59 protein-coding genes (2 of these 59 cut by a window edge) are annotated in these 54,671 nt (G+C 70.8%); 32 read left to right on the top strand and 27 right to left on the bottom strand.

Translation table 11 applies throughout. From position 1 onward, the window contains the following. The 3 genes from ACFV57_RS26255 to ACFV57_RS26245 all read left to right on the top strand — a co-directional run. Window positions 1-991 carry the 3' portion of a cytochrome P450 gene (locus tag ACFV57_RS26255; RefSeq protein WP_385237132.1) on the top strand. 278 nt of this gene lie to the left of the window's left edge, so the window shows 991 of its 1,269 coding nt (coding positions 279-1,269); its start codon lies off the left edge, out of view; it ends in the stop codon at window positions 989-991. Window positions 992-994: 3 nt separating this feature from the next. Then, window positions 995-1,228, top strand: coding sequence for a ferredoxin (locus tag ACFV57_RS26250; RefSeq protein WP_385237129.1), 234 nt, complete (start codon window positions 995-997; stop codon window positions 1,226-1,228). Window positions 1,229-1,652: 424 nt separating this feature from the next. Further along, window positions 1,653-2,045 carry a hypothetical protein gene (locus tag ACFV57_RS26245; protein ID WP_385237126.1) on the top strand — a complete coding sequence of 131 codons (393 nt, stop codon included), beginning with the start codon at window positions 1,653-1,655 and terminating at the stop codon, window positions 2,043-2,045. 142 nt (window positions 2,046-2,187) lie between these two features. Here ACFV57_RS26245 and ACFV57_RS26240 read toward each other — a convergent pair whose 3' ends face one another. Further along, entirely contained in the window at window positions 2,188-2,925 is a 738-nt protein-coding gene (locus ACFV57_RS26240; RefSeq protein WP_385237123.1) for an acetoacetate decarboxylase, read from the bottom strand. 150 nt (window positions 2,926-3,075) lie between these two features. On the opposite strand from ACFV57_RS26240, the gene ACFV57_RS26235 reads away from it, so the two are divergent. Then, window positions 3,076-3,948, top strand: a complete 873-nt coding sequence (locus ACFV57_RS26235) for a 3-hydroxyacyl-CoA dehydrogenase family protein (RefSeq protein ID WP_385237120.1) — start codon at window positions 3,076-3,078, stop codon at window positions 3,946-3,948. A gap of 65 nt (window positions 3,949-4,013) precedes the next feature. Continuing rightward, window positions 4,014-4,628: a TetR/AcrR family transcriptional regulator gene (locus ACFV57_RS26230; protein ID WP_385237117.1), complete on the top strand. Its 615-nt coding sequence runs from the start codon at window positions 4,014-4,016 to the stop codon at window positions 4,626-4,628. Between the two features lie 45 nt (window positions 4,629-4,673). Here ACFV57_RS26230 and ACFV57_RS26225 read toward each other — a convergent pair whose 3' ends face one another. Continuing rightward, window positions 4,674-5,192 (bottom strand): lytic polysaccharide monooxygenase auxiliary activity family 9 protein, encoded by a 519-nt coding sequence (locus tag ACFV57_RS26225; protein WP_385237114.1) that lies wholly within the window; start codon window positions 5,190-5,192, stop codon window positions 4,674-4,676. 311 nt (window positions 5,193-5,503) lie between these two features. On the opposite strand from ACFV57_RS26225, the gene ACFV57_RS26220 reads away from it, so the two are divergent. From ACFV57_RS26220 to ACFV57_RS26205, 4 genes are all read left to right on the top strand, one after another. After that, window positions 5,504-5,971: a YbaK/EbsC family protein gene (locus ACFV57_RS26220; RefSeq protein WP_385237111.1), complete on the top strand. Its 468-nt coding sequence runs from the start codon at window positions 5,504-5,506 to the stop codon at window positions 5,969-5,971. A gap of 117 nt (window positions 5,972-6,088) precedes the next feature. Continuing rightward, on the top strand, window positions 6,089-6,604 hold the full coding sequence (locus ACFV57_RS26215) for a 2,4'-dihydroxyacetophenone dioxygenase family protein (RefSeq protein WP_385237108.1): 516 nt from the start codon (window positions 6,089-6,091) through the stop codon (window positions 6,602-6,604). A gap of 261 nt (window positions 6,605-6,865) precedes the next feature. Further along, on the top strand, window positions 6,866-7,552 hold the full coding sequence (locus ACFV57_RS26210; protein WP_385237105.1) for a DUF4232 domain-containing protein: 687 nt from the start codon (window positions 6,866-6,868) through the stop codon (window positions 7,550-7,552). 166 nt (window positions 7,553-7,718) lie between these two features. Further along, complete coding sequence (locus tag ACFV57_RS26205) at window positions 7,719-8,024, top strand: hypothetical protein (protein ID WP_385237102.1); 306 nt, start codon at window positions 7,719-7,721, stop codon at window positions 8,022-8,024. An 82-nt stretch (window positions 8,025-8,106) separates the two neighbouring features. Here the strand turns inward: ACFV57_RS26205 and ACFV57_RS26200 are convergent, their stop codons facing one another. Next, a complete protein-coding gene (locus ACFV57_RS26200) occupies window positions 8,107-9,009 on the bottom strand; it encodes an aminoglycoside phosphotransferase family protein (RefSeq protein WP_385237099.1) in 903 nt (300 codons plus the stop codon). A gap of 238 nt (window positions 9,010-9,247) precedes the next feature. On the opposite strand from ACFV57_RS26200, the gene ACFV57_RS26195 reads away from it, so the two are divergent. From ACFV57_RS26195 to ACFV57_RS26170, 6 genes are all read left to right on the top strand, one after another. Beyond that, entirely contained in the window at window positions 9,248-11,140 is a 1,893-nt protein-coding gene (locus ACFV57_RS26195; RefSeq protein WP_385237096.1) for a polymer-forming cytoskeletal protein, read from the top strand. 187 nt (window positions 11,141-11,327) lie between these two features. Then, window positions 11,328-11,879 (top strand): hypothetical protein, encoded by a 552-nt coding sequence (locus ACFV57_RS26190; protein WP_385237094.1) that lies wholly within the window; start codon window positions 11,328-11,330, stop codon window positions 11,877-11,879. Window positions 11,880-11,938: 59 nt separating this feature from the next. After that, window positions 11,939-13,603, top strand: coding sequence for an alpha/beta hydrolase (locus ACFV57_RS26185; RefSeq protein ID WP_385237091.1), 1,665 nt, complete (start codon window positions 11,939-11,941; stop codon window positions 13,601-13,603). A 6-nt stretch (window positions 13,604-13,609) separates the two neighbouring features. Beyond that, complete coding sequence (locus ACFV57_RS26180; protein ID WP_385237088.1) at window positions 13,610-14,137, top strand: hypothetical protein; 528 nt, start codon at window positions 13,610-13,612, stop codon at window positions 14,135-14,137. 332 nt (window positions 14,138-14,469) lie between these two features. Then, complete coding sequence (locus ACFV57_RS26175) at window positions 14,470-14,715, top strand: hypothetical protein (protein WP_385237085.1); 246 nt, start codon at window positions 14,470-14,472, stop codon at window positions 14,713-14,715. Continuing rightward, window positions 14,708-15,802 (top strand): response regulator, encoded by a 1,095-nt coding sequence (locus tag ACFV57_RS26170; RefSeq protein ID WP_385237082.1) that lies wholly within the window; start codon window positions 14,708-14,710, stop codon window positions 15,800-15,802. The genes ACFV57_RS26175 and ACFV57_RS26170 overlap by 8 nt, the downstream gene beginning before the upstream one ends. A 154-nt stretch (window positions 15,803-15,956) precedes the next feature. Here ACFV57_RS26170 and ACFV57_RS26165 read toward each other — a convergent pair whose 3' ends face one another. Continuing rightward, window positions 15,957-16,733 carry a hypothetical protein gene (locus ACFV57_RS26165; RefSeq protein WP_385237079.1) on the bottom strand — a complete coding sequence of 259 codons (777 nt, stop codon included), beginning with the start codon at window positions 16,731-16,733 and terminating at the stop codon, window positions 15,957-15,959. 126 nt (window positions 16,734-16,859) lie between these two features. Here ACFV57_RS26165 and ACFV57_RS26160 point away from each other — a divergent pair, with 126 nt between their 5' ends. Further along, the gene (locus ACFV57_RS26160) at window positions 16,860-17,948 is read left to right on the top strand and encodes a serine hydrolase domain-containing protein (RefSeq protein ID WP_385237076.1); all 1,089 of its coding nucleotides are present in this window, start codon (window positions 16,860-16,862) and stop codon (window positions 17,946-17,948) included. A 76-nt stretch (window positions 17,949-18,024) separates the two neighbouring features. On the opposite strand, the gene ACFV57_RS26155 is transcribed toward ACFV57_RS26160, so the two are convergent. The 13 genes from ACFV57_RS26155 to ACFV57_RS26095 form a co-directional block, all read right to left on the bottom strand. Then, a complete protein-coding gene (locus ACFV57_RS26155; RefSeq protein ID WP_385237073.1) occupies window positions 18,025-18,459 on the bottom strand; it encodes a cytidine deaminase in 435 nt (144 codons plus the stop codon). Further along, entirely contained in the window at window positions 18,456-18,686 is a 231-nt protein-coding gene (locus ACFV57_RS26150; RefSeq protein ID WP_385237070.1) for a Trm112 family protein, read from the bottom strand. The genes ACFV57_RS26155 and ACFV57_RS26150 overlap by 4 nt, the downstream gene beginning before the upstream one ends. A 48-nt stretch (window positions 18,687-18,734) precedes the next feature. After that, complete coding sequence (locus ACFV57_RS26145; RefSeq protein ID WP_385237067.1) at window positions 18,735-19,649, bottom strand: LLM class flavin-dependent oxidoreductase; 915 nt, start codon at window positions 19,647-19,649, stop codon at window positions 18,735-18,737. 41 nt (window positions 19,650-19,690) lie between these two features. Beyond that, complete coding sequence (locus tag ACFV57_RS26140) at window positions 19,691-20,677, bottom strand: carbohydrate kinase family protein (RefSeq protein ID WP_385237064.1); 987 nt, start codon at window positions 20,675-20,677, stop codon at window positions 19,691-19,693. Window positions 20,678-20,775: 98 nt separating this feature from the next. After that, the gene (locus ACFV57_RS26135) at window positions 20,776-21,450 is read right to left on the bottom strand and encodes a class I SAM-dependent methyltransferase (protein WP_385237061.1); all 675 of its coding nucleotides are present in this window, start codon (window positions 21,448-21,450) and stop codon (window positions 20,776-20,778) included. A gap of 25 nt (window positions 21,451-21,475) precedes the next feature. After that, window positions 21,476-23,332, bottom strand: coding sequence for an adenosylcobalamin-dependent ribonucleoside-diphosphate reductase (locus ACFV57_RS26130; RefSeq protein WP_385237058.1), 1,857 nt, complete (start codon window positions 23,330-23,332; stop codon window positions 21,476-21,478). A gap of 81 nt (window positions 23,333-23,413) precedes the next feature. Next, window positions 23,414-23,959 carry a GTP cyclohydrolase I gene (folE, locus tag ACFV57_RS26125; protein WP_385237056.1) on the bottom strand — a complete coding sequence of 182 codons (546 nt, stop codon included), beginning with the start codon at window positions 23,957-23,959 and terminating at the stop codon, window positions 23,414-23,416. A gap of 48 nt (window positions 23,960-24,007) precedes the next feature. Beyond that, on the bottom strand, window positions 24,008-24,400 hold the full coding sequence (locus tag ACFV57_RS26120) for an NUDIX domain-containing protein (RefSeq protein ID WP_385237053.1): 393 nt from the start codon (window positions 24,398-24,400) through the stop codon (window positions 24,008-24,010). Further along, window positions 24,393-25,454, bottom strand: a complete 1,062-nt coding sequence (locus ACFV57_RS26115) for a hypothetical protein (protein WP_385237050.1) — start codon at window positions 25,452-25,454, stop codon at window positions 24,393-24,395. Before ACFV57_RS26115 ends, ACFV57_RS26120 begins: the two co-directional genes overlap by 8 nt. Window positions 25,455-25,463: 9 nt before the next feature. Next, on the bottom strand, window positions 25,464-26,048 hold the full coding sequence (locus ACFV57_RS26110; protein ID WP_385237047.1) for a thiamine pyrophosphate-dependent enzyme: 585 nt from the start codon (window positions 26,046-26,048) through the stop codon (window positions 25,464-25,466). Beyond that, window positions 26,045-26,557, bottom strand: a complete 513-nt coding sequence (locus ACFV57_RS26105; RefSeq protein ID WP_385237044.1) for a hypothetical protein — start codon at window positions 26,555-26,557, stop codon at window positions 26,045-26,047. Before ACFV57_RS26105 ends, ACFV57_RS26110 begins: the two co-directional genes overlap by 4 nt. Before the next feature lie 5 nt (window positions 26,558-26,562). Then, entirely contained in the window at window positions 26,563-26,868 is a 306-nt protein-coding gene (locus tag ACFV57_RS26100; RefSeq protein ID WP_385237041.1) for a hypothetical protein, read from the bottom strand. A 597-nt stretch (window positions 26,869-27,465) separates the two neighbouring features. Beyond that, a complete protein-coding gene (locus ACFV57_RS26095) occupies window positions 27,466-28,311 on the bottom strand; it encodes an HAD family hydrolase (RefSeq protein ID WP_385237038.1) in 846 nt (281 codons plus the stop codon). A gap of 222 nt (window positions 28,312-28,533) precedes the next feature. Here ACFV57_RS26095 and ACFV57_RS26090 point away from each other — a divergent pair, with 222 nt between their 5' ends. After that, window positions 28,534-30,324, top strand: a complete 1,791-nt coding sequence (locus ACFV57_RS26090) for an ATP-binding cassette domain-containing protein (RefSeq protein WP_385237035.1) — start codon at window positions 28,534-28,536, stop codon at window positions 30,322-30,324. On the opposite strand, the gene ACFV57_RS26085 is transcribed toward ACFV57_RS26090, so the two are convergent. Next, on the bottom strand, window positions 30,304-30,972 hold the full coding sequence (locus ACFV57_RS26085) for an adenosylcobinamide amidohydrolase (protein ID WP_385237032.1): 669 nt from the start codon (window positions 30,970-30,972) through the stop codon (window positions 30,304-30,306). The genes ACFV57_RS26090 and ACFV57_RS26085 overlap by 21 nt on opposite strands. Before the next feature lie 109 nt (window positions 30,973-31,081). Between ACFV57_RS26085 and ACFV57_RS26080 the strand changes: the two genes are divergently transcribed. From ACFV57_RS26080 to ACFV57_RS26015, 14 genes are all read left to right on the top strand, one after another. Next, the gene (locus ACFV57_RS26080; RefSeq protein ID WP_385237029.1) at window positions 31,082-31,960 is read left to right on the top strand and encodes a phytanoyl-CoA dioxygenase family protein; all 879 of its coding nucleotides are present in this window, start codon (window positions 31,082-31,084) and stop codon (window positions 31,958-31,960) included. Further along, window positions 31,957-32,868 (top strand): SAM-dependent methyltransferase, encoded by a 912-nt coding sequence (locus ACFV57_RS26075; RefSeq protein WP_385237026.1) that lies wholly within the window; start codon window positions 31,957-31,959, stop codon window positions 32,866-32,868. Before ACFV57_RS26080 ends, ACFV57_RS26075 begins: the two co-directional genes overlap by 4 nt. Beyond that, window positions 32,865-33,923: a phytanoyl-CoA dioxygenase family protein gene (locus ACFV57_RS26070; RefSeq protein ID WP_385237023.1), complete on the top strand. Its 1,059-nt coding sequence runs from the start codon at window positions 32,865-32,867 to the stop codon at window positions 33,921-33,923. The genes ACFV57_RS26075 and ACFV57_RS26070 overlap by 4 nt, the downstream gene beginning before the upstream one ends. A 127-nt stretch (window positions 33,924-34,050) precedes the next feature. After that, window positions 34,051-34,527, top strand: coding sequence for a hypothetical protein (locus ACFV57_RS26065; protein ID WP_385237020.1), 477 nt, complete (start codon window positions 34,051-34,053; stop codon window positions 34,525-34,527). Then, complete coding sequence (locus tag ACFV57_RS26060; protein ID WP_385237017.1) at window positions 34,524-35,729, top strand: ABC transporter substrate-binding protein; 1,206 nt, start codon at window positions 34,524-34,526, stop codon at window positions 35,727-35,729. The genes ACFV57_RS26065 and ACFV57_RS26060 overlap by 4 nt, the downstream gene beginning before the upstream one ends. Beyond that, the gene (locus tag ACFV57_RS26055) at window positions 35,726-36,772 is read left to right on the top strand and encodes a FecCD family ABC transporter permease (RefSeq protein ID WP_385237014.1); all 1,047 of its coding nucleotides are present in this window, start codon (window positions 35,726-35,728) and stop codon (window positions 36,770-36,772) included. Before ACFV57_RS26060 ends, ACFV57_RS26055 begins: the two co-directional genes overlap by 4 nt. Further along, window positions 36,769-37,863 (top strand): ABC transporter ATP-binding protein, encoded by a 1,095-nt coding sequence (locus ACFV57_RS26050; protein ID WP_385237011.1) that lies wholly within the window; start codon window positions 36,769-36,771, stop codon window positions 37,861-37,863. Before ACFV57_RS26055 ends, ACFV57_RS26050 begins: the two co-directional genes overlap by 4 nt. A 556-nt stretch (window positions 37,864-38,419) precedes the next feature. Then, window positions 38,420-38,848 (top strand): hypothetical protein, encoded by a 429-nt coding sequence (locus tag ACFV57_RS26045; RefSeq protein WP_385237008.1) that lies wholly within the window; start codon window positions 38,420-38,422, stop codon window positions 38,846-38,848. A gap of 220 nt (window positions 38,849-39,068) precedes the next feature. After that, window positions 39,069-39,947: a sulfotransferase domain-containing protein gene (locus ACFV57_RS26040; RefSeq protein WP_385237005.1), complete on the top strand. Its 879-nt coding sequence runs from the start codon at window positions 39,069-39,071 to the stop codon at window positions 39,945-39,947. A gap of 62 nt (window positions 39,948-40,009) precedes the next feature. Next, a complete protein-coding gene (locus ACFV57_RS26035) occupies window positions 40,010-40,780 on the top strand; it encodes a class I SAM-dependent methyltransferase (protein WP_385237002.1) in 771 nt (256 codons plus the stop codon). Beyond that, the gene (locus ACFV57_RS26030) at window positions 40,777-43,263 is read left to right on the top strand and encodes a PEP-utilizing enzyme (RefSeq protein WP_385236999.1); all 2,487 of its coding nucleotides are present in this window, start codon (window positions 40,777-40,779) and stop codon (window positions 43,261-43,263) included. Before ACFV57_RS26035 ends, ACFV57_RS26030 begins: the two co-directional genes overlap by 4 nt. Then, on the top strand, window positions 43,260-43,868 hold the full coding sequence (locus tag ACFV57_RS26025) for a gamma-glutamyl-gamma-aminobutyrate hydrolase family protein (protein WP_385236997.1): 609 nt from the start codon (window positions 43,260-43,262) through the stop codon (window positions 43,866-43,868). Before ACFV57_RS26030 ends, ACFV57_RS26025 begins: the two co-directional genes overlap by 4 nt. Beyond that, complete coding sequence (locus ACFV57_RS26020; protein ID WP_385236994.1) at window positions 43,865-44,689, top strand: NTP transferase domain-containing protein; 825 nt, start codon at window positions 43,865-43,867, stop codon at window positions 44,687-44,689. Before ACFV57_RS26025 ends, ACFV57_RS26020 begins: the two co-directional genes overlap by 4 nt. 14 nt (window positions 44,690-44,703) lie before the next feature. After that, window positions 44,704-45,282 (top strand): adenylyl-sulfate kinase, encoded by a 579-nt coding sequence (locus tag ACFV57_RS26015; RefSeq protein ID WP_385236991.1) that lies wholly within the window; start codon window positions 44,704-44,706, stop codon window positions 45,280-45,282. 61 nt (window positions 45,283-45,343) lie between these two features. Here ACFV57_RS26015 and ACFV57_RS26010 read toward each other — a convergent pair whose 3' ends face one another. From ACFV57_RS26010 to ACFV57_RS26000, 3 genes are all read right to left on the bottom strand, one after another. Further along, a complete protein-coding gene (locus ACFV57_RS26010; protein WP_385236988.1) occupies window positions 45,344-46,039 on the bottom strand; it encodes a lipoprotein in 696 nt (231 codons plus the stop codon). Window positions 46,040-46,227: 188 nt separating this feature from the next. Then, entirely contained in the window at window positions 46,228-47,037 is an 810-nt protein-coding gene (locus ACFV57_RS26005) for an SDR family NAD(P)-dependent oxidoreductase (RefSeq protein WP_385236985.1), read from the bottom strand. After that, window positions 47,034-47,453: an antibiotic biosynthesis monooxygenase family protein gene (locus ACFV57_RS26000; protein WP_385236982.1), complete on the bottom strand. Its 420-nt coding sequence runs from the start codon at window positions 47,451-47,453 to the stop codon at window positions 47,034-47,036. The genes ACFV57_RS26005 and ACFV57_RS26000 overlap by 4 nt, the downstream gene beginning before the upstream one ends. A gap of 362 nt (window positions 47,454-47,815) precedes the next feature. Here ACFV57_RS26000 and ACFV57_RS25995 point away from each other — a divergent pair, with 362 nt between their 5' ends. Further along, entirely contained in the window at window positions 47,816-48,487 is a 672-nt protein-coding gene (locus ACFV57_RS25995) for a phosphatase PAP2 family protein (RefSeq protein ID WP_385236979.1), read from the top strand. 37 nt (window positions 48,488-48,524) lie between these two features. Here the strand turns inward: ACFV57_RS25995 and ACFV57_RS25990 are convergent, their stop codons facing one another. The 6 genes in view from ACFV57_RS25990 to ACFV57_RS25965 are tightly spaced (at most 7 nt apart) and all read right to left on the bottom strand, a layout consistent with a single transcriptional unit that may run on beyond the window. Continuing rightward, entirely contained in the window at window positions 48,525-49,850 is a 1,326-nt protein-coding gene (locus ACFV57_RS25990; RefSeq protein ID WP_385236976.1) for a glutamate-1-semialdehyde 2,1-aminomutase, read from the bottom strand. Window positions 49,851-49,857: 7 nt separating this feature from the next. Then, entirely contained in the window at window positions 49,858-50,409 is a 552-nt protein-coding gene (rfbC, locus tag ACFV57_RS25985) for a dTDP-4-dehydrorhamnose 3,5-epimerase (RefSeq protein ID WP_385236973.1), read from the bottom strand. Next, window positions 50,406-51,614: a polysaccharide pyruvyl transferase family protein gene (locus ACFV57_RS25980; protein ID WP_385236970.1), complete on the bottom strand. Its 1,209-nt coding sequence runs from the start codon at window positions 51,612-51,614 to the stop codon at window positions 50,406-50,408. The genes rfbC and ACFV57_RS25980 overlap by 4 nt, the downstream gene beginning before the upstream one ends. Next, window positions 51,611-52,558 (bottom strand): glycosyltransferase family 2 protein, encoded by a 948-nt coding sequence (locus ACFV57_RS25975; protein WP_385236967.1) that lies wholly within the window; start codon window positions 52,556-52,558, stop codon window positions 51,611-51,613. The genes ACFV57_RS25980 and ACFV57_RS25975 overlap by 4 nt, the downstream gene beginning before the upstream one ends. Next, window positions 52,555-53,868 carry a hypothetical protein gene (locus ACFV57_RS25970; protein ID WP_385236964.1) on the bottom strand — a complete coding sequence of 438 codons (1,314 nt, stop codon included), beginning with the start codon at window positions 53,866-53,868 and terminating at the stop codon, window positions 52,555-52,557. The genes ACFV57_RS25975 and ACFV57_RS25970 overlap by 4 nt, the downstream gene beginning before the upstream one ends. After that, window positions 53,865-54,671: the 3' portion of a DUF4910 domain-containing protein gene (locus tag ACFV57_RS25965; RefSeq protein WP_385237174.1), read on the bottom strand. It continues 447 nt past the right edge of the window; 807 of the gene's 1,254 nt are visible here — the last part of the coding sequence; its start codon lies beyond the right edge, outside the window — the gene reads right to left on this strand; it ends in the stop codon at window positions 53,865-53,867. Before ACFV57_RS25965 ends, ACFV57_RS25970 begins: the two co-directional genes overlap by 4 nt.

Here is a 54,671-nt window from a genome sequence, read left to right as displayed (position 1 = left end):
GATGCCGATGGCGGGCCTGGAGGAGATGACAGCGATACCGCCGGCGCCGGTCGGCGACTTCCTCGGACTCGACGCCCCCGAGCACACCCGCTTCCGACGGCTGCTCACCGGCAAGTTCACGGTCCGCAGGATGCGTCAGCTCGGCGAACGCGTGGAGAAATTCACGGCCGACTGCCTGGACGCCATGGAACAGGCCGGGCCCACCGTCGACCTGGTGGAGGCGTTCGCACAGCCCGTGCCCGCGCTCATGATCTGCGAACTGCTCGGCGTGCCGTACGCCGACCGGGACCGCTTCCAGCGGCATGTGGCGACCGTCTTCGACCAGTCCACGGACGCGGAGGCCAGGGGCGAGGCGTTCACGGCCGTCCACCAGTTCATCGGCGAACTCGTGGCCGCCAAGCGCGCCGAACCCACGGACGACCTGCTCAGCGATCTGACCTCCGCCGACCTCACGGAGGAGGAGCTGATCGGAGTCGGCGGGGTGCTCCTGGCCGCCGGACTCGACACCACCGCGAACATGCTCGGCCTCGGCACCTTCGCCCTGCTGAGCAACCCCGACCAGCTGGACGCCCTGCGCGACGCCCCGAGCCTGGCCGAGCAGACCGTCGAGGAGCTGCTGCGCTACCTCAGCGTGGCCGACCCCATCCCGCGCGCCGCCCTCGAAGACGTGGAGATCGAAGGCCAGTTGGTGAAGGCCGGCGAGACGGTGACCGTGTCCGTGCAGGCCGCCAACCGCGACCCGCACAAGTTCCCGGACCCGAACCGGTTCGACATCCACCGCAAGGCCACCGGTCACGTCGCTTTCGGACACGGCGCCCACCAGTGCCTGGGCCAGCAGCTCGCCCGTATCGAGATGGCCGTCGCGTTCCCGGCGCTCTTCGCCCGCTTCCCCACCCTGCGGCTGGCGGTGCCGCCGCAGGAGGTGCCGCTGCGCGACCGCGCCAACATCTACGGCGTGATCAGCCTGCCCGTCACCTGGGACAAGGAGTAGCCCATGAGCGATCCACGAGAGCCGCTGCGCATCAGCGTCAGCCGTGACCGCTGTGTCGGCGCCGGCATGTGCGTCCTGACGGCCCCCGGGGTCTTCGAGCAGGACGACGAGGAAGGCCTGGTGCTGCTCCTGCAGCCCGCCCCGGCCCCCGAACACCGGGCCGCCGCCCGCATGGCCGTCGGCCTCTGCCCCGCCGCGGCCATCAAGCTCAACTCCCCGCAGTCCTCGGACTCGTAACCACCGAGGCACTGCCGGGACCGAGAACCCCGCACCGTACACCGGTGGGGGGCTCTCGCGTGTACGGCGCCAGGGGCTCACTTCCGCGCACTGTGGAGAGCGCCTTTTCGCCGCGTGCGCCTTTTCGGCAGGGGACGCAATGCGCGAGAAGGCATACGTGCCCCCGTTGTTGGGAAACCTGCTGGTGACGTCGGCGAATTCCTGGGCAGGGAGAGCGCGTCCGAGCCGTGGGCCGGTGAGCGGCGACGCGACCGTGTCCGACCGGATCGCCACGCCATTTCCTCCCTCGTGAACGACGCTTGCCTCTCGGTGACGCGCGCTGAATGGACGAGCGGTGCCCTGTCGAATCCGTACCCGCCATCCAGTGTGCGACAAATCGGCTCGCTACGCGCCGAGCAGCACGGTGAGAAGAAAAGGAACCAGCATGGCCAAGAAGAAGTCCGACTCCAAGGCCCGGCCGGGCACGGAACAGGCCGAGGAGACCCTCGGCTTCGGGCGGCAGCCCGAGACGGCCGAAGCGGGCCTCGCACCGACCGCCGCTCCCCAGGCATCCGCAGCCGTCGCCCGCGAGAAACTCCTCAGGGCCATCGCCCGCGAGGCCACCGCCATCAGGAAGGCGAAACACAAGGGCCGGTCCTGCAAGGCGCTGGAATCCCTCGCCCACGCGTACGCGCTTGTCGCTTCTCAGGAGACGCACAGCGGTCCCCACGCATCTGCCCATACCGGCAGCGGCGGAAGGGGATTCCTCCCGTCGATGCGCACCGCTTTTCTGCCCAAGGGGACGAATATCAGGAAAGACAAGCACGACGGCGATTGACGGTCGGCAACGGTCGCCAAGGGGCGTACCCGCAGTCGGCATTCGCTCCGTGGCGGTCCCGATCCGTGGCGGTCCCGATCCTCGGCGGTCCCGATCAGTTTCCGGTGCGCCGAGGGGGTGGCACCGCGGCGTCGGCCCGTCCTCAGGCGGCGAGGTAGTCGTGCACCGGCTCGGCGGGGGCGAGGGTGAGGTCGGTCAGGATGTGGCAGGCGTCGACGACCTCGCGTACGGGCAGGTCGGCCAGGGGCGCCATGACGTGCTCGAAGAGCTGGAGGCGGGCCGGACCGCGCCACGCCTCCTTCACGGTGACATCGGTGATCTGCATCCGGACCAGATCGCAGACGCGGGGCCGGAAGTCGTAGCCGGGGACCGTCTTGACGGCGAAGGCGGGCACGGTGATCTGGTCACGGGCCTCCTCCGGGGCGAGCGGCTGCCACTTGTAGGCCATGGTGGCGGTGGCGACGCGCTCGCTGCCGTAGTCGAGGGTGCCGACGAGGGCGCCGCGCTCGTGGCGCAGCGCGGGCTCGCCCGCCACCTTCGGATAGGCGCTCAGTTCGCGGCCGGCGGCGGTGGCTCCGAAGGAGTCCAGGTACATGGCGTGCAGGTACTCGCCGTGTTCGGCTCCGTGACGTACGGGAACGACCTGGCCGCACTCCGTGTACGGACCGTAGCCGTCCACCTCGTTCATGCGCATGACCTCGAAGCGTACGAGGGGCTCGGTGATCTCCAGCGGCTCCGGGACCACCGCGCGCAGGGCGTCCGGATCGGTGCGGTAGACGACGTTGAAGTACTCGCGGTCGGTGAAGCGGGTGGGCCGCGGGGGATAGAGCGGGACGGTCAGGGGGGTGGTCACTGCGGCGGTCACCTGGTCGGCGTGCATGGTGCTCCTCGGGAGGGCGACGGACGCCCCTTCGCTTGCATACAGGGTGTATCGGATACACACTGTATCGAGAAGTCGGGTGGTACATCCACCCGCGTTCCGGCCCCGCACCCCCTCCCGCTGCGGGGCCACGAGACAGGAGCAGCAGCCATGAGCACCACCCTTCCCGCCAACCCCCAGGACCGCCCGGTCGCCGTCATCGGCGCCGGCACGCTCGGCCGCCGCATCGCCCTGATGTTCGCCACCCGGGGCGGCCTGGTCCGCATCTACGACCCCGCGGCCGAAGCGGGCGAAGCGGCCCGCGCCTATGTGGCCCGCGAGCTGCCCGAGGTGGTGAAGACGATCGACAACGGCCGTCCGGGCACCGTCGAGGCCGTGACCGATCTGACACCGGCCCTCGCGGACGCCTGGCTGGTCGTCGAGGCCGTACCGGAGCGCCTGGACCTGAAGAAGCGTCTCTTCGCGGACCTCGACGCGCTCGCCGAGCCGGACGCCATCCTGGCCAGCAATTCCTCGTCCTACGCGACGAGCCACCTCGTCGACAGCGTGCGCACCCCCGAACGCCTGCTGAACCTGCACTTCTACATGCCGCCCCGGCAGAACGCCGCCGACGTGATGTCCTGCGGCCGCACCGACCCCGGCGCCGTCGAGCTGCTGCTGAGGGTGCTGCCCGACTACGGCATTCACCCGTTCGAGGCCCGCCGGGAGAGCACCGGCTTCATCTTCAACCGCGTCTGGGCCGCCATGAAGCGGGAAAGCCTCGCCGTGGTCGCCGAAGGCGTCTCCACACCGGCGGACATCGACCGCATGTGGCAGGTCAACACGGGCGCCGCGGCCGGCCCGTTCCGCCTGATGGACGCCATCGGCCTGGACGTCGTCCTGGACATCGAGAACCACTACGCGGCCGAACGCTCCGGCCTGCCCGAAGGGCCCCGTGAGCTGCTGCGCACGTACGTGGACGCGAACCGCCTCGGCGTCAAGACCGGCGCCGGCTTCTACGACGACTACCAGCAGCAGGGCTGACGACGGGCCCGTAACGGGCGGGCACGTACCCTTCGGGAGGAACCATCACCTGCAGGGAGCGGTACGTGCCCAAGTCCCCCACCAAGCGTCGCCCGGCCACGGTCGCCGCGCTCACCGACAGCGCGCTCGCCCTCTTCGCCGAGCGCGGCTTCCACGCCACGTCGATCAGTGACATCGTCCAGCGGGCCGGGCTGACCCGTGGCGCCTTCTACTCCAACTTCCGGGACAAGGAAGAACTGTTCCTCGCCCTGTACGACACGCACACCGACCGGCTCCTGTCCGAACTGCGGAACCAGACCGCGTCCTTCACGGACGCCGCCGACCCGGTGGGGCGCGTCTTCGACCTCCTGGCCACGCACGATGCGCAGGAGCGCTCGTGGTTCCTGGTCTCCATGGAGTTCACGCTGCACGCGGCGCGCCACCCGGACGTCGCGCGCGCCCTGGCCGAACACGAGGAGCGCCTCAACACCGGCCTCGCCGAGATCCTGGGGCGCTGCATCGAGTCCGGCGGGCACCCGCCCGATGTCTCTCCCACCGCCCTCGCCCGCCTGGTCGTGGCCCTCTACGAGGGCCTCACCGCCATGCGCGTCACCCACACGACCACCGACGCCGACCCCACCCCGCTGGCCCGCCGCGCCCTTCCCCTCCTCGTACGCGCTCTCGGGGCGCCGGGGGAGTGAGGACGGGGGCGGTGCGGGCGGCGGATTCGTCCGCGGCCGGGCCGGTCAGCCGCGGATGTTCACATCGGTGCAGGCGTAGAACGCGTTGTCGGTGTCGGCGATGTTCCAGACCGCCAGCACCTTCTGTCTGCCCCGGATGTCGCCGAAGTCCACGCGGTGCTTGACGAACTGGGGCGGCTGCGCGCCGCCGTCGTCGAACTCGGCCACCTTCCGGCCGCCCACGAAGTACTGCCAGGTACTCGTGCTGTGCTGCGCGGTCAGCTGCCAGGTGAACGTCTTCGACGTGCCGACGTCGTGCACCTTCCAGCCTTTGCCGTCGACATCGAGGTCGGAGAACTGCGCGTTGCCGCCGCTGCAGCTCTTCAGGCCCTTGGGGCCCTCCACGGCGTCCGGCTCCCATTTGACGGGGCCGCACTCCACGCTTCCCGCGAAGCACTGGTCCTGCCGACTGGCGGGTGAGGTGACCCAGCCGTGCGCGCCGGCCGAGTCGGCGGGCAGGCTCACGGCGATGAGCGGTGCGATGCCCACGGCGATGACGACGGTCAGCTTCCTCTTCGCGTGCATGCCAACTCCTCCCGGGGGTGGGCCGCCGCGCGGAGACGGAGGCCGATGCGCCTGAGCGGCAGCGGAGCGGTCGTCCGTGCGGGAAGTGACCGGCAACTGCGGGGTGGTCGACCGGGGCTTCCGTCCGGCATTAGTCCAGACCATAGCGAATGGCTGTACGCGGTCAAGTGGTGGTGCTTTGCCATCCTCCCGGGACGGTCCGTACGCTCCGGTGCCGAGACGAGGGCGAGGGCGACGGTTCGGCGATTCAGGTCGGCGGCACGATGCGCCGTGCCGTCAGGAAGCGAATCATCCGTACGTCTGGAGTACCAGTGACGTCAGCAGTCGAACACGTCCGCACCGCTCTGACCGCGCACGGCCACGTGGGCGGCATCACCGAACTGCCCGGCCCGGCCCCCACCGCGGCGGCCGCCGCCCACCTGCTGGACTGCCCGGTCGGCGCCATCGCCAACAGCCTGGTCTTCGAGGCCGACGGCGCTCCGCTGCTCATCGTGGCCAGTGGCGCCCACCGGGTGGACCTGAAGAAGGCGGCAGCTCACGTAGGCGTACGGAAAGTCCGCCGCGCCACCCCGGAGTTCGTCCTTGAGGCCACGGGCCAAGAGGTCGGGGGAGTGGCGCCCATCGGGCACCCCGCGCCGCTGCGGACCCTGGTGGACACCACGCTGGCCGACCACGACCAGGTGTGGGCCGGAGCGGGGCTGCCGCACACCATGTTCCACACCACCTTCGAGGAACTCCTCGCCCTGACAGGAGGCGAGGCGGTTTCCGTGGGCGCGTGATCGGGGCCTTCCGTCTGTGCCCAACCGTCCTGGAAGTCACTGTTGCGCCGGGGCGGGGGAGTCGAACATGGCCGTACCCGCGAGTCCGCACCAGTGCCAATGGGAAGGACATCAGCAATGACGATCAGCTCGAACTCGGGTGCGGACAGCCTGGCCGCCGCCGAAGCCAGGCTCGACCGGCGCCGGGACCAGTACGCGCTGCCCGAAGGGCATATCGCGGAGGCGGCCTCACCGTGGCTCCCCTTCGTCCCGCACGTGATGATCAAGCATCTGACGTTCGACGTCCGCAGCAGCTCGGCCGCGAACGTCCTGTGGGTGCAGGCCGGCGGAGCGCTGGGCCGCCACCGCCACCGTGGCCCGGTCTCGGGTTATGTGCTCGATGGCAGCTGGCGCTACCTGGAGTACGACTGGGTCGGCCGGCCGGGTGACTTCATCCGGGAGAGCCCGGGCCGCACTCACACCCTGGTCTCCGAGGCGGGCATGAAGACCGTCTTCTGGCTGAACGGGCCGGTGGAGTTCCTCGACGAGCAGGACAGGGTCACCGAGGTGATCGACGTCTTCTGGTTCATCGACCACTACGAGCGCGGCTGCCAGGAGCAGGGCATTCCGATCAACAGGGCGCTCTATCTGTGATCCCGGCTGTCGGTGCCGGCGCGCGGCAAGGGGCTTGCGCGGCTTCTCGGCCTGCCGTTCGGGCTCCGGCGAGCCCCGAACCTGTGGCAGGTCTTCGCGGTCGCCGATCGTCCGTCAAGGGTGCGCAAGGCCGGTATGGCGGTGGCGCCGCGGGGCGTTAGTCGGGTGTTAGCGAAGCGGCAGTCTCCTGCCAGCGGCCCCGGAGAGAGTGGGTGTCGTACCGAGGAGACAACGCCACCGACTGTCCTGGGGGGACCCGAAATGCGCTCCAGCTCCACCGCCCGTACCGCCCGCCGCCGTACCCTGCGCGTTGGCGCCGCGGCGCTGACCGCGGCCGCCGGTCTGACCCTTACGGCCTGCTCCGGCTCGGAGGCCGCCGGCACGAAGGCCGCGGCCCACATGGATACGGAAGCGGCCGCCGCGGCGCCCGAGGGCAAGCAGGAGGGCAGCCCGAACGCCGCCCGAGGCGGGAAGGCGGGCTCGGATGCCGAGGCGGGCGCTGACGCCAAGACAGGTTCGGGTGTCGAGCGCTGCCACACCTCCAGCCTGACGGCGGCCTTCGCGACGGGTGAGGACGCCACTCCGGACCCCGACGCGGGCGGTTCCACGACCACCAGCATCGTGCTGACCAACAAGAGCAGCCGTACCTGCAAGATCGGCGGTTTCGCGGGTGTGGACCTGACCTCCGAGAACGGCGGTCAGCGCTGGTCGCTGGCCCGCTCCTCGGCCGAGCACGGCTCGATCACCCTGGGCCCCGGGGACAGCACCGACTTCACGGTCAGCCTCGGCATGGCCAAGGAGAACGACGAGGGCTCCTACCAGCCCGCCCACGCGGTCGTCACCCCGCCCGACGAGACGACCTCGCTGACCCTGAAGTGGCCCTGGGGCCCCCTCGTCCACCAGGACGGCGCCACCCACCCGGCCACCTTCGTCAACCCCATCGGCTGACCCCCTCCTCACCCCCTGAGTGGCCGTGGCCGGGCGACCGAAGACGTACCTGCCCGCAACGGAACGGCCAGCCTCCGCCCCGGCCGGGCGGGTCCTTCCGCGACGCACGCGACCACCCCCCCGGCCGACGGACGGCAGACTCGAAACCGCCGGAAGGAATGAGTCCATGAGCGCACAGCCGGTACACCACGGCGACGGCGGCCCATCGCCGTTGCCCCGCACCCAGAACGCGGTGGCCGCGGCCCTGCCGACGGCCGACCGCACGGCGTTCCGCCGGGAGATGGGTGAGGCCGACGAGACCGAGTTGCTGAGCGTGCTGCGCCGCTGGTGGCTGTGGGCGAGCCTGTACGCCACCCCGCTGCCGGACGACGTCCGTACGGACACCGAGACCGGGGCCGCGCCTGGGACGCCGGCCGGCGTCGCACTGTGCCAGGCCGCCGCCGACGGCGAGGCGTGCGCCGACGAGCGATGACGTCTCGGCCCTCCGGCATGAGGCGGGGGAGGCTGCGGCAGCTCCGGCAGCGGGCATCGGATGACGCCCGGTCGCGCCGTGCCTACGTCAAACCGTCTCTCAGAACACGATCGAGTGCTGCCCGGCCTGCGGGTCCCCATGCCGGCTTGCCGCCAGGCAGGCCCCGGTCGCCGTTCCGGCCCATGAGCATCAGGAACAGGCTCTTCAGGGCGGCCAGCCCGCGGGCGCGCCGGATCGTTCCCTCGTCCGCCTGCGCGTATGCGTCGAAGAAGGGGGAGGCGGCGCCGGCGGGAAGAATCACCCACGCGGCCGCGAGGTCCCACGCCGGATCGCCGGCGAACATGTCACCGAAGTCGATCACGCCCGAGAGCGTCCCGTCCGAGACGACGACGTTCGCGGGATGAAGGTCGCCGTGCACCCAGAGCGGCGGGCCCTCCCACTCGGGCGCCGCGACGGCGTCGTCCCAGACGGCCCGGACGGCGTCGGCGAGATCGTCGGGGACGACGGCGTCGAAGAAGTGGTCGAATCCGTCCGTGCACTTCTTGGGGTGGTCGCCGCGGTCCCCGCTGACCGGCGCGTCCTCGGGCGCCTCCACGTGGAGTGCCTTGAGGAAGCCCGCCAGAGTGCCGGCCGCGTGGTCGCCGCGGCTTATGGAGGTGTGGTCCAGCGGCTCGCCGGGGACCCACGTCATGACGGTCCAGGGCTTCGGAAAGCGTGCGGACGGTTCACCGATCCGTACGGGGCCGGGGACCGGAAGCGGCAGGCGCGGGGCCAGGACGGGCAGCCACCGGCACTCGTTGCGCAGGAGGTCCGGCGCACCTTCCGTACGGGGCATGCGCACAGCCAGGTCGTCCCCAAGGCGCCACATCTGATTGCCCCACCCACCCGCTACTTCGCGAATGGCCAGTCCTGCGAGGTCCGGATGCTGCTCCCGCAGCAGGTCATGGACCAGGCCCGCGGTGATCTCGATCTCGGAGTCGGTCATGCGAAGCCACCCTACTGGGGCAGGGTTGCGGCTTCGCTCGTGGTCCGCGGCCGGCCTTGCCCTGGCGCGCTGGTGCGGGAACGTCGGCAGGCCCTGTTTCGGTCAGCGTGGGTCTGGTTCGCGCCGGTTATGACGCGTCGGCGTTCTTGGGTTGTCCGGTGGGACTGCGGTATGGACCATACGGGGACTGGCCCGCGAGGGCGGGCGCGTGCAGCAGAAACCAGGGGGGTTTTCAGCGGTGGCTTTCCTTGCGTACAACATCCTCACCGACCCGGCTCCGCTCCAGGTGTCGGAGGCGGGCGGGACGTCCAAAGGGGCGGTCTACATCGTCGTCTCCAACCCGAAGGACAAGAAGTTCTCCTGGCTCTCCCTCAAGGTGCGGGTGCCTTTCGGGCAGCAGGAGAGTGCCCTGACGTCCGATCCGAAGGCGGTCACGGCCCGGGTCCTGCCGGACCCGGCGCGGACGCCGGACGAGGAGCCGCTGACCGACTGGGACCCCACGACCGGTGTCTTCACCGTAACTCCCCGGCTGGCGTCCCCTCCGGCCCTCCCGACCCCCACGCCCTTGCGGGAGAGCGGGTCCATGATTTTGGCGCTGGAGGGCTTCCCGGTCTCCAGCAAGCCGGGGCCGGTCCTGCTGCAGTTGACGGAGGCTGTGCAGAACGGCCCCTGGGGTGAGGAATCCCCCGTGACGCTGAGCCTGATGAAGCAGGCTCCCACGGCGCCGCGCAACTTCCGCCCGAAGCACTCTCTGGTGGCCGCGGGGAAGGACGTCGCCCTGCAGTGGGCGGGGACCGACGCCTTCACCTATCAGATCCATGGACCGGACGGCCCCTCGAAGAACCCACCGCAGAAGGCCGGGACCGGCTGGGAGTGGATACCGGCGGCGGGTGAGGAGCCCAAGCGGGACGCCACCTACACCCTGACAGCCACCTCGGTACCGGGGCAGCAGCAGCCGGAACACATCCTCACCACCACCGTCCACCTGCGCAGCCCCGAGTTCGAGAGCGTCACCGCCACCAACGGACTCCACACCCCGTGGGCGAAGGGCACCGACCAGGGCAAGGGGCGGATCACCTTCACGGCACAGGGCGCACAGATCCGCAACGACTCCAACGCGCCGGGCACCATCTCGGCCGCCGAGGCCGACGTCGACAGCGTCACCACCACATCGGTGCGGGGCCGCGGCAACGACGCCGGCTGGGTCCGGTTCCCGCCCACCGGGATCACGGTCGGCCACGGCGGTGGCAGCGACCTGGGGACCGTCACCGCCGACAAGGCGGACCTGAACGGCGTCAACACCGCGTGGGTGCAGGGCCGCAACGCGAGCGACGGGTGGATCACCTTCCCCCAGACCGGCGTGCACGTGTTCAAGGACGGGAAACGGGAGTGGGGGACCGTCGACGCCGACAAGGTGGACCTGAACGGTGTCATCACCAAGTGGGTGCAGGGGCGCGGCAACAGCGCCGGGTGGATCGGGTTCCCGGACACGGGGTTGAACGTGTACCAAGGCGCCGGAGACCACCAGTGGGGGACCGTCGCCGCCGCCAAGGCCGACCTGGACGACCTGGTCACGCACCGGGCCCAGGTCAAGGATCGGCTCACCCTCCAGGGCGGGCTGACCGTCGACAACGTACTGGAGACGCAGGACGGCCCGCCGCGGCTGGTCGTCCACGGCCGGCTGGACGCCGAGGGCGAGGTGAACGCCGACGGGAACGTCGTCGCCGGGCGCGACCTCACCGTCAACGGCGACCTGCGGCCGATGCGGAACCTGGAGGTCGGGGGTGCGGTCCGCGCGGGCGACCTGACGGCCCGGGGCAAGCTGACCACCGAGGACAGCCAGTTCCCGCTGATCGTCCACGGTGAGTCGCAGTTCGAGGGCAAGGTGAACGCCAACGGACACCTGTCGGTCCGCAACGGCGGCGACTGGATCGTGCACACCAAGGACGACCAGGTATCGGTCAACGGAGGCCTGCGCGTTCAGGAGGATTCGCTGTTCATCGGAAAGGTGAACGCCAACGGGCGCCTGGCGGTCCGCAACGGGACCGACTGGCTCGTGCACGTCAACGACGACCAGGTGGCGATCCAGGGCAACCTGCGGGTCCACGGCGCGTTCCACTCCGACAGCTGACGGCTGCGCTTGGCGGCCGCCCGGCCCTGTGCCCGGCGGTCGCCCGGCGGCTGTCCGGCGACGGCCCGGCCGGGCGCGGACTCCGACGGCGGCCTCGGTGTGTGGCCAGTACAGGAGCGTTGTTAATGTTTGCCTCTGTTGTCTTGAGGCCTCCTGCGGAGGAGACCGAGGAAAGCAGGGGAGCCAGGTGGCAGGCACGACGGACGTCGATCCGGCGGAGCTGCGTTCGGCCGCGCAGGCGGAGGACGCCGTCGCGGACGACATGAAGGGCGCGAACGACAAGGCCCTGGCGGATGCCCGCGCGGCGGCGGACTCGCTCGACGGCTGGTCTTTCGGTGCCGCCCTGCGGACCGTCGCCGAGAGCTGGGCTCCGGCACTGAACGGGATGCACGACCGGGCGAAGGCGGGCGCGGCGAACCTGCGCAAGTCGGCCGAGGGGCACGAGTGGAACGATTCCCTCGTCTCCCAGGACTTCGAGAAGGCGGCCGACCCCCGGGCGAGCACCGCGTCTGCCGTGTCGGCCATGTCGGTCAGGTCCACTGCCGGTGGCGGCGACAGCGGTGGTGGCGGGACACCTGGCTTCACCCGGCTGACGCCCCCGGCCGGCCCCGCTCTGCCCCGGACGGGCGGCCCCCGCGTCGATCCGATGCCTGTTTACGAGCCGGACGTCGTCGGCGGCCCCGCCCCCGACCCCCACCCGGAGCTGCGCCCGCAGCGCTCCGGCTCGCCCTTCGGGTGACGCAACCTCGTAGAGACGGCTCGACGTGACCACGCACAAGACCACGGGGCGGCCCACGCATGGCTTCTGACTACACCCGCCTGCTGAAACAGGACTTTTCCGACAGCGAGGCAGCCGACAAGGCCTGGCACCGGCTTTCCACACGGATGGACGAGCTCGGCGGGCGGCACCGGAGCAAGGTGACCGGCCCGCTGCACGCTCACTGGAAGGGCGACGACGCCAACGCCGCCCTGTTCTATCTGGAGGACCTGGAGACCCGCTTCGGCATCGTGCGTACGGAGGCGATGGCCATCTCCGAGGCCATCGGCCTGGCCCGGGCCGGCATGCTGCTGGCCCAGAACCGGCTCCGTATCGCGGTGAAGGAGCTGGAGGCCGAGCACTTCCATGTGGACGACGAGGGGGTCGTCCACCCGCCCAAGGGCCGCGAGGAGCCGCAGGAGGGCGAGACGGAACAGGACCGGCTCGACCTCTTCTCGAAACTTGAGTACTACCAGGTCCAGCTCAACGACTCCGTACACGACGCCCGCAAGGCCAGCGACGACGGCGCCAAGGCACTGGCGCAGCTGAACGGCGACATCCTGCAGGGCAACATCGACGACGCGGCCGGCGAGGCGCGCGACGACGTCGAGCAGGCGTCCAAGGCGCTGCACACCGACCTCGGCAAGCCGTATCCGCCCGGTGACCCGAAGGACGCGGCCGAGTGGTGGAAGAATCTGCCGCAAGATCAGCGGGAGGCCTATGCGGCGCTGCATCCGGAGATCATCGGCAAGACCGACGGCCTGCCGTCCGCGGTGCGCGACGACGCCAACCGGCTCGCTCTCGAACAGGAGCTGGGTGCGATGGAGAACTACGAGTACCACGACAAGTACTCCACCGACGACTACAACAAGCGCCTCAATAACCTGCTGACCCTGCAGCGGGAACTCGACAGACGCGACGGCGCGAAGGACGGCGACAAGCTCTACGTCCTCGACTACGACTCCGCGGGCGACGGCAAAGCCGTCATCGCCCTGGGGAACCCGGACACCGCCGACAACGTGGGAGTCCAGGTGCCGGGAACCGCCACCACGATGGAATCCGCCGAAGGGCAGCTGGAACGGGTGGGCAAGCTGCGGCGCTCGGCGCAGGACGCGGACCCGACAGCGAAGACCTCGATGGTCTACTGGCTCGGTTACGACGCTCCGGAGATTCCCGTCTCGGAGGCGGGCAACCTCGACGTCGCGGGCAAGGGCCGGGCCGATGACGCCGGCCCGGACCTGCGGCGCTTCACCCACGGACTGCGGGCTTCCCACGAAGGCGGCGAGCGGGCCAACCTCACCGTGCTCGGGCACAGTTACGGCACCACCGTGGTCGGTTCCGCGGCGTCCGGAGGCGGCGGCCTGGACGCCGACAACATCTCCGTCGTCGGCAGCCCCGGCATGGGGGTCGACCATGCCGAGGACCTCAATATCGACCCCCGGCACTTCTACACCGGCATCGCCGAGGACGACCCCATCCGCAATGTCACCGACCTGACCTTGGGCACCACACCGAACAAATCGGATTTCGGCGGTACCCGCTTCAAGGTGGACACCCACGGCCACAGTGGCTACTGGGACGACGACAGCGACAGCCTCAACAACCAAGGAAAGATCATCGCAGGCCAGCCGCCCACCGAGCGCCACGACAAACCGCTGACCCCCGTCGTCCCCGTCGCCCCCGGCGGCCCCGCCTTCGTCCAGTGACCGGCCATGACCAGACCACGCCTTTCCCTGATCCTCACGGCACTGACGGCCGTACTGTTCGCCGGAGGCTGCATGTCACAGCAGACCGATGACCCCAACAAGCCACTGCCGCGCAAGAGCCGGGCAGACGCCCTGACCTGGGCCAAGCAGTACACCGCCACCATGGCCCACTACGCACAGGTGCAGAGCGCGGACGACCCCGCGCCCCGCGAATCCTTCGAGAGGTGCGTCGGGCGCAACGACGAGGTGCCGGAGGACGGGCGCTTCACCCTCACCTACACCCGCTACGCGCACCTCCCGCAGGACCGGCACATCGAGGCCGTACGCAAGGTCCGCCGGGCCCTGGAACAACACGGTGTCCGCGTCACCAGCTACGAAGAGCGGCCCCAGCGCCCCGAGGCGGTGCTCTACGGGTTCCACGACCACGATCGGTTCAGCCTCATCGCCGATTCCGTGAAGCCGCCCAACCTGCTGCGCTTCTCCGTCACCACACCGTGCTTCCTCCCGCCGGGCGCGGAGCAGCAGCGGTTCTGACGCCCGGTTGCTCGTGACGCAGGCGGCGGTGGTGCCGTGCCAGGGCTGTCGGGAGAGCGGGGGAGTGGGAGGGGCCCTCTTCCGGGTACGTGGCATGCGATCTGCCGGCGCGTTGCCGCAACACCCACCGGAGCACCAGGCATGACCTGGGCATCGGAGTGTTGCGGACCGGGCGACGGGAGCGGCAACGGGCCCGGAATGTTGCCGGTTCGTCGATTGCCTGGCGCAACGGAACCACCTGGCGCCAAGGTGTGGCTCGTCACGAGGCGGGTCCATCCGGGGCGCGCCGTCCCGGCCGGTGTCTCCGGCAGGGGTGAGGAAGGGCAGGTCCGATGGATCGTTCGCTTGTGTCGGTGCGGGCGGCGCTGGTGCTGTTACTGGGGGTGCTGGCCGGTGTGTGCGCCGGCCTGCTGTCGGTGCTGGCCGGTAACGCGATCGTGGGCGGCGTGCTCGCCGGCCTCGCCGCCGCGGGCGGGGCCGTGCCGGTGTTCAACCAGGTGATCGCCCCCGACACCGCCCGCGCCGGGACGGCCGTGCGGCGCGAGGCGGGCACGAAGGGCGGGAGCGCCCGTGGGTGAGCTGCGTCCCCTCGCCGAGGGCCTGACACCGCAATCGCGCGCGCTGGCCATGGCGCTGCGGGAGCTGTTCGAGGGCATGGGGGTCTCGGTCCGCCGCTACGCGGCCCGCCGCGTGCGTGACGCCGGCACGTTCTCCCGCTACCTCAACGGCAGCCGCGTACCGCCGTGGGAAGTGGTGATGGACCTGTTCACCGATGCCGCCGAGCACCACGGCAGGGCCGCGACCCCGGACGCCATCGAACTGGTGCGCCGCCTGCACCGGGCGGTCGTGGAGACCAGCGCCTCGCCCCGCCACGCGGTGGAAGTGCTTGAGCAGCAGCTCGCCGAGGCCGACCGCGTCTCCCGCCGCTCCACCGCCCGCGGCGACGCGCTGGACGACGCGCTGCTGGACCGCAAGCACCGCATCGCCGACCTGGAGGTGCGCCTGAACCAGCTGGAAGCGGAGTGGAGCGCGGAACGGGAACGCGCCGAACGCCTGGCCGCCGCCGGCGCCGACGTCACCGACCTGCTGCGGGAACGTGACCAGCTGCAGGACGAGGTCACCCGCCTGTCCGCCCAGCTCGGACAGGCGCAAAAACAGCGGGACGAAGCCGAACAGCGCTGCACCCTGCTGGAACGGCAGCTGGAGGCGGTCGAACAGGTCCAGGCCGTCGCCGCGGTGACACCGGCGGCCCCGCAGGCCATGCCCAAGGTCCTCATCGTCGACGACCAGCCGGACAATCTGCTGGCCATGACCGCCGTCCTGTCCACCCTCGACCAGGAACTGGTCGTCTCCTCCTCCGGCCGCGAAGCGCTCAAGGCCCTGCTCGACCACGACGACTTCGCCGTGATCATCATGGACGTCCAGATGCCCGACATGGACGGCTACGAGACCGCCGCCCACATCAAACGACGCCCCCGCACCCGCGACGTCCCCATCATCTTCCTCACCGCCATGGGCACCGACCCCGAACACTCCGCCCGCGGCTATGCCGCCGGCGCCGTCGACTACATCGGCAAACCCTTCGACCCCTGGGTGCTGCGCGCCAAGGTCGCGGTCTTCACCGGCATCTATCTCGAACAGCGGCGCCTGTCCGGAGTTCAGTGACACCCCCCCCGCGAAGAAAGGTTGCCTCCGCCTGCCCCGGTCGCGAAAGCCCCCACCGGATCAACCAGTGGGGGCACCCGCGCTGTTGCCCGCCGAGGGGCGTGTGGGCCGGCGTAGCCACGCCCGCCGGGCGGCCCCGCGGCGTGCGTCGCGATCAGGCCGAGTCCCGCGCCAGTGCCTCCTTGATCTCCGCGGCGAGCTGCTTCGGGTGCGCGCAGGGCTCCGATGCGGCGAAGGACACCCAATCGGTCCAGGCCATGGAGCCGTTGGGCCTTGCTACGCCATCGCTCTCCTTCGTCAGGGACCACTCGGCGTCACCGCGGTGGAAGTCGTACGCCTCCCCGGCGTGCTTGAGGTGGACGGAGCATCCGCAGCCGAAGGTGTCGTCTTCGGGATCGAAGTCGTCCGGCTCGTGCGGGACGACGAGTTCGCCACCGGTCAGGACGGCGACGGCCGCCACGGTCTCGTGGACGCTGTCGGGGAGCGACAAATCGGAGGGGAGGGCGGACAGGGCGTCCGTCACCGGGCCCGCGGTGCGCTGCACATGGGCTCCGAGCTCGTCCGCAGCCTTACGCAGGAGGGCCACGGCGGGCTCGGGTGCCTCCAGGTCCCCGCGCGCCGCGACCGGGCCCAGGACGTCGGCGAGGGCGCGCAGGTTCGCTGCCGAGGCCTCGATCTGGGCGTACACGGCGGATGCCACCGTGGCGGCCTGCTCGGGGGTGTACACCGCCCACTCATGCGACAGGGCCCTGCTCAGGTTCTCTGCCGCCTCGGCGCCGGCGCAGGCGAGTGCGAGGGTGCCCACCGGCTCGCGGGAGTCCTCGCCGACGCCCACGATCTCGGTGGTCAGTTCACCGACGTAGTCGTCCTCACTGGCCTCACGCCAGTAGTCGCGCCAGTCCGTACGGTCCGCGATGTGCACGTCGTCCACCCCTTGCTGCCCTTCGTCGATGGGAGCAACACCCTAGGCGGCGCGCGGCGTTCCCACCGCCACTACCGGCAGAACGTACCCCCGTAGGGTGTAGCTCCCCATGATGGGAACTGTTGAGGGGTGTCGATGAACCGGTCCGAATGCCCGCCCCAAGAGGTCGGCGTCGATCCCGTCGGGCTCGGCCGGGTGACGGAACTCGTCGCTTCGCGCGCTACGGCCGCGCAGGTGTGCGTCCTACGCCACGGGCGAGTGGTGCTGGACCGAGCCTACGGCTGCGACCCGGACGCGCTGTTCTGGACCTTCTCCGCCGGCAAGCCGTTCACCGCGTTGCTGGTGCATCTGCTCGCCCAGCGTGGCGAGTTGTCTTTGGACGACCCCGTCGCGCGGTACTGGCCGCGCTTCGGCGACCGCGGCAAGGGCGCCGTCACCGTCCGGCAGGTTCTGCAGCACCGGTCGGGGATGGCGACGGGCGGCAGCCTGCTGACCGACGCGCTGGCGATGACCGACTGGGACCGGTCGGTACGCGTCATCGAACGCGCACGGCTGCGGTGGCCGCCCGGCCAGGTCCCGGCCTACCAGGCGATCATCTACGGCTTCATCCTCGGGGAGCTGGTCCGCCGGGTCACGGGCCTCGCGCTTCCTGACGTGCTGCGCGGGGAGTTCCTCGATCCACTCGGATTGCGGGATGTGCACATGGGACTGCCGGACGGGATGTGGCACCGCCGTGTGCCGGTCAGCAGCCCCGGCGCCGTCGGACTGGTCACCCGGGGGGCCCTCAACCGCCGCGCCACCCGGAGGGCGGTCATTCCCTCGGGGGGCGTCTCGGCCACCGCCGCAGACCTCGCGCGGTTCTACCAGGCGCTGCTGCGCGAGGGGGAGCTCGACGGCGTGCGCATTCTGGACGCCGCCACGGTCCGCGAGGCCCGGCGGGTGTCCAGCGATGACGAGATCGACCGGGCCGTGAAACTGCCGATCCGCTGGGCACAGGGCTTCCAGCTGGGCGGTACGGGCACCCACCCCGACCGGAAGCGCCCCATGGGCCAGTTGAGCGACCGGGAGACGTTCGGCCATAACGGGAGCAACTGCTGTCTGGCCTGGGCCGACCCCTCACGCGACGTGGTCTTCGTCTACCTCACCAACCGGCTCACCGGCGGGCACGAAGGGGCCCGCCACCAGAGCGCGGTCAGTGACGCCCTCCTGGCCGCCTGCGCGTGAACAACCGAATCCCTCCCAGGGCGTTCGGCACGGAGTGCACCTGATCCGCGGTGCCGTGCAGCCGCAGGCGCAGGACTCAGCTCCTCACCTGCAAATGGTCCGGTCCGAATGCCTCGGGTAACAACTGGCTCATCGTGCGCACACCCTCCGGCGTTCGCACGAGTAGAGCCGGGCCGCCGAACTCGTACAACAGCTGACGGCAGCGTCCGCACGGAACCAGCGTTTCCCCGTTGGCGTCGACGCAGGTGAAGTGGGTCAGGGCCCCGCCGCCGGTCAGTCTGAGACTGGACACCAGCCCGCATTCCGCGCAGAGCCCCAGACCGTAGGAGGCGTTCTCCACATTGCAGCCCGTGATGATCCGCCCATCGTCCACCCGGGCGGCCGCACCGACGGGGAAGTGGGAATAGGGGGCGTAGGCGTGGGTCATGGCGGTCTGGGCGGCGCGTCGTAGCTCCGACCAGACCGGCTCGCTCTCGGCGCATTGCCCGGTGGCGTTCGCGGAGGCCGTCATCCGCCGGCCTCCGGCAGGTCGGGGGTCGCCCTTGAGCTGGTTGTACGGGGATGGGAATTCCCGGCTGACTGGCGTGCCAATTCCGGGACGAGGACGGGGATGCGCTGCCGGACCTCGAACTCTCCTCTGCATTGCTGACAGGTGAGCAGTCGGGTATGCGTCGCGTAGGTCAGCGCGGCGCCGTCATAGGGGCAGGCAAGGACGGAAACGAGGTCGGCGTCCAGCATGTGTTCCTCATCGTGGCAGGGGTCAAGGGATGCGACGTGTGCCGAGGTTCATCGGTTGATGCGTGGCGGCCCCAGCCGGATGCGCTCCCGGGTCTGTTCGAGGCTTCCCCGGAAGCCGTGCAGGTTCTCGAACCACCAGGTCAGCCCGGTATCCGCGTAGGCGGACACACGCGCTTGGTCGGCGTCGCCACCGTCGCCGTCGGTGTAGCCGCCGATCGCGAAATCGTAGGGTGAATCAGCCGTGCGGTGTTCTTCGACGTAGGAGACGATGTCTGCGTAGGTCTGCGTGGGAATCATCGTGGGCTCCCACTTTTTGCGGCGTTCGAGGGAGAGGCGCCCTGGCAGTACGCCGTCCCAACGGGCGGCGCGGCGGAAGGGGCGGCGGTTGGGCCAGTAGCCGCCAACCCAGATGGGAATCCTGGGGCGTTGCACCGGGCGTGGCAGGAAGGTGCATTCTGCGACCTGGAAGTGCCGGCCCTTGTAACTGAACGGTTCTCCGGACCAGAGGCCGACGATGATGTCCAGTGCCTCGTCGAGTTTGTCCGCCCGGACGCGTTCATCACCGTCCTCACCGAAGTCCTCGAACTCGGAGTCGCGCGGGTAGCCCAGACCCACTCCGAGAATGAAACGGCCGTCGGACAGTCGGTCCAGGGTCGCCGCTTCCTTGGCCACCTTCCAGGGGCGCCGCCGGGCCAGGGGAGTGACCATGGTGCCGAACGTGATTCTCCGCGTGGCGGTGGCGACGGCGGCGAGGCTGATCCACGGATCGACGACAGGGCCGTCGAAGCCGCGCATGAACAGCAGATGATCCCACAGGAAGAATCCGTCCCAATGGGCGTCCTCGGCTTCACGCGCCAGTTGTGCCAGCAGTTTGGGATCTCCGTAATCACCATGCGGAGGTACCGAGATTCCGTACTTGAGGCGACCGGTTCCGGCGGGCGTGTTGGCAGAGCGGGGGGACATATTGCTCCTCAATGGGAAGTTGCTCGCTGCGAACCATGTGCTCACTGTGGTGCTGGAAACGGCGCCCGCGGCAGGTGCGGGCGTGCGCCGACGACGGATACGGCCGTGGCTCCGAGCGTCACCGCTTGTTCGAGCGCCGCGCGGGGACCGGCGCCCGCGCTCAGGCCTGCGAGCAGGCCGGCGGCGAAAGCGTCGCCGGCCCCGGTGGAATCGATGGCCTCGACAGGGCGCGCGGGAACCTCGATGACCGATGCACCGCGGCCGGCCCACAGGGCACCCTCGACGCCACGTTTCACCACGACGTTCCGGGCGGTGGCGGTCAGTTCGCGGGCGGCGGCCCCGTCGCCGGAGCGGCCCGCGAGCATCCGCGCTTCCCCTGCGTTGGCGATCAGGAGGTCGACGCCGTGCATCCACTCGCGGCAGCGCGCCGTACCGACCTGATGCAGCAGCTCGGCGGACGCGGCGTCGACGCTGGTACCGAGACGGTGCTCGCGGGCGGCAGCGAGCGCGCGCAGGGCGGCCGGGCGGGAAGGCTCGTCCAGCAGCACATAGGCCGACAGGTGCAGGTGAGCCGTGTCCGGCCGGGCGGCAAGCGCTTCCTCGATGTCGCGGCCCGACAGACGCACATTGGCGCCGCGCTGGGACAGCATGGTCCGCTCGTTCGCATGCGAGATGACCACGACGCTGCCGGTGGCGGCGTCGCGGCAGCGGCGCGCGGCGCAATCGACGCCGGCGCCGGTCAGTTCGGCGATTCTGGCGCGTCCGTCGGCGTCGTCTCCGACGCTGGTGACCAGGGTGACGGGCCGGCCCTGCCAGGCCAGCCACGCGGCGGTGTTCGCCGCCTGCCCACCCGGGACGATACGAATCCTGGCTTCGTTGTCGTCTCCCTCGGTGATGGCGTGGTGCGGGATGACGATGACGTCCGTGGTCACGTGCCCGACGACGAGGACGCGCGTGCGGGCCCCGGTGTGCGCCTGACGCGGTACGGCGTTCACGTCGAGTGGCTGCGCCGGGGCTCTCACGTCCATCGGGCCATGCCGTCCCGTTCGGGCAGCGGGTCGCTTCCGGTGACGATGTCATTGCTCACCTGGCCACTCCTTCCTTGCCTTCCTTCGGCGCCGGAGCTTCAGGCGGATTGCCACAGTCCCGCTGCCAGGTGACGCAGGTAGGTGCCGTTGGAGCGGGTGTCCTCGAAGAGGAAGTCGTGGGAGTCCAGCAGTGTGAACGACGGGCTGAACAGTTCGGACAGCTCATCCAGGTGGTAGACCCGCTGCTTGAGTTCGGTCACCGGATCGTAGGTGAGCGAGCGGGCATCCGGCCCCCGATGGATCAGCGGCTTGTAGTAGCCGTCATCGGGGGTCATGAAATACACGTAGAGGAGTCCCCCGGGGCACAGGACCCGGCGGACTTCTTCACCCAGTCCGCGAAGCTGGGCGTTCTCCACGACGTTCTCCACGCTCGTGAAAGCGGTGGCAACACGGAAAGCGCCGGACCTGAACGGGAGCCTGCCGGTCATGGAGCCCTGAACCAGACGCAGACTTCCGCCTTCTTCGCACGCGGCGGCTTTGGCCAGCGGGCGGTGCGCAAAATCCATTCCGGTGTAGGACAGTCCCGTTTCTTTGAGTACGGGGGCATTCCGGCCGCCGCCGCATCCCAGGTCGAGCAGGCGCGGCGGTCCCTGGACTTCGGCGATACGAGGCAGGCACCGGCGGAAGAACGCCGTGCCGTGCGAAGGCCGTGTGTTGGTCGAGGACGAGATCGCACGGTTGACATACTCGCGTTCCCACAACTGCTGACTCATGGCTGCCTCCTGCCCTTGGCCTGGGTCATTCGCACACTTCACATGCGCTGTCCGTACCGACGCAGGCGGTTTCCTGAGGTGCGGATTTCCGCTGACCGGTAGCGCTGGTCCATTCGATGGCCTGTGCGCTCCGGGAAGTGTCGCGGTAGACGGTGATTCCTTTGCACCCCAGCTTCCACGCCTGTTGGTACAGGGAGGCCACATCCCGGGGCGAGGCATCGGCGGGGAGGTTGACGGTCTTGGTGACCGCGTTGTCCACATGCCGCTGGAAGGCCGCCTGCATCCGCACGTGCCACTCGGGCGAGATCTCGTGGGCGGTCTTGAAGACGTTCTGCAGGTCATCGGGGATGTCGGGCAGGCCGGCCAGACTGCCGTCGTTCCGGCTGATCCGGTCGAGGAGGCCTTCCGTGGGGAGGCCGCGCTGTTCGAGCATGCCCAACAGGGTCCGGTTGACCGAATGGATCTTCCGGTCGCCGAACACCTGCTGCGAGTAGGTCATCCCGAAGAACGGCTCGATACTGAACGCGGTGTCGAAGATGACGGCGTTGTTCCCGCTGGGTGGCAGCGCGAGGACGGCCACGTTGCGGGGCTGCTGATCACTGTCCTTCCACGGGGTATGGACGATGTTGGGAAAGGGGCCGCGCTCCTGGCCCAGAGCGCACGACGCCGTTCGGGCCGCTTCGCGGATGGCGCGGGCCAGCGTGTCGGCGCAATCGAGTGCCTCCTGCGAGTCGTACGGAATACCCGATGCGGCCAGACAGTCCGCCCAGCCGGTGACGCCCAGGCCCACACGCCGGTTCGCCGCCACGGCCTCCCGGATCTCCTCCACGGGGAACCAGGAGGCCGAGATGGCGTTGTCGATCATCCGGACGCCGACCGCGACCACGTGGCCGAGACGCTCCTCGTCGAAGAGGTGCGGAGCCCTGCGCTCTCGGGCAGGCAGCAGCAGGGACGGCAGATTCAGGTAGCCCAAGTTGCACGCCTCGTAGGGGTAGAGGCCGATCTCGCCGCACGGGTTGGTGGCGGTGATGTCGCCCAGCGCGCCGCGCAACGGGTTGTCGACGTTCATCCGGTCCAGGAAGATGAGGCCGGGGTCCCCCGTTTCGCAGGCGAGTTCACATGCGGTGGCGAAGAGCGCCGCGGCCGGAAGTTTCCGCTCGATCTCGCCGTTGCGGGGATTGACGAGGGCCCAGTCGGCGTCCGCCGCGACCGCTTGCATGAAGTCATCGGAGATACCCAGCGAGATGTTGGTCATGTTCAGCGAGCCGTCGATCCTCTTGGCCTCGATGAATTCCGGCACATCCGGATGGTCGATGTTCAGCACGGCCATGTTGCCGCTCTCGTAGCGGCCTCGCTGGCGGAAGAGCGTCGTGGCGTCGTCGAACATCTTGAGCAGGGCGACGGGGCCGGCGGCCAGCCCGTTCACTCCTCGTACCACGTCCCCTTTGGGCCGGATACGGGAGTAGTTGAAGCCGCACCCTCCGCCGAACCCTTTGACCACGCAGGAATCGGAGAAGGTCCGCAGGATCGCGTCCTGGGAGTCCGCGAGGGGGAAGACGAAGCAGTTCGCCAGCTGCGGGCGCGCCGAGCCGGCATTGGCGAGCGTCCGGCTGCCGGGATGGAAGAAGAGGCGCGCCATCACCTCGTAGAAGACCGACTCCCACCGGCGGGCGTTCGCGGGCTTCTCGGCCTCGGCGAGCGCCTTGGCCACGCGTCGGAAGAACGCCTCGGGAGTCTCTGTGACCCGGCCCTCGTCGTCAGTCGCGAAGTATCGCTCGCGTAACAGCAGGTCCGCGTTGCCGGTGAGGGCGATGTGTTCGGTGCGTGAGGTGGTGAGGGCCGTGACTGCCGCTTCGAAGAAGGTATCGGTCTGGCCTGGCATTCGGACGACCTCCCGGTCGAGGGGGTACGGGCGCGCCGAGGCCGTGTCGCGCCGTTCGGCGATGCCGGTAACCGGAACGAATCAGAGCCGGCGCAGGGCGTGGATCTCGCTGGACTGGAGAAGCCGGGCATCTCCCGCCGTGTAGGAGGTGTCCGTGATGACGGTCTGATCCGACGGCCCGCGGCTGCACATGCACATATGGCGTCCGGAGGCCGTTGCCTGGGCCGCTCGGGCGCCACCGCTCGTAACGATCTCCGTGGCGATTTCTTTCACCAGATGTTCCTGGATCTGGAACCGGCGGCTGAACGCCTGCACCAGACGCGGGAACTTGCCGAGCCCCAGGATTCGGTCGCCGGGAAGGTAGACGATGTCCACCGTACCGAAGAACGGCAGGAAGTGGTGGGCGCAGATCGAGTAGTAGTTGATGTCCCGGATACGCACCGCGCCGGTGTGCTCGCCTTCGACCGTGCAGGTTGTTTTGAGGATCTTGGAGGTGTCCACGTCGTAGCCACTGAGCAGTTCACGGTAGGCCCGGACGATGCGCGGCTCGCACTCGGGGGAGCGGTACCAGTCCAGAGCCCGCTTGTCCGTGGTCACGTTCTGTTCGATCCACTCGGCGATGGTCATCTCTTCCTCCGGATGCGATGCGTGCGCCTGGGCGCGGTCCGCGTATGGTCAGCGAAGACGTCCTGCTCGGTGCAGATGATCGAAGATGATCTGGTCGACGGCGGAGATGCGGTGGCGGTCTGCGTAGGTCAGCCAGATCATTTCTGCGATCTCCGAGGCCGGGGTGAGGTTTCCGGCGTAGTCGCATGCGTAACAACGCATCCTCACCAGCACGCCCTCCGGGCGCGCATCCGCCTGGGCGTGGAACTCCCCTACGTAGCCGGCGGTGTGCGGGTGGAGGTGGACGGAGAGCTCCTCCTCGATTTCTCGCACCAGCGTGTCGAGGTCGCTCTCACCCGCTTCCCGTTTTCCCCCGGGCAGGTAGTAACGGGACCTGCCCTTGGAACGGGTCGACAGGATGCGTCCGTCAACAATCTCGATCCATGCGATTTTGTCAATCATGCGCTGGAACTGTGGGTCCTTTCGCTGTCAGATGTTCACCGACGTACTCGTCGGTGCTCAGGCTTTCGGAGTAGGCAATGGCCTCCTGTCCCGCGTGGTGTACGGCCGCGGCTTCGTCAGGGTCGATCTGCGCGGCCCAGGCCGTCGTGTTCTTCCATTGCTCAAGTGGCTGCCGGTAGGTCTGAAGGCCCGCGGTGTGGGCGGCGACTTCGGTCAGGGGGATTTTGCGGTCGATGACGTCGGCCCACCAGGCGGACCGGTGTGCCGTGTGGTCGCGCGGAGTGAAGGCCCGTACTCCTCCGTCGTAGACGGCGCAGCGCTCGAAGAGGCTGCCGAGGGTTCGCAGCCGGCGTTGTTCGTACTCAGGGGCCGCGGTGGCGGGGGACCGTAGAAGGTCGAAGGGAAAGTGCGGGAAGGGCGGCGGTGCGTCGTTGTCGGGCAGCTCATACAGCGATTCCAGCGCAACGACAGTCACATCGGGCCGGTGTCGCGCCGTGGTACGCGACAGCGCGGTTTGCAGGCGTTGCACGCCCAGGCGTGAGCCGATGGTGAAAACCACGATGGAGCGCAGGGGATTGCCTCGCTCGGCAGCGCGTTCCACTGCCTCGGTGAGGGTGCGGACCAGGGTGCTTCCGGTGCCGATGATGTCGCCGACCATCAGGACTTCGGCGTCTGCGAGTTCCCATCGGTCGTACGTCACCTCGACCGGCCGGCCGGGGGGCCGCTCGGTCCCGACGAAACTCACCACCGGGTCGGCGTTGAGGACATTTCCCAGTGCGTCTTCCACCGCGAAACTGAGCCCTCCGCGCAAGACGTTGAGTGCTGCGAACCGGTCGGCGGGGACGGCGGAGAGATGCGCGCCGTCCACTGCGGCCAGGGCGTGGAGAGCCTGGGCGACCGCAGCACGTGACAGCCGTCGGTAGGCGGTTCCGCGGATTGCGGGGTCCGTGAGGAGCTGCCGTGAAGAGGGCGTCGAACAGATCAGGATGCGGGCGGGGCCGGCGGTCGGATGTTCGTACAGGCTGCTGCTGTCGACGCTCAGAATCCGTCTCATGCTTGCCCCTCATGATTTGAGTGCGGGCCGACGTGGCGCCCTGCCACGCTGCGCGGCGATGAGCCGCTCGATGATGTAGGACGACTCGACGCCATCGAGGGTTTTGGCCGCGTCGGGCGGGCGCGTGTCGTTCACGACCCGGGCGACGAGGACGGTGCCGGTGCGTGGCAGGGGATCGGGGATGTCCGAGGGGCTGCGGACCGTGACGGCGGTGAGGCCCACCGCGGCGAAGAGCTGCCCCCAGTCCAGTGGGCAGGTCCGGCTCGGCATGCCTCCGGCGGATTCGTAGATCTCGTTGTCGATGATCGCCAACGTGTGATTGTCCAGGGCGGGGAGGCGGCTTCCCAGGGCGGTCAGGACGGAAAGATTCATGAGGAAACTGCCGTCGGTCTCCACCGCGGCGACGGGCCTCGGCTTCATGGCGATGGCCATACCGGTCGCAAGGGCGGAGACGTCCCCCATCGTGTCCGTGAACAGCGTGCGTTCGGGGGCGAGCCGGAAGAGTTCCTCACCGGTACGCCCCAGGGCCGAGACGAGTACGCAGTCGGGTGCCAGGCGGAGGAGAAACTCCCGCAGGAATTCGGACGTCTTCATGCGGCGGTACCCCGCAACTCCTGCAGGAAGGACGGGTTGGCGATCAGGGCCACGGATCGCTGGCCGGTGTCCGCTGTCGCGTAGGCCTGGTGGAGCACCGTACCGAAGTGTTCCAGGGAATGGAGCTCATGGGATACCACCGGAAGCATGGCCAAGTGGGTGTGCATGGTTTCCTCGTGCGGGAGTCCCCACCAGTTGCTCTCTCCCAACACACCCCGACGGGACAACAGCCATACGGAATGCAGCCGGTGACTCATGGTCAGGCGAACGCAGGTCTCGCAGGCGCGGCGCAGCCCGGAGTTCTCCATGAGGACGAGGCTGCGGGCTCCGGCGAGCCGGGCACCCGCAGCCATGCCCACGGCGGTGGCCTCGTCGCACACCGGTTGGTAGTCGATTTCCGAACGCTGGGCGGCCAGTGTGTGCAGGGGGGCGAGCAGCGAATCGGGCACGCCGCTGATGAATTCCACTCCGGCGCGGATGAGCGATTCATAGGCGTCGTGCGCGGACACCGGGATCAGCTTCCGGTCGACACAAGCTCAACGATGATATTGGAGTAATGCGTCGTCCCGACGTTCTTCAGCAGATGCGCCGGACCCGCTCGGTGGTAGACGGCGTCTCCCACCTGGTCGTTGCCGGGATGGACCGTGGAGTCGATGTCGACGGTCTCCGTCTGCCCGGCGGCGACGACGACGTAGACGTAATCGCACGGGTGCTGGTGGATCTCCGTTTGCTCCCCTGGTGCCAGATCGAGCGTCCAGACACGGACATGCTCATCTTGATGCACCAGTTTCGTTCCTACCTGCACGATTTCATCGGGCATCGCACACGACCTCTCCATGCTGGTGTGGACGGCGAAGGAGGCGACAGCTGGCTTTGTGGCTCGACGATCTCGACGGGGAGTTGCCCGACTGCCCGTGGCAGAGTCATCTGGCAATTCCAACCCGGTCTCACCATGGAAGGCCCACTCGACGTGGCGGACAAGGCCGAGTGGCAGGTCGGCTGATTCTTGGTGGCTGAGAGGCTCCAGGAGGGACGAAGTGGACACCTCGCTCCGGAGACCGGGCAGGGACTCTCGATAGCGCTGTCTCATGGCGCACGAAACTGCATAAATGCAGGATGCCGCGATGCCCGAGTCCGCTGCTCGCTGCCGGGAGCAGTGCGGTGGATGTTCCCCGTGCGGCGATCCGGCACACCTGGGGTCGCACCCCGCGCTGTCCGTACGGGCGCCGTATATCCCCTGGTGGGCAAGGCCCTGACCATGGTCGAGTCCGGAAATCCGGAGGTTTTGGAACCGACCACAACCTGATTCCCGGACGTCGGCCGACACCCGGGAGGAATAGGCCAACCGGGAAAGGAGGATTGACTCCGCTATGTGCGGTACGTACTCTCTGTCGGCGCGCCGGTGACGCGGACCGATTCAGGCACAGAACCATTTCTCGATCTCCGCCGCCACCCCGTCCTCGCCGACGGTCAGGGTCGTGGCATCGGCGATCTGTTTGAGTTTCGCGGGGGCGTGTCCCATGGCCACGCCGTGTCCTGCCCAGGCGAGCATCTCGGCGTCGTTGTCGCCATCACCGATGGCGAGCGCCCTTCGGTGATCGGTGTCCAGCATGGAGGTCACCTTCTCCAGCCCCGACGCCTTGCTGACCCCCAGCGGGCCGAGGTCGAGCCATGCCTCGAACCCCACCGCGTAGCTCGCTCCACGGATGCGGAGTTTCTGCGTCAGCGTCCGGAAATCCTCGCTCGTCTGGCTCGGGTCCCGGATGACGGCACGGATGACCGGCTCCGTGCAGAGGCCGTCCAGCGGCGCCACGATCTGCGGTCCGAGCAGCTTCTCCGCAGGGAACTTATGGGTGACCAGATAACCGGTGCCCGCGATCTCCACAGCGACCCGGGCGGCCGGAACGTGTTTCAGTACCGCGTCCAGGACCGGCTGGGCGTCGAACGTTTCCTGCGCGAGGATTTCGCCGGAAGGCATGTGTGCCACCACCGCTCCGTTGCTGCACACGGCCAGTCCCTGGCGAAGTCCGGTGCTGCGGAAGAGTTCCGTGACTTCGAAAGACGCCCTGCCCGTGGCGAGCACCACATGGCAGCCGGCCGCGGACGCGTGCCTCAACGCTGCTCGAACCCGGTCAGTCATCTCCCGGCCGGGTTCGACGAGTGTGCCGTCGATGTCCAGGACGAGCACCTCCGGCCGCCACCCCGGGCCGCCGGCCTTCACACGATCGCTTCCGCTGTCAGGGAACAGGCCGTTTCCATCCATACCTCCGCATCGCTCCCCTCCGGAGTACCAGGACCACGACAGGGCCATGAGCATCGATCGTAGGGGGCCTCCGCAAGACGGACCGAGATCGCCGCCGGGTGGTGACCACCGTGCTTCGCCTCTGCCCAGGGCGGACGTTCCGCCGCGCGCCGGCCCCAAGGCGGCCCACGGGCCACGCAGTTCACCAGCCCTGGTGTCAGACGGAGGTGAGATGCTGACGCCATGAGTGATGCGATCAGGACGCAGGACTTGAGCAGGCACTTCGGGGGGCGCCCGGTCGTGGACGGGCTGGATCTCACGGTGGCGGCCGGGGAGATCTACGGGCTGCTGGGGCCCAACGGGGCGGGCAAGACGACGACGATCCGCATGCTGACGACGTTGCTCGTGCCCAGTGGAGGACGGGCGTGGATATGCGGGTACGACGTGGAGCGTGAGGCGGCGCGGGTCCGGCGGCAGATCGGGTACGTGTCCCAGGAAAAGGGAATCCGGAACCTGCTCACGGCCCGGGAGAGCGTGGAGATCGAGGCCGACCTGTTTCACGTACCCCGCGGGGAGCGCCGGAGCCGGGTGGACGAGGTGCTGGAGGTGGTGGGGCTCACGCAGGACGCGGGCCGCAGGGTGTCCGAGTACTCGGGCGGCATGCTCAAGCGGCTGGACCTGGCCTGCGGATTGTTGCAGGCGCCGCGGGTGCTGATTCTCGACGAGCCGACGCTCGGCCTCGACGTCCAGTCGCGCCACCGGGTCTGGAACCACATCAGGGGACTGCGGGAGCAGGGCTCATCCGTACTCCTGACCACGAATTACCTCGACGAAGCCGACCGGTTGTGCGACCGGCTGGCCATCATCGACGCCGGCCGGGAGCTGGTGCGTGGCACCCCGGCCGGATTGAAGCGGGCGGTGGGGACGGACGCACTGGAGGTCGCGACCGACGAGGGGGAGCGGCTGCGCGAGGTGCTGGAGGGCCGGGCGTGGGTACGCCGGGTGACATCCCGCGACGGTGGTCTGCGCTTACACGTCGAGGATGCGGGGGCGGCGCTGACCGGGGTGGTCGACGCGGCACGGGAGCACGGCGTGCGGCTCACCCGAGTCGGTTACGAGCAGCCGACGTTGGATGACGTGTTTCTGCTCCACACCGGACGCGCACTGGCCGACAACAATGGGGGAGAGGCGCGCGGCGACGGCAGCGACAAGCCCGTTGTCCTGCACACTCCGCTCATCGCGCCGCACCCTCTGCGCGGCCGGTGGCAGGAGACCCGGGCGCTCCTGCGCCGGTGGACCCTCGAAATGTGGCGCGAGAAGCTGGGGCTGCTGTTCACGCTCCTCCAGCCCGCCGTATGGCTGGTCCTTCTGGGCAGTGCGCTCAGCCGTGCGGTGCGGCCGGACACGGTGGGGGACGCCGACTATCTGGCCTTCATGCTGCCCGGGGTGCTCGCCTTCACCGCCATCGGGGCGGGGGTGAGCGCCGCGGTCCCGTTGCTGTGGGACAAGGAGACCGGCTATCTGGGGCGTTTGCTGAGTATGCCGATGGCGCGCAGTTCCGTGGTCAGCAGCCGGATTCTGTTCCAGATGGCGCTGGGCGTGGCGCAGTCGGTCATGATCATGGCGGTGGCCGCGGCGTTGGGCACCCGGCCTGTGTCGGGCGCGGTGACCGGCGTCCTCCTGCTGCTGACCGTGGTGTTGCTCGTCGGCACGCTGTCCGCGGCGTTCATCGCCCTGGCGTACCGGTCGTCGAGCCACACCGTCTTCTTCGCGGTGAGCGGATTCGTGACCCTCCCCCTGGTCTTCACCAGCAGCGCGTTCGTGCCGCTGACGGTGATGCCCGGCTGGCTGGCCGCGGTGGCCAGGTCGAATCCGCTCACCTACGCCATCGAGGTGCTGCGGGGCCTGGTATTGGGGCAGTGGCACGAGGTCGGGCCGTTCACCGGACTGTGTGTGCTGGTGGGGGCGGCCGTCGGTGCCGTGGCTCTGGTGGCGCGCATGACGCCGAACCGGTCAGGCCAGGGCCTGGGCTGACCGGGCCACCTCGTGATCGGGGTGCCGTTCCAGCCAGTTGACGGCGCCGCGGTGCACGGCGGCGTGCACGGCACGGGCCAGCCGGGCACCCCATACGGAACGCGGGCCGCAGAACGGTACGACGGGGCCACCGCTCTCGGGCACCGCGACGCAGAGGGCGTCGGAGGCCGTTCCGGTGCACGCGAGCCCGGCGTTCCACAGCGCCTGCGTCTTGGCCTCGGTCGCGGTGATCACAGCGTTGACCAGGGCCGCGTCGTCCAGCGGCACGGGCAGGGCCGTGATGATGTTGACGGTCCCCGGGCGTCCGGCCACGGGGAGCGCGGCGCCGTCGGCGGCCCAGGTCGGCACGCTCAGCCCGACGGTCGCCGTGACCTCGACGCCCTGCTCCCGGGCCTGTGTGTAGTGCCGCACCGCGGTGGCCGTGAGCATGCCGACCCCGTCGCCGGACAGGCCGTGCGCGGAGCACAGTTCCGCGAGGTGGATGTCGGGGTCGGTGCGGTCGTAGGCGAGGGGGACCTGCGCGTTGAGCACCCACGTACGGGGACCGAGGCCGCCGCCGAGCACCCCCGAAGCGAGCATCCGCCAACCGGGTCCCGGCCGCCACACCACCGTCGTGCTGCCGAGCAGCTCCCGTAACTCGATGTCCATGCTGCCTCTTGCTCCGTGAGCGGCCAAAAATGACCTCCAGACGGAGGCCATCCCACTGCTAATTTCCGCATCAGCTTTACCACAACGGGGGAAAGGGGAACGGCCGCCCATGCCGCACCAAGAGATCCCTGACTTACGCGAGCAGATGGAAACCGACGGGTTCTGCTTGATCAAAGGGGCGTTGCCCGACGACCTCGTGACGCGGTTGCGCGACCTGGCCGACCGGAAGCTGCGCTCGGAAAAGGAATCGCACTTCCGGCGTTACGCCCACCACGGCAGCCTGATCCCCATCCACATCGAGGACGACCCGCACCCCGACGTGCTCACCTCGCCCGCCCTGGCGGACGCGTTCCGCCGGCTCGGATTCACCGACCCGCGCTGGATCAGCGGATACGTCATCACCAAGCCGCCCCGCTCGCCGGGCCTGTGGTGGCACCAGGACTGGTGGGCCTGGGACCACGACCTGAGTTTCGCGCACCGGCCGGCCCAGGTGTTCTGCATGCTGTATCTGCAAAAGACCCGTCGCGAGAACGGTGCTCTGCGGGTGATCGCGGGAAGCCACCGCAACCGGCACCCCCTGCACGACGCGCTTCCCGAACCGCACACCCAGCACATCGAGGACCAGCCGCAGGACAGCGTCTCCCATCTGCCGATACCGGACGAGACGACGATCGACGCGGACGCCGGTGACCTGGTCATCGGCGACGTGCGGGTGCTGCACGCCACCCACCCGAACGACCGCGACACCCTGCGCACCGCCGTGGACCTGCTCTTCACCCCTGACTTCCGGGAGCTGCCCGAGGAGTTCAGGGCCCACTACGTACGGCAGTTCTGCCTGCCGGAGGCCGGTTGGTGGAACGACCCCGGCCACCCGCTGCACGGCGATCCGGCGAGCGCGCTGCTGCCGACCTACGACGGCCCGGACCATCCACCCGTGCCCTACCGGCGGCTGCCCCGCTGGACCCAGGCGGCCGGAGGAGCCGCATGACGCACAGCGGCCAGGAGACCGTGGGACATTACGGCGGCGACGTGGTCGGCGCCCAGCTCGGCCTGCCCGGAGGCGGACTTCACATCTACCTCACGGGTGACCTGCTGCATCCGCCGATGGTGTTCGACCCGGCCATCTGGTCGAACGGGCGGGAATGGCGGCGTGGCGCGGCACTGCACACCCTCGACATCGCCAAGCTGGCCGAACTCGCCGAGGGAGAACGCGTACTGGACATCGGAGGCGGCCTCGGCGGGCCGGCCCGGCTGCTCGCGCGCTGGTACGGCGTCCACGTCACCTCCGTCACCAATTCACCCGTCCACGCCGAGACCAGCCGCCGGCTCAACGTCGCGCACCGTCCCGCACGCGGCAGCGTCACCGTAACGGTCGGCGACTGCCAGCAGGCGCTGCCCGCCGGCCTCTTCGACGCGGCGCTCAGCATCAACATGCTCTACCAGGTCGAGGACCAACGCGCCCTGTACGAGAGGGTGTTCCGCAGCCTGGCGCCCGGTGGCCGGTTCGTCGTCGACGACTGGATGCTGACCTCGCTCGCCACGGACGAGGACGTCGAGGCCCTGACACGGCACTTCCAGTTCCCGTACTTCGCCCGCACCACCACGGTCGAGGACGACCTGATGTCCGCCGGGTTCCCGCCGGTCGAGGCGGTGCTCGACTTCGGCCACGTCGGGCGCGGCCCCATGGCCGACCACTTCGAGCGTCAGATGCGGGACCACTTCGCGCCACGCGTGATCTCCGACTGGCCGGGAAACCCGCTCGATGCCCCCGGCAGACCGGCGTACGGGCAGCTGATGATCGACGAGTTCGTCACGGCCGTCAACATCACCATCGACCTCTACCGGCGACGCCGCATGACCTACCGCCGCCTACTCGTCCGGAAACCGTCCCGGTGACCGGCAGGCAGCCGTACACCGATTCCGGCCGGCTGCTCGACGACCCCGCCGCACTGAAGCGGCTGCTGGCCCAGGACGGCTACCTGTGTCTGCCCGGCCTGCTGCGGACGGCGGTCGACGACGTCGCGCGGGACGTCCTGGCCGTCGCCCGGGACGCGGGCTGGGTACGTCCGGCGCAGGACGGCCGCGGGCCGGCGGACACCGTGCCCGGCACGGCGGTCTGGCCGCCCGATCCCCGCTTCCACGCGGTGCACCACCGGGCCTGGAGGCTGCGGTCCGTGCATGCGCTGATGCACCACCCGGCCCTGCTGGACCTCATGGCCGCTCTCCTCGGCGAGACCGTCCTGGTGCACCCCCGGAAAGTACTGCGTCTCGTACACCCGAAGGGACCTGGCGCACCGCCGGAGAGCGGCTGGCACCAGGACCTGCCGGGAGTGCAGGGCTCGCCGCGAACCCTGACCGTGTGGACGCCCCTGATCCCCGGTTCGCTCTCACCCGAAGTGCGCCCGGGGTCCCACCGCCACGGCGAACTGCCGATGCGATTGAGCAACGACGCCATCGTCGGCTGGGAAACCGAAACCGCACCGGGACCGGTCCACCATGGGTCGCTCCGCCCCGGAGACATCCTGGTCCTCGACGCGGCCACCGTGCACCGCGGTATGCCCAACACCGGCAGCGGGCTCCGGATGTCCCTCGACTGCCGATACCAGCCACTGTCCGATCCAGTCTGCGAGGACTGCATCGAGCTGCGAGGTGAGCCGTACACCTGGGACGACGTGTACCGCGACTGGCCGGGAGGCCGCGCCGACCCCCTCGCCGGCTACTGGTTGGAACAGCCCCTGCGGCGCGTCCCCTACGATCACGGCCCCGACGCGCAGCGCGACAGGACGGCCCTGACCGCGGCCAGGGCGGGAAACCCCGAGGCCCGGCGTGCCCTGCACGTGGCAGCCCGGCACAGTCCCGATCCGGCATTCGCGGCCGCAGTCGGCGTGCTGGACCGCCGTCTGTCCGCGGCCGCCGGATCACGGCCTCCGGCGGCCGAAAAGCGCCTGTGAGAAAGGGACTTGAACCTGAATCATGGGGAAAACCGTGACCCATGAGGTCGTGGAGCATTCAGGGGCACCGTGCTGACCGTGGGCCCCGGCTCCGGCCGTCGGTCCAGAAAAACAGGGGGAGATACACATGCAGTCGACGAACGCCGAGTTGGTGTGGCAGGGCCGGGTCCACCTGGGGGACGAACCGGGAACCTACGGTGACGCCGCGTACAGCGGACTCACCACGGAACTGCCGCTCACCGTGACACGCATCAACACCATCGACGCGCAGGAACAGACCACGCTGGTACTGAAGACCGAGGACCTGCGCACCTACCAGGGCTACCCCGGCCACCGCCTTGAGGTCTTCCTCTTCACACCGGAGCCGGCCGACCCCGCCCACTGGTCCCGCAGCACCGTGGCCGACGTCCGCCTGTCGGGCGAAGGAGACCGGTGGGAGTGCCCGGTGAAGCTCGTGGGCAACTCCGCCCAGTACAGGCTGAGCGTACGGATCACCGTCGACACCACGGTCCCCGCGGGCCTGTACGACGACTTCGTCGTCACCCGCCTGCTCCACCGGCCGCTCGACCACGGGTTCGTGGCCGCGCTCGGATTCCGGGCGTGAGACCGCGCCGGAGCGCACCGGCGGCCGCCGGTGCGCTCCTGGCGACGCTCCTCGCGCTCACTTCGTGCGGGGGTCCCGCCGAACGGGAGGCCGGGGACCGACGTGCCGGCTGCATCCGTGACTTCTCGCCGGACCAGGACTACTTCCCGGTCAAGTCGAAGGTGACGCACGCGACCAACTTCACCCTGCGGTACGAGAAGAGTTACCAGGTCCTCACGGTCCGGCAGCCCTATCCCAAAGCGGCCCCCGAGTCCTACGTCCTCGTCAGGTGCGGCGCGCCGAAACCGCGCCTGACCGGCGAGCTGGCGAAGGCACAGCAGATCACCGTGCCGGTCCGGAGCCTGTACTCGGCATCCACCACGCAACTGCCGCTGCTGACCGAGACGGGAGCCGCCGGCGTCCTCACCGGCGTGGCCGACGGTGCCTACGTGGTCTCGCCGGACATCCGCCGGAGGATCGACGCGGGGCGCGTCGGCCAGTACGCGCGGGGCGGCGGCATCGCCACCGAAAAGGTCATCGGGGCCCGTCCCGACGTGCTCGTCTCGGCCGGGTACGACGATCCGCAGTACCCCAAGCTCCGCAGGGCCGGCATCCCCGTCGTCTCCGACGCCGAATGGCTTGAGTCCACGCCGCTCGGCCGGGCCGAATGGATCAAGGCCATGGCCGCGCTGACCGGCTCGGAGCGCCGGGCCAACCAGGTGTTCGACGGTGTGGTCACCGGCTACACCCGCGCCGCCCGGGCGGCGGCCGGGTACGGGGCTCCCGTGAAGGTGCTGTCCGGCAGCATGTACGAAGGCACCTGGTTCATGGCGGCGGGCGGCTCGTACGTCGGCCGGCTGATCCGCGACGCCGGCGGCACCTACCCCTGGGCGGGGCGGACCGGCACCGGCAGCCTCCAGCTGAGCTTCGAGACCGTCTACGCCAAGGGCGGCGACGCCCGCATCTGGCTCACCGACCAGACCTGGCGGACGACCGCCGACGCGAAAGCGGCCCACTCCGGCTTCGGCCGGCTGGCCGCCGTCACCGACGGCGAGGTGTGGACCAACACCAAGGCCCTCGGCCCCGGCGGCGGCAACGACTTCTACCAGCGCGGCGTCCTCCACCCCGACCTGGTCCTGGCCGATCTGACGGCCATCCTCCACCCCGACCGGTCGCCGGGGCAGCACCGGTTCACCTTCTACCGCAAGGTGTCCCGCGGGTGAGGTTTCCCCGGCGCGCCCTCGTGCTGGCCGGTCTGGCAGCCGCGACAGCGGTGCAGTTCGTGCTCGTGCTGGTACTCGGTCCGTACCACGTCCCCGTCGGCGAGGTGCTGCGTGTCCTTTCCGGCCAGCACGCGGCCGACCCCCGCTGGGCGGTGATCATCCAGGAGGTACGGCTGCCCAGGGCGCTCACGGCCGTCGCCGCCGGTGCGGGCATCTCCGCGGCGGGCGTGCAGACCCAGGCGCTCTTCCGCAACCCCCTGGCCGACCCGTACTCGCTCGGCCTGAGCGCCGGTGCCTCCATGGGCGTCGCGCTCACGGTCCTCGGCATCGGCGGCACGGCCGGCGCGTTCGCCGAGGGCCTCCAGGGAGCGGGGAGGATCGGGGTGGTGATCGCCGCGGCCTGCGGCGCCGCCGCCGTCCTGATGCTCGTCATGCTGCTTGCCCGGCGGGTCCGCTCGACGGTCGTCCTGCTGCTCGTCGGCGTCATGCTCGGCTCGGCCACCGCTGCCCTGGTCAGCATGCTGATGGTGTACGCCAGGCCGGAGAGCGCCCAGCAGTTCGTGCTGTGGAGCCTGGGCAGCTTCACCGCCACCACCTGGCCGGACCTCGAAGTGATGCTCCCCGCCACCGCGCTCGGGCTGGTGGCCGCCCTGCTCGGAACCAAGACGCTCAACGCCCACCTCCTCGGGGTCGGGTACGCGCGGAGCATGGGGGTGAACGTACGGCGCAGCCGCGACCTGGTGCTGCTGGGCACCTCGCTGCTCGCCGGGTCCGTCACGGCCTTCTGCGGCCCGGTCGCCTTCCTCGGACTGGCCGTGCCCCACCTGACCAGGCTCGCCCTGGGCACCTCCGACCACCGGGTCCTGGTCCCCGGCGCCATGGTCGGGGGCTCCTGCCTGGCCCTGGCCTGCGTCCTGATCAGCCAGCCACCGGGAACCGAGATGACGTTCCCGCTCAACGCCGTCACGTCGCTCTTCGGCGCGCCGCTCGTGATCGTCCTGCTGCTGCGCAGCCGACGGGCTCTGCGAGGCGTGACGGCATGACGGTACGGGGCCCGGCGGCGTCGGACGGCGCCGCGGCGCGGGAGGGGATCGCCGTCCGTGCCCTCACCGTCGGACACCGCTCCCGTACGTGGCGCGGCACCACCCGGTACCACGCCGTCCTGACCGGGCTCGACCTGACCGCGCGCCCTGGCGAGCTGACGGTCCTCCTCGGACCCAACGGCGCCGGGAAGACCACGCTGCTCCACACGCTGTGCGGCCTGCTGCCACCACTCGCGGGAACCGTCGGCGTCGCGGGCCTGGACATCGCCGCCTGCCCACCCGCCGAGGTCGCCCGCCACCTCGCCGTCGTGCTGACCGACAGGGTGGATGCGGGCCTGCTGTCGTCCCGGGAAGTGGCCGGGCTCGGCCGCCATCCCCACACCGGCTTCTCCGGCCGGCTCACGGCGCACGACCACGCGGTCGTGCGGTGGGCCCTGGACGCGGTGGGCGCCGGCGCACTCGCCGACCGCCCGGCGGCCGAACTGTCCGACGGCGAACGCCAACGCGTCCTCATCGCCCGGGCCCTCGCCCAGGAACCGCGCGCTATCCTGCTGGACGAGCCCACCGCCTTCCTGGACGTACCGTCCAGGGTCGCCATCACCGCACTCCTGCGCGACCTCGCCCGCGACCGCGGCCTCACCGTCATCGCCAGCACGCACGACCTGGAACTGGCCCTCCGTACGGCGGACACGGCCTGGCTGCTCGATCGCGGCGCACGGCTGCACTCCGGGGCGCCGGAGGACCTCATCGCCTCCGGAGCCCTCGCCGCCGCCTTCGCGGCAGGACACCTCGACTTCGACCCCGCGGCCGCCGGCTTCCGTCCCCGGCTCGCCACCCGCGGCACCGCAGCCGTACACGCACCCGAGGACCTGCGCCCGCTCCTCCTGAGGACGCTGTATCGGGAGGGGTTCGTCCTCGCGCCCGATGAGGCGGAGGTGGATGTGGAGGTGAAGGTGGAGGGGGAGGCGAAGACGCAGGCGGAGGCCGGGGCGACGCTGGGAGGTGTGCTGACGGCGCGTCGGAAGGGCGTGGTCGTGCCCGTCGGGAGCTTCCAGGAACTGGCACGGGCGCTTCGGGGCGCTTTGGCGTAGGGGCGTGGGGCTGGCGGAGAGTTGCGGGGTGAGCGGGGTGCTTTCCGTACGACGCCTACAGCAATGTCTTCTCCGTCGGCTGGGCCGCCTGAGCCCGGCTGTGCGAAGCCGACCGTGTTCCTGGCTGGTTCACGCTGTTGACGCTCCGGCGCTGCTCGCTCAGGGTGCCGCGGTCGAGGCCCGTACGGTATTCGGCTGCGGCTCGGAGGCCGTCGGCCGGCGTGGGGCCACGGGACGCGAGACGGCTCCTGGGACGCGAGTGACGGGCGCCGCGTCTGGTGCGCGGAAGCCGGGCCCCACGGCGCGGGAGGGATGGGGCCCGCGCCGGCGCGTCGCGCTTCGGCGCCCGCGCCGGGCCGCCGCCCCCAGCGGTACGTGATCCGCCCGCGAGCGGCGGAAGGCCCGGGGGACCCGTTACCCGGCGTCATCAACCCTCCTAATTCAAGGCCGAGTTGACGAACAATTCCCGCCTCCGCGCATTCTTGGACTTACGGTGCCGGTGTGCTTAAGATCGCCCTCGTACCGACATTTTCCGTGGAGCATGTGGGGGCGGCGCGTGGGATTACCGGTCAAGGACGCAGATAACCCCGTCGGCCCTGTCGACTCCGCCGGTTCCGTCGGCTCCGGGCGACGCGCCGAAACCGCCCCGCAGGGCCCGCTGACCGCCGAGGACACCGCGCAGGCGCCCGGTCACGCGGCGCGGCCGGCCCACGCGCCGCTCACCGCGTGGGTATCCCCAGGATTGCTGGATCACCGTTCAGGCAACGGGAGTTCCGGCGCGCCGGGGGAGACGGCGCAGCGTTATGGCGCGGCGACGTACGGCAATAGTGACCAGGCCCGGCAATTCCTCGCCAGTACCGCGTCGCGTTGCCCCGGAGCTTTCATCCGGCTCGCCGAGGAGCGGCAATACCCGGGGCGTGAGGGCCTGTTCACCGCGGTGCCGGCAGGTGTCAACGCACTGCTGGTCGCCGGCAAGTCCGACTGATCGGCCGGGCCGGGACCGCTGTAAGCCGCCCGCTGCCCACCTCGCCGTAAGTCTTCCGCCACCTTCCCGCGCCCTCCGGCCGGGTGCGGGCCGTCGTCGCGCCCCGCTCCGCAGACCGCCGCGGCCGTCCTCGGCGCACCGCGCCGACCCGGTGTCCGTTGGCGCGACGTGCGGCCACCACCGCACCGCACTCCCGATACACAGCGACGAAGGGAACGACATGACCGACGCGCAACCGCAGAATCTCTTCCAGCGGCACCGGCGCAACGCCGCGCGCCTGGACGAACGGGACGTCGTGATCGCGGGCTACCCGGCCTCCGGCTCCGCGCTCCTGGGCAACATCCTCATCGAACTCGGCCTGGGGTACGTCGATCCGTACACCGAAGAGGTCAAGGCGGACGGCACGACCGCGGTGGTGGGGGACCTGGTGGACTTCCGGCACCGGCTGGCCGCCACCGCCGCCCGCGACCACGGGCAGCTCGCCGGCGACGCGGCGGCCGAGGACGAACCGCGGTTCTTCAGAAACCACCTCTACCCCGAGCACTTCGACCACGACCGGCTGGGCGGCGCCGTGCTGCTGGTCCGCGATCCGCGGGACGCCGTGTACTCCTCGTACAAGTTCTTCAACCGTTTCGCGCCCAGGCTCCTGCCGGATCGGCTCAAGGGGCAGGGGACGTTCGCCGAGTTCCTCGACGACGTCGGCATCAACGAGGAGCCGCCGGTCGAGGGCTGGACCGGTTTCTGCCGCAGCTGGCACACGGCGCTGCCCGGCTTCCGCCGCAGCGCCGTGGTCCGGTTCGAGGACCTGAAGGCCGACCCCGAGGCCGCGACGGCCGCCCTGCTCACGGCGTTCGGCGTGACCCGGACGCCGGAGGCGATCGCCCGTGCCACCGGCCGCAGTTCGTATGACCGCATGCGCGCCCACGAGGAGAAGGTGTCCGCCGTCCACGACGCCACCGGGGCCGACGGGCCCCGCATCATGCGGCGCGGCAAGGTCGGCGAGTGGCGGGAGTGGTACGGCGACGAGCGGCTGGCCGCCCGGTTCCGGGAGCCGGGGCTGACCGAAACGGCCGCCCTGTTCGGCTACGCCCTCACCTGACGCCGCTTCCGGCACACCTCCCCCCGGCGCTCCGCGACCCTTCCGTCCCCCTGGAGAAGCCCATGAGCACGACCACTTGGTTCGACTACAGCCCGTATGCCATGACCTACAAGGAGCGCCCGGAATACGTACCGGACGTCATCCAGGCCATGCTGCGCACCAGCGGCGTCGCCCCCGGTGACCCGGTATGCGACATCGGCGCGGGATCGGGCCATCTGACCGAGCCGCTGCTGGAGTTCGGGCTGCGTGTCGACGCCGTCGAACCGACCGCCGCGATGCGCGCCCTCGGCGAGCGGCGCACCGCCCCCTTTCCCGGCGTCACCTGGTACGAGGGCACGGGGGAGAGCTCCGGCCGTCCCTCGGAGGGCTACCGGCTGGTGACCTTCGGCTCGTCCTTCGACCGTACGGACCGCCCCAGTGCCCTGAAGGAGACGGCCCGGCTGCTGATGCCCGGCGGGTTCTTCGCCTGCCTGTGGAACCACCGCGACCTCGAAGACCCCCTCCAGGCCCGCATCGAGCAACTGATCCACCACCACGTGCCCGGCTACGGGTACGGGATACGCCGCACCGACCAGAGCGCCGTCATCGAGGAGAGCGGGCTGTTCACCTCGCCGGTCAAGCTGTCCGGCCGTAAGACCTTCCACCTGCCGGCCGACGCCTGGTGCGATGCCTGGGCCTCGCACGCCACCCTCGGCGAACAGGCGGGTGACGCCTTCGGCGCGATAGTCGACGGCATCCGCGCCCTGGTGCGCGCCGAGGGCACCGACCGCATCGCCGTCCCGTACGTCACCCGGGTGTGGATCGCGCGGCTCGGCGACGGCGCGGGACGATGACCGCTCCCGGCGCCCGCCCCCGGGCCGGCTCCGGGGCCCGCCCCGGGCCCCACTCCGACGCCCACCCCGGTACCGGCCTCGGCCCCGCGACGGTCCGGCTCGGGACCAAGGCCGAAACCCTGGAGCGGCTGGCCCCGCTGGTGACCAGCGCGCGGGTGCTGCCCCTGGCGTACTTCTCGCTCGGACGGTGGCAGGCCTGCCGCCAGCAGCTGCTGGACGGCGTGCTGGCCCACGCGTGGGCCGCCGGGCCGCTGATCGTGCGCAGCAGTGCACTGAGCGAGGACACGGCGGCGGGGTCGCAGGCGGGCCGGTTCTGCTCGCTGTCCGGGCGGCGAGGCAGGGCCGAGCTCGCGGCGGCCGTCGACGAGGTCTTCGCGTCCTACGACACCTGGCGGCCCGGAAACCAGGTGCTGATCCAGCCCGAGCTGACCCACACCCGCCTCAGCGGCGTCGCCTGCTCCTGCGATCCGAGCAGCGGCGCCCCGTACACGGTGGTGAACTGGAGCGAGGACGAGCGCACCGACACCGTCACCGGCGGCCGTCGCTCACCGGGCCTGCACATCTCCTACGGCGCCGCTTACGACTCCGCCGTCCAGGCGCCCTGCCCGCTGGTGGCCGCCGTGTGGCGGCTGCTGGCGCAACTGACCGAGCTGACCGGCGAACCCCGGCTGGACATCGAGTTCGCCCAGACCACGACCGGAGAGCTGATCCTGCTCCAGGCCCGGCCGGTGGCCGCGAGCACCGGAACGGTGCCGCCGCACGCGCACCGCGCGACGCTGTCGGCGGTGGCGGACCGGATCGCCCAAGCCGGTCGCGCCGCCCCTCGGGTGCTGGGCGAGCGGCCGGTGTTCGGGGTGATGCCCGACTGGAACCCGGCCGAGATGATCGGGCTGCGGCCGCGCCCGCTGGCGCTGTCGCTGTACCGGCGGCTGATCACCGACTCGGTCTGGGCGCGGGCCCGGCACCGCTACGGCTACCGCGACCTGCGCGGCGTCCCGGTGCTCGTGGACTTCGCGGGCCTGGCCTACATCGACGTACGAGCGAGTGTCACCTCCTTCATCCCGCGCGACGTGCCCACCGGCCTCGCCGCGCGGCTGGCCGACCACTGGCTCGACCGGCTGGTGGCCGCACCGCACCTGCACGACAAGCTGGAGTCGCGGATCGTGCTCTCCGCGCACGGCTTCCGCACCGGCGAGCGGCTGGCCGAGCTGGCGGCGGCGGGCTTCGACGAGCCGGAGCGCACCGCCCTCGCGGGCAGCCTGCACCGCCTGACCGACGAGCTGGTCACCGGCGACCTGTGGGAGGAGGACCTGGCGCTGCTCGACGCACCACCGGCGGCCCTCCGACACGCACCCCGGTGTGCCGACGGCAGCCGTCCGGGCTGCTGCGGGCCCGCGCTCGCCGCGCGTCTGGACCTGTGCGCGGAACGGGGGACGCTGCCGTTCGCCGCGCTGGCCAGGGCGGCGTTCATCGCCACCGAACTGCTGGCGGACCTCGTCGCCGAGAACGTCTTCACACCCGCCGAGAAGGCCGCCTTCATCAGCGGCCTCGACCTGGTCGCCGGTGTGTTGCAGCGGGACTTCAGGGGCCGGGACCGGGAGGACTTCCTCAAGAAGTACGGACACCTGCGCCCGGGAACGTACGACATCCTCTCGCCCCGCTACGACGAGGCGCCCGACCGCTACTTCGACTGGTCCCGGCACCGCCACGGGCCCACGGACGCCCCCGGCGACGGCCACCACCCCCCGACAGGCCGCCGCCACCCTCCAACCACAGCCGACCGGCCGAGGTTCGAACCCTCGGCGGCCCAGCTCGGCCACATCGAACGGCTCATCGCCCGCGAGGGCTTCTCCTTCACCCCGGACCGGCTGCTGGAGTTCATCGGCGCCACCGTCCGCGGCCGGGAACAGGGAAAATTCGCGTTCACCGCGCAGCTCAGCGACGTGCTCACCGACATCCGGCTGCTGGGCGAGCGCCACGGCCTGGACGCCGAGACCATGTCGTACGTGCCTTTCCCGGCCGTCGCCGCGCTGAGCGGCGACCCCGTCGCGGACCGCCGTGCCCTGACCACGGCCGCGGACCGGGGACGCACCGCCTACGCGGTCAGCCGGACGATCGCGCTGCCGCCGCTGGTCACCGCGCCGTCGGACGCCCTCGGCTTCGTGGTCCCGCAGGCCCAGCCCAATTTCGTCACCCAGGGCCGGGTGCTGGCACGGGTGGCCGACATCGACGCCGGGGACCCGCCGGAGGGCGCCATCGCCCTGATCGCCGGCGCCGACCCGGGCTACGACTGGCTCTTCGCCCGTGGCATCGCCGGTCTGGTCACGGCCTTCGGCGGTGCCAACTCCCACATGGCGATCCGGGCGCTGGAACTGGACATCCCCTCCGTCATCGGAGTCGGCGAGGCCCAGTTCCGCCAGTTGGCCCAGGCCGGGGCGCTGGACCTCGACGCCGCCTGCGGGATGCTGGCGGCCCTGCCATGACACTGATCGGCATCTCCCAACGCAGCCTGCCGCCCAACGAGTTCGGCGAGCGGCGCTACGCCCTGGACGTGCGCTGGTTCCCCCTGCTGCACGCCTGCGGGCTGACCCCCGTACCCCTGCCCAACGACCCCCGGCTCGCCCTGCACACCGCCCGCGCGGCCGGCCTGCGCGGCCTCCTGCTCACCGGAGGCGACGACCTCGCCGAGTACGGCGGACCGACCCCCGAACGCGACCGGACCGAACAGGCGCTGCTGGCCTGGGCCGTGGACCGCGACCTCCCCGTGCTCGGGGTATGCCGCGGCACGCAGATCATCCTGCGGTCCTACGGCGCCGAACTGGTCCCCGTGGACGGCCATGTGGCCACGCGCCATGCCATCCGCACCGAGGGCGGGGCCATCCGCACCGTCAACAGCTACCACCGAATGGCGGCGCTCGCCGCGCCACCGCCCCTGCTCGCCACCGCCACCTGCGACGGGACCGTCGAGGCCGTACGCCACCGGCACGCCCGCGTCGAAGGGATCATGTGGCACCCCGAAAGAGAAGCCGAACCCGACCCGCTGGACCTCCGCACGCTGCGCCGGGTCCTGGGAGGAGAACGGACATGAGAGCGATCGTCCTGGCCGCCGGGCGGGGCTCGCGGCTGCGGCCCTTCACCGCCGACCGCCCCAAATGCCTGGTGGAGATCGGCGGACGCACCCTGCTGGCGCGCCAGGTGGACGCCCTGCGCGCAGCCGGTGCCCGCCGCGTCGGCGTGGTCGCGGGCTGGCACGCCGAGGCGTTCGCCTCCACCGGGCTGCCGGTCTTCCTCAACCCCGACTGGGAACGGACCACGATGGCCGCCTCGCTCGCCGCGGCGGAGAGCTGGCTGGCCCAGGAGCCGACCCTGGTCTCCTACGGCGACATCGTCTACGGCCCGCACACCGCCCGCGCCCTGGCCGCCTCCGACGCCGAGCTGGCCATCTCCTACGATCCGCACTGGCACGCCCTGTGGAGCCGCCGCTTCGCCGACCCGCTGGACGACGCGGAGACCTTCGTCCGGGACGACGCCGGGCGGCTGCTGGACATCGGGGGGCGCGCGGGGCGCGTCGAGGAGATCCAGGGGCAGTACATGGGACTGCTCCGCATGACACCCACCGCCTGGGCGGCGATCGAACGGGCCCGGTCCGCCGACCCGGCCGTGGCAGCGCTCGACATGACCGGACTGCTCCGTCACGTGGTGCGGGCGCGCTTGTTGGAGGTCGCGACGGTGCCCGCCGTCGGACCGTGGTGCGAGTTCGACCACCCCTCGGACATCGACGTCGGCCTCGACGTACTCCGGGCGCTGGACGCCGAGACCGCCGAGGCCTCCGAGACCGCCCGCGGGGCGGGGCCCACGGCGGGAGAACCGGATCAGGAGAACGGATGCGTCAGGACAACGGGCACATGAGGACAACGGGGCACATGAAGCAAGGCGTCCTGTGGATCACCGGCCTGTCCGGCGCGGGCAAGAGCACGGTGGCCCGGCTGGTCGCGGACCGGCTGACCGCGTCCGGCGAGCGCCCCGTCCTGCTCGACGGCGACCGGCTGCGCGCGATCCTGCCGGTGCGGCTGGGCTACGAGGCAGGCGACCGCCGCCGACTGGCGAAGTTCTACGCCGAACTGGCCAACGAGCTGGCGGGCCAGTCACAGTTCGTCATCGTCGCCACGGTCTCCCTCTTCCACGAGGTGCACGACTGGAACCGCGCGCACACCTCCGGCTATACGGAGGTGTGGCTGCGGGTGCCGATGGACGAGCTGCGCACCCGCGAGGGGCGCGCGGCGTTCTACGGCTCGGAAGGGGGCTCGGGCGGAGCTACGGACGGTGGCCCGGGTGGCGCGGGAGCCCCGCCCGGCGGCACTCTCACCGATGTAGTGGGCGTCGACACCCGGGCGGAGTTCCCCGTCGCTCCCGACCTCGTCATCGACAACTACGGCGGGACCACTGCGGAGTCGGCCGCCGACCGAATCCTCGACGTCCTCACCGGCGGGCCCCCGGCCTGAAGACTGCCCGGCCGCCGCCGACGTCCCCCCGTCGTCGCCGGAGCCCCGGCCGGCCTGCGGCTCAGGAGACCGGGGCCACCGACTTCTTGGCCCTCTCGTACGCCGGGAGCATCTCCTTGTGCTCGGTGTTGTCGAACCCGCCCAGGTGGACGACGGTCGCGCCCTTCGGCGTCACCACCGCGAACGCCCGTTCCTGCTGAGGCTCGTCCTTCAGCGGGCTGTTCGTCGTGTAGACGACCTCCGCGGCGGCCAGGTCCCCGGCCTTGGTGTCGCTGAATTCCCGCTTGATGACCCTCGGCTGCTCGCTGGTGAATTCCTCCAGCACCGCACGCGGCGACTTCTTCGTCGGGTCCGCGGTCCACACACGGATGAAGCCGATGTTGCCCGCCGGTTTGGCGTCGATCTCGCAGGCACCCCTGACCGACTTGTGGCCCAGGAACTCGCCGAGCAGCTTTCCGCTTTCCGGCGCGAGACCCTTGGGCTGCCACATCTTCGCCACGTCGAACGACACCGGCAGTTCGCAGGGCGTTCCGGCGTTTCCGACCCGGGCGCCCTTCTTCCAGGCGTCGCCCGAGCCAGGCGCCGCCTTCTCGTCCTTCTTCGCCGCATCCGCCGAGGCCGCGGCCGAGGCAGAGGCAGAGGCAGAGGGGGATGCCTGCTTGGCCGTGTCGCCGTCCTTGGCAGGAGTGGACGAGCAGCCGGCGAGCACACCGATCGTGAGCACGGCGGAAACCGCACCCCACTTATACTTACCCATACCGTCTTTCCATCATAAATAGGTCTACAGGCGGAGTAACTTAACCCGGCGCACGTCGAGTGCCCAAACCGTTATTCGAGCCCGGGGATCGCCCGCGCGGAAGCACAACGCCGCGCCCTCGCCGCTCCGGTGGGCGGCGGGGGCGCGGCGGGCAGGGGATCGGCGTCCTCGCCGGTCGTGGCGTGCGGTCAGCTCCCAGGCCGCAGACGGCGGAAGGGGACCGGCTGGTTCAGGCCGCCGGTGACGGGTATGCAGGCGCCGTTGAGGAACGCCGCCTCGTCGCGGGTGAGCATCGCGATCGCGCCGGCGATGTCGTCGGGGGTCCCGGTTCGGCCGCTGGGGGTTAGTGCGGCCAGCATGGTCGGGATCGCGGGCGGGAGATGGCTGCCGGCGTCGGTGGCGACGTAGCCGGGGTGGATGACGTTGACGGTGACGCCCGGCCCGGTGAGCTCGTCGGCGGCGTAGCGGGCGTAGGCGGCCAGCGCGGCCTTGGTGACGCCGTTCGCGGTCATTCCCGGAGCGGAGGGGCCTTCGGCGTGGAGCGAACCGATCAGGATCATCCGGCCGTAGTCCCGTTCGAGCATGCCCGGGGCCACGGCCGTGACCAGCCGGTGCGTGGCGGCGATGTCCTGGCCGACCTTGGTGGCCAGCTGCTGCGCCGGCAGTTCGAGGAGGGGGGCGTGCGGGTAGGGCGCGGCGGCGTTGGCGACGAGGATGTCGATTCCGGTGGTGAGCCGGGCGACGGATTCGAGCAGTCCCCCGGTGCTCTCGGGGGCCGTTTCGGGGGCGGTCAGGTCGAACGGGAGTGCGTGGGCGGGGACCTGGTGCTCCGCCTGGAGGTCGCGTACCAGCCGGTCGGCCTCCGCGCGGGCGCTGCGGTAGGTCGCGATCACGGTGGCGCCCATGGCGGCGAGGGTGCGGGCGCAGGCCGCGCCGATTCCCCGGTTGCCGCCGGTGACCAGGGCGGTGCGGCCGGCCGGCGGCCGTTGGGGGCTCATGCCTGCTGCCCGTCGGGGTGGTGGATCGAACGGACCCGGACGAGCGTCGGGTCGTAGGCCTCCGCGATCGCCGCCGCCTCGGTGAGGTGTTCGCGGACGTCGGGGCGCTGCAGCGCTTCCTTGTACTGCTGCTCACCGGCCCACTGCGCGTAGTTGACGACGCGGCGGCCGTCCAGACTGACGTGCAGGTTCGCGGAGACGAAGCCGGGCACGGTCAGGAATACGTCGCGGGTCGCCCGGTCGAGGGCGTCGACGAGATCGGTCTGCCGTCGCGGGTCGACGGTGAAGACGTTCACCAGGGTGACCAGGTCGGCGTCGGTGGAGATGGTGGTGGTGGGGGTGGTGCGCATGGTGGCTGGCTCCGGGGTGGGGTGTGTGGGGCGGGCGAAGCGGTTGGTGGGGAAGGGGCCGTTCATGCCTGCGTCCGGGCGTGCGTGATCGCTCCCCGGCCCCCTTGGCGTCAGGACATTGACATCAACGTAGGCGTGGCCCGCCTTCATGTCAAACTCCTGACATGGGGGGGCGGGGGTGGGGAATGAGATGCCCGTCGTGGTGTCGTACGTGACCGTTCAGGCCGAGTGCCCTGCGGCCGCAGGGCACAATGTGGGCACGTCGTTGTGGGCGTGCGCTCTGGGGGAGGGACGCCGTGGAGGCGAGCCGGAAGCGGACGCGACGGGATGAAGATCCGCCCCTTCGCCCCGCCGCGAGAAGTCAGGGTTCGCCACACGGCCGACCGGTCCCGGCGGGCGACCGCGGGCCGACCGGGCGCGGTGGGCGGGTGACGCCTACGGTGCTGCCCCCATGGCTGCGCGCGTGGGCCGGGCTGACCGCGGCCCTCGCCACACTGATGGTTGTCGTGCTCGGGGTCCTGTACGCCGGTCACGGCGAGCCCGGCACGGTGGACCGGTGGATCGTCCCGCCGACGGCGGACAGCGTGCGGCCGCCGTGGCGGCGGGTGGCCCTGGCCATGGACTTCCTGGGGGAGCCCGCCGGAGCGGCGACGCTGGTGGTGCTCGCCGTGATCGGCTGTCTGCTGCTTCGGTCCCCTCGCGCGGCGGTCCTCGTCGTCGTCGGGGCCGGCGCCACCGTGGGCACGGCGACGCTGCTCAAGTCCCTGGTGGGACGCACCATCCACGGCGGCAACCTGTCCTACCCGAGCGGGCACACCGCCTTCGTCACCGCGCTCGCCCTCGTGGTGGCGCTGCTCGCGACCGGCCGGCCCGGCCTCGGCCGGACGGCCGGCGCGTCACTGGTGCTCGCCGCGGCGCTGGTTGCCGGCGCGGCCATGGGCTGGGCGCAGGTCGCTCTGGGCGCGCACTACCCGACCGATGTCCTCGGCGGCTGGTGCACCGCGCTGGCGGTGATACCGGCGACCGCGTGGCTGGTCGACCGGGTGGCCGACCGGCGTGCCGACCGGACGGCCGATACCGGTCGCCGGGAACGTAGCTGACGTCACGTCACGTCACGTCACGTCACGAAAGGCCGCCTCACGCCAATCGGCGGAATACGGGCTTCACCGGTCGTCCGGCCAGCCAGGGGGTGGGGTCGGCAGCGTCCAGTGCCTTCCGGTACACCGCACATGCCTGGGCCACCACCTCGACGGTGCGATCGATGTCGGCGTCGTCGAGCGCGCTGCTCACCACGAACGACGGGGCGAGCACCCCGCCCGCGAGGAGCCGGCGCAGGAACAGGGTGCGGTACTCCTGCGACGGACGCCGGTTCTCGTCGAGGGTGGCGAAGACCAGGTTGCTGGCCCGGCCCCGGACGACGAGATGCTCGCCGACACCCAGGCCCGCCGCGGCGTCGCGGACCCCGGCGGCCAGGCGCTCGCCGAGGGCGTGCAGCCGCGCGGTGACGCCCTCCTCCACATAGGTGGTCTGCACGGCCATCGCGGCTGCCAGCGAGTGCGTCTCCGCGCCATGGGTGGTGGACAGCAGGAACACCCGGTCGCCGGAGTGACGCAGCCCGCCCCGCTCCATCAGGTCGCGGCGCCCGGCCAGCGCGGAGACGGCGAAGCCGTTGCCCAGCGCCTTGCCGAACGTGGAGAGGTCGGGGACGACGCCGTACAGGCCCTGGGCACCCGCCTCGGACCAGCGGAAGCCGGTGATCATCTCGTCGAAGACCAGGACGCAGCCGTGCCGGTCGGCCAGTTCGCGCAGGCCCTCCAGATATCCGGGCGGGGGCTCGGTGTGGGTGGCGGGTTCGAGGATCAGGCAGGCGACCTCGTCCCGGTACCGGGTGAGCAGCTCATCCGCCGCGGCCAGGTCCCCGTAGGGGAACGCCACGGTGAGGTCGGTGGTCGCCGCCGGGACACCGGCCGGCATCGGCGTGGTGCCGATGAACCAGTCGTCGACGGAGAAGAACGGATGATCGGCGCAGACGGCCACCCGCGGGCGCCCGGTGGCGGCGCGGGCCAGGCGCACCGCGGCGGTCGTGGCGTCGGAGCCGTTCTTGGCGAACTTCACCATCTCGGCGGTCGGCACCGTGGCCAGGAAGCGTTCCGCGGCCTCGACCTCCACGATCGACGGCCGCACGAAGTTGCTGCCGCGGCCGAGTTCCCGCCGTACCGCCTCGATCACGCGGGGGTGGGCGTGGCCGAGGCTGACCGACCGCAGCCCCGACCCGTACTCGATGTAGCGGTTGCCGTCGACGTCCCACACATGGGCACCGCGGCCGTGGCTGATGACCGGGGCCAGGTTCTCGGGGTACTGGTCGTCGCCCTTGGCGTACGTGTGCGCGCCTCCGGGGACCATGGCGTGCAGCCGCTCGTTCGCTTTCCGCGACCGGGGCAGCCGGAACTGGTCGGTGTCCACGCCGGGTTCAGCTCTCTTTCCGCTTCAGGGCCTCGGCGAGACCCGGAGCCTTCCGGTCCCGCTCGGACATCGTTGTGGGCGCGAGCGGCCAGTCGATGGCGAGCTCCGGGTCGTCGAAGGCGATCGTCACATCCTCGGCCGGATCGTGCGGACGGTCGATGCGGTACGAGGTGTCGGCGGTCTCGGTGAGCGCCTGGAAGCCGTGCGCGCATCCCGCCGGGACGTACAGCGTCGTCTGCGTCTCGCCGGACAGCTCGAACGTGGCCACACTGCGGTACGTCGGTGAGTCCGTCCGCAGGTCCACGACGACGTCGAAGATCCGTCCGTACGAGCAGCGCACCAGCTTGGCCTCGCCCGCGCCCGAGCGCAGGTGCAGGCCGCGCAGCACGCCCCGGACCGAGCGGGACAGGCTGTCCTGGACGAAGGCGTCCGGGTCCAGGCCCACCGAGCGGACCACGTCCGCGTCGAAGGTGCGGCAGAAGAAGCCGCGCTCGTCGGCGTACGGGGTCGGCTCGAAGAGGTAGGCGCCGGCGATCGCCGGGACTTCGGTCGCTTTCACGGGGTCTCCTGCCGGGCGGTCGCTTTGAACAGGGTGTGGCTCAAGGCGGTGAACTGGTGGGTGAGTTGCCGCGCGGTTTCCTGGTTCCGCTCGGTGAGGGTCCGGCGCAGCTCCGCCGATCGCTTCTCCAGCTCCCGGAACTGCTCCAGCAGCCGGTCGGCGTCGATCTCGCGGGCCGGGTGGCAGTACGCGCCGAGGCCCATCCTCGCCATGAGCGCGTCGCTCTTCGCCGCATAGCTGAGCGCCAGGGTGGGCGTGCCGGCCTTCAGCGCGCAGATCAGGTTGTGGTAGCGGGTGGCCACCACGGCGTCGGCCGCCGCCGCCTCCTTCATCAGATCGGCCAGGGTGGCCACTTCGGCGGCCGTGACCAGCGGCGAGTCCACCGCTTCGAGGATCGCGGCGACCACCGTCGTATCGCAGTGGTCGCCTTTGAGCAGGCGGACCTGTCTGCCGTCCTCGACCAGTGCGCGCACGAAGCGGATCGTTCCTTCGAGGTAGCGGCGGTGGATCTCGCCGGCCCTGGCGCGGTCGTCGTTGCCTCCGTGGAAGTCCATGACCCCTACGCAGACCCGGCCGGCCGGTCCTGGCGGCGGCGCCGGCAGGGCGAACGCGAGGTCCGGACCGACCTCGTCGCGTGCGGTGTCCACGCCCATCTCCCGCATCGCGTCGCGGGACAGCTCGTCCCGGTACGACCGGTACGCGGCCAGTCGCGCCGACCAGCGCACCAGGGCCCGGGTCGGCCGGTCGCGGATCGGAGCGGCGCCCACGCCGACCAGCGCGACCCGGGTGCGGAACAGGCGGCCGGTCGCGCAGAGCAGGAAGAGCGAGTACGGGAAGCCCCACGGTCGCAGCGGCAGCGTGGCCTCCAGGACGCCCATGCCCGGCACGATCACCACGTCGTGCCGGCGCACCCAGGCGGCGGTGCGGAAGACGTCGAGGATCTTCCCCAGGCCCTTCGCCGCGATCGCGCCCGCGCGCGAGGCGGTCCGGTACTCCCCGCGGTACCAGTGCAGCCGCGTCGCGGGAATCCGGTACCGGGCCGCGACGGCCTCGGGTCCGCCGCACAGCGCGTCCACGACCGCCTCCGCGTGCTCGGCGCGGAGGTACCCGAGCACGGCTTCGAGCGACCCGTCGTTGCCGAGATTGCCGGAGCCGAGCAGGCCGAACACCCCGACGCGCACGGGAGGCCTCCTGGCGGACGTCATGCCTGCCGCCCCTCTCGTCCCGCCACGAGGGCGTCCACGGAGACCGTGAGCCCGGCCGGGTCGACCGGAGCCCGGTCCTCGACCCGCTCACCGGCGCCCGGCCGGGCCCGGCTGGTCAGCCATGCGGCCAGGTGGCGGTAGCACGCGCGCCGGTCGGCCGGGGACAACGGCGCCCGCCGGACCGCCGCGACGAAGCCCCAGACGTACTCGGCGAGCAGGCGGGGCGTCGGGTGCAGCGGGCCTGCCCGGCGCGGGTCCAGGTTGACGCACCTGGCGCGCTTGCCGGGGTTGGCCCGCTCGGCGCGGGTGGGGTGGTCGCGGCGGAAGTACAGCAGCTCCGGTACCTGGTGGAAGGGCCCGTGCAGGGTGATCTCGGCGACGAACGTGCGGTCCGCGTGGTGGTAGCTGTCGTGCGGCTTCACCCGGCGCAGCACGTCGGCCCGCATCACTCCGTAGAAGTCGTCGCCGCCGGGCTCGAACAGCAGGCTGCGAAAGCGCTCCGGCGCGTGCGGGGAGTCGGTGGCGAGCCCGTACGCGTACGGGACCTTCACCTGGCCGTCGCCGTCGATGACCGCCTGACCGGAGTGCGCGAGGATGACGTCCGGCCGTTCGTCCAGCGCCTGGACGCAGCGCCGCAGCAGGTCCCGGGCGTACAGGTCGTCGTGCGAGGCCCACTTGAACAGCTCGCCGCGGCACTGGGTGAACACGTGGTTGTGGTTCGGCGCGGCGCCGATGTTGCGCGGCAGCCGGATGTATCTGACGCGCGAGTCCGCCGCCTCGTACCGGCGGCAGATGTCCTGCGTCCCGTCGGTCGAGGCGTTGTCGGAGACGACCAGCTCAAAATCCTCGTAGGTCTGGCCGAGCAGGGCGTCGAGCGCTTCGGCGAGGTACTCCTCGCCGTTGTACACGGGCAGGCCGATGCTCAGCCGGGGACGGTCGGTCATGGTGTCCTCACTTCGCGGATGGGGTTGCGGTGGCGCTCGCGCAGCGCGGACCGCAGGTGCAGCCACCACACGGCCGAGCCGCCGACGGTCGCGGCGGCGACGCCCCAGGCCGAGCCGGCCGTACCGGCCACGGCGGCACCGCCGAGCCCGCCGATGACGTAGCAGGCGGAGGCGATCAGCTGGCTGCGCAGGCTGCGGCGGGCCGCCGCGAGTGCGCGGAGCCCGGCCGCCGCGCCGGTGCCGAGCCCCGCGCCCGCGACGCCGAGCGTGACCGGCACGATGAGCTGTGAGGAGGAGTGCCAGACGTCGCCGAGCACGAGCTCGCCGAACCGGCCCGGCATCAGCAGCAGCGCCGCGCCCCAGAGCAGCGCGGCGGCGGCCTGCGCGCCGCCGAGCAGGAGGCAGAACCGGCCCAGCCGGTGCGGGGCCCGCCGCAGCACCCGTGCCGCCTCCGCGACGGTGACCAGCGACAGCCCCATCAGCAGCGCGAGGAAGGGGCCGAGCAGGAGCTCGGCGCCCCGGACCACACCCACCGCGCCGACCCCGACGATCGCGCCGAGCCCGTATGCGCGAAGCTGGCTCGCGCCGCTGTTGCTGACGTTCTCGACCAGGTACCGGGAGCCGAGATCGCGGTGCTCGCGAAGCCACTCGCGCACTCCGGTCAGCCGGGGCCGGATGCGGGACTGGACGCAGCCGTACACCGCGGGCACGGCGGCGGACGCGCCCCAGGCGAGCACGAAGGCGGGGACGCTGTCCACACGGGCCGCCAGCACCATGGCCGGGACGAGCGCCACGGCCCACACCAGGTCATTGACGAACGCCTTCCGCCCGGTGCCCGCGGCGAAGAACGCGAACCGCCAGGCGTCCTGCAGCAGCAGCGCCGGAAGGACGACGCCGAGACAGGCGAACGCGGGCCCCACGCGGCCGCCGAGACCCGCCCCGACCATCAGGCACGCCGCGCCGAGCGCCGCGCCGACGCCGAGCGCGGTACCCGAACAGCGGGCCACCGCTGCGCGCCAGGAGGCGGCCGACACGCCGCTGAAGCGCACCATCAGCGGGTCGGTGGCCAGCCCGCGGGAGACGTTGAGCACGACGCCGTAGGTCACCCAGGCCAGGCTGAACACGCCGAAAGCGGTCACCCCCAGCGAGCGGGCCACGTAGATCCCCACCGCGAAGTTGTTCATGCTGCAGACCGCCTGATCGGCCAGTCCCCAGGACAGCCGGCCCGCGATGGCCCGCTTCGCCGACGGCCGGGCGCCTTCGGCCCGGTCCGTCGCCGTCCTCTTCCCCCCGGCGGTCATCGGCTTCATGCCTTGATCAGAGCGGCGCCGTGCAGGGCATCGGCCGCGGCGGCGACGGTGTCGAACGGCAGCCCGGACCGCTCGGCGACGTCCAGCAGGGTGTGCTCGCCGTCGGAGAGGCTGAGTACCCAGAGCATGGCCAGCTGGGCCTGCTTCGCGTCGCTGCGGCCGCCGAGCGAGTCGTACAACCCGCGTCGGCCCAGCTGTGGTTCGCCGTAGGGGCTGAGGTTGACGTACCGCCGGTTGCGGTCGAGCACGCCGAACGCCTCGCGGCAGACGGCGAGCGTGTCGGCCATCGCCTCCGGGGAGACGAAGTCCGGGTCGTCCGCCGAGGTGTGGTACTCGGGATAGCCCGCGTACGGGGTACGGCTGAGCGAGCCCACGCCGAGATCGAAACCGGGGGAGCAGTACTGCCGCTCGTCGTAGCCGTAGGGGGCGAACTCGACGACGCGGTGCGGGCGTTCGGAGGTTTTGAGTACGTGCCGCAGTACCCGGTCGATCTCCGCGTCGCCGCGCCTGCTCTGCTTGTACGTGAGGTTCCCCGGGTCGCCGGCGCAGGCCAGCACCAGCCCGTGCTTGACCCGGTCGATCCGCTCCGCGTTGCGGGCCAGCCAGGTGACCGCCCCGATGGTGCCGGGCGCGTAGATGAACCGGTAGGTGTAGTACGGCGTCTCCCGTGCCAGCGCCCGTGCCAGGAACGTCGCCACGGCGATGCCCGCCAGGTTGTCGTTGGCCAGCGACGGGTGGCAGACGTGACAGGAGACGATCACTTCGTCCCGGACCTGTCCGGGGACGACGTGCTCGGCGTACGT

It is taken from the genome of Streptomyces sp. NPDC059788 (assembly GCF_042732265.1).
Taxonomy (GTDB): Bacteria; Actinomycetota; Actinomycetes; order Streptomycetales; family Streptomycetaceae; genus Streptomyces.
Note: the sequence above shows the minus strand (reverse complement) of the source record. Positions and strands in the feature narration are given on the sequence as shown.

What these genes read in the sequence shown, in the direction of transcription:
- ACFV57_RS26010 (WP_385236988.1), bottom strand. Translation starts at nt 46,039, where the DNA reads ATGGGTAAGTATAAGTGGGGTGCGGTTTCCGCCGTGCTCACGATCGGT.
- ACFV57_RS26100 (WP_385237041.1), bottom strand. Translation starts at nt 26,868, where the DNA reads ATGCCCGATGAAATCGTGCAGGTAGGAACGAAACTGGTGCATCAAGAT.
- ACFV57_RS26175 (WP_385237085.1), top strand. Translation starts at nt 14,470, where the DNA reads ATGGATCGTTCGCTTGTGTCGGTGCGGGCGGCGCTGGTGCTGTTACTG.
- ACFV57_RS26020 (WP_385236994.1), top strand. Translation starts at nt 43,865, where the DNA reads ATGAGAGCGATCGTCCTGGCCGCCGGGCGGGGCTCGCGGCTGCGGCCC.
- ACFV57_RS26245 (WP_385237126.1), top strand. Translation starts at nt 1,653, where the DNA reads ATGGCCAAGAAGAAGTCCGACTCCAAGGCCCGGCCGGGCACGGAACAG.
- ACFV57_RS26040 (WP_385237005.1), top strand. Translation starts at nt 39,069, where the DNA reads ATGACCGACGCGCAACCGCAGAATCTCTTCCAGCGGCACCGGCGCAAC.
- ACFV57_RS26145 (WP_385237067.1), bottom strand. Translation starts at nt 19,649, where the DNA reads ATGTCCCCCCGCTCTGCCAACACGCCCGCCGGAACCGGTCGCCTCAAG.
- ACFV57_RS26120 (WP_385237053.1), bottom strand. Translation starts at nt 24,400, where the DNA reads ATGATTGACAAAATCGCATGGATCGAGATTGTTGACGGACGCATCCTG.
- ACFV57_RS26160 (WP_385237076.1), top strand. Translation starts at nt 16,860, where the DNA reads ATGAACCGGTCCGAATGCCCGCCCCAAGAGGTCGGCGTCGATCCCGTC.
- ACFV57_RS25970 (WP_385236964.1), bottom strand. Translation starts at nt 53,868, where the DNA reads ATGAAGCCGATGACCGCCGGGGGGAAGAGGACGGCGACGGACCGGGCC.
- ACFV57_RS26110 (WP_385237047.1), bottom strand. Translation starts at nt 26,048, where the DNA reads ATGAAGACGTCCGAATTCCTGCGGGAGTTTCTCCTCCGCCTGGCACCC.
- ACFV57_RS26050 (WP_385237011.1), top strand. Translation starts at nt 36,769, where the DNA reads ATGACGGTACGGGGCCCGGCGGCGTCGGACGGCGCCGCGGCGCGGGAG.
- ACFV57_RS26200 (WP_385237099.1), bottom strand. Translation starts at nt 9,009, where the DNA reads ATGACCGACTCCGAGATCGAGATCACCGCGGGCCTGGTCCATGACCTG.
- ACFV57_RS26185 (WP_385237091.1), top strand. Translation starts at nt 11,939, where the DNA reads ATGGCTTCTGACTACACCCGCCTGCTGAAACAGGACTTTTCCGACAGC.
- ACFV57_RS26015 (WP_385236991.1), top strand. Translation starts at nt 44,704, where the DNA reads ATGAAGCAAGGCGTCCTGTGGATCACCGGCCTGTCCGGCGCGGGCAAG.
- folE (WP_385237056.1), bottom strand. Translation starts at nt 23,959, where the DNA reads ATGACCATCGCCGAGTGGATCGAACAGAACGTGACCACGGACAAGCGG.
- ACFV57_RS26210 (WP_385237105.1), top strand. Translation starts at nt 6,866, where the DNA reads ATGCGCTCCAGCTCCACCGCCCGTACCGCCCGCCGCCGTACCCTGCGC.
- ACFV57_RS26065 (WP_385237020.1), top strand. Translation starts at nt 34,051, where the DNA reads ATGCAGTCGACGAACGCCGAGTTGGTGTGGCAGGGCCGGGTCCACCTG.
- ACFV57_RS26130 (WP_385237058.1), bottom strand. Translation starts at nt 23,332, where the DNA reads ATGCCAGGCCAGACCGATACCTTCTTCGAAGCGGCAGTCACGGCCCTC.
- ACFV57_RS26075 (WP_385237026.1), top strand. Translation starts at nt 31,957, where the DNA reads ATGACGCACAGCGGCCAGGAGACCGTGGGACATTACGGCGGCGACGTG.
- ACFV57_RS25980 (WP_385236970.1), bottom strand. Translation starts at nt 51,614, where the DNA reads ATGACGTCCGCCAGGAGGCCTCCCGTGCGCGTCGGGGTGTTCGGCCTG.
- ACFV57_RS26080 (WP_385237029.1), top strand. Translation starts at nt 31,082, where the DNA reads ATGCCGCACCAAGAGATCCCTGACTTACGCGAGCAGATGGAAACCGAC.
- ACFV57_RS26095 (WP_385237038.1), bottom strand. Translation starts at nt 28,311, where the DNA reads ATGGATGGAAACGGCCTGTTCCCTGACAGCGGAAGCGATCGTGTGAAG.
- ACFV57_RS26240 (WP_385237123.1), bottom strand. Translation starts at nt 2,925, where the DNA reads ATGCACGCCGACCAGGTGACCGCCGCAGTGACCACCCCCCTGACCGTC.
- ACFV57_RS26090 (WP_385237035.1), top strand. Translation starts at nt 28,534, where the DNA reads ATGAGTGATGCGATCAGGACGCAGGACTTGAGCAGGCACTTCGGGGGG.
- ACFV57_RS26150 (WP_385237070.1), bottom strand. Translation starts at nt 18,686, where the DNA reads ATGCTGGACGCCGACCTCGTTTCCGTCCTTGCCTGCCCCTATGACGGC.
- ACFV57_RS26225 (WP_385237114.1), bottom strand. Translation starts at nt 5,192, where the DNA reads ATGCACGCGAAGAGGAAGCTGACCGTCGTCATCGCCGTGGGCATCGCA.
- ACFV57_RS26140 (WP_385237064.1), bottom strand. Translation starts at nt 20,677, where the DNA reads ATGGACGTGAGAGCCCCGGCGCAGCCACTCGACGTGAACGCCGTACCG.
- ACFV57_RS26005 (WP_385236985.1), bottom strand. Translation starts at nt 47,037, where the DNA reads ATGAGCCCCCAACGGCCGCCGGCCGGCCGCACCGCCCTGGTCACCGGC.
- ACFV57_RS26000 (WP_385236982.1), bottom strand. Translation starts at nt 47,453, where the DNA reads ATGAACGGCCCCTTCCCCACCAACCGCTTCGCCCGCCCCACACACCCC.
- ACFV57_RS26250 (WP_385237129.1), top strand. Translation starts at nt 995, where the DNA reads ATGAGCGATCCACGAGAGCCGCTGCGCATCAGCGTCAGCCGTGACCGC.
- ACFV57_RS26235 (WP_385237120.1), top strand. Translation starts at nt 3,076, where the DNA reads ATGAGCACCACCCTTCCCGCCAACCCCCAGGACCGCCCGGTCGCCGTC.
- ACFV57_RS26085 (WP_385237032.1), bottom strand. Translation starts at nt 30,972, where the DNA reads ATGGACATCGAGTTACGGGAGCTGCTCGGCAGCACGACGGTGGTGTGG.
- ACFV57_RS26155 (WP_385237073.1), bottom strand. Translation starts at nt 18,459, where the DNA reads ATGACGGCCTCCGCGAACGCCACCGGGCAATGCGCCGAGAGCGAGCCG.
- ACFV57_RS26215 (WP_385237108.1), top strand. Translation starts at nt 6,089, where the DNA reads ATGACGATCAGCTCGAACTCGGGTGCGGACAGCCTGGCCGCCGCCGAA.
- ACFV57_RS26115 (WP_385237050.1), bottom strand. Translation starts at nt 25,454, where the DNA reads ATGAGACGGATTCTGAGCGTCGACAGCAGCAGCCTGTACGAACATCCG.
- ACFV57_RS26030 (WP_385236999.1), top strand. Translation starts at nt 40,777, where the DNA reads ATGACCGCTCCCGGCGCCCGCCCCCGGGCCGGCTCCGGGGCCCGCCCC.
- ACFV57_RS25975 (WP_385236967.1), bottom strand. Translation starts at nt 52,558, where the DNA reads ATGACCGACCGTCCCCGGCTGAGCATCGGCCTGCCCGTGTACAACGGC.
- ACFV57_RS26180 (WP_385237088.1), top strand. Translation starts at nt 13,610, where the DNA reads ATGACCAGACCACGCCTTTCCCTGATCCTCACGGCACTGACGGCCGTA.
- ACFV57_RS26025 (WP_385236997.1), top strand. Translation starts at nt 43,260, where the DNA reads ATGACACTGATCGGCATCTCCCAACGCAGCCTGCCGCCCAACGAGTTC.
- ACFV57_RS26205 (WP_385237102.1), top strand. Translation starts at nt 7,719, where the DNA reads ATGAGCGCACAGCCGGTACACCACGGCGACGGCGGCCCATCGCCGTTG.
- ACFV57_RS26135 (WP_385237061.1), bottom strand. Translation starts at nt 21,450, where the DNA reads ATGAGTCAGCAGTTGTGGGAACGCGAGTATGTCAACCGTGCGATCTCG.
- ACFV57_RS26035 (WP_385237002.1), top strand. Translation starts at nt 40,010, where the DNA reads ATGAGCACGACCACTTGGTTCGACTACAGCCCGTATGCCATGACCTAC.